General features: G+C 43.7%; 56 protein-coding genes (2 of these 56 running past the window's edge). 16 read left to right on the top strand and 40 right to left on the bottom strand.

What is annotated here, in order from left to right:
* Both fabF and QOZ98_RS09235 read right to left on the bottom strand, forming a co-directional pair.
* Positions 1-1,198 carry the 5' portion of a beta-ketoacyl-ACP synthase II gene (gene fabF / locus QOZ98_RS09240; protein WP_308787183.1) on the bottom strand. It extends 38 nt beyond the left edge of the window, so 1,198 of the gene's 1,236 nt are visible here — the first part of the coding sequence; it begins with the start codon at positions 1,196-1,198; the stop codon falls past the left edge of the window.
* Positions 1,199-1,225: 27 nt separating this feature from the next.
* Complete coding sequence (locus QOZ98_RS09235) at positions 1,226-2,164, bottom strand: beta-ketoacyl-ACP synthase III (RefSeq protein WP_308787182.1); 939 nt, start codon at positions 2,162-2,164, stop codon at positions 1,226-1,228.
* Positions 2,165-2,351: 187 nt separating this feature from the next.
* Here QOZ98_RS09235 and QOZ98_RS09230 point away from each other — a divergent pair, with 187 nt between their 5' ends.
* Positions 2,352-2,537: a YjzD family protein gene (locus QOZ98_RS09230; RefSeq protein ID WP_142826108.1), complete on the top strand. Its 186-nt coding sequence runs from the start codon at positions 2,352-2,354 to the stop codon at positions 2,535-2,537.
* Between the two features lie 31 nt (positions 2,538-2,568).
* Here QOZ98_RS09230 and QOZ98_RS09225 read toward each other — a convergent pair whose 3' ends face one another.
* The 3 genes from QOZ98_RS09225 to QOZ98_RS09215 form a co-directional block, all read right to left on the bottom strand.
* The gene (locus tag QOZ98_RS09225) at positions 2,569-4,710 is read right to left on the bottom strand and encodes an ATP-dependent Clp protease ATP-binding subunit (protein WP_308787181.1); all 2,142 of its coding nucleotides are present in this window, start codon (positions 4,708-4,710) and stop codon (positions 2,569-2,571) included.
* A 220-nt stretch (positions 4,711-4,930) separates the two neighbouring features.
* Positions 4,931-5,239, bottom strand: a complete 309-nt coding sequence (locus QOZ98_RS09220) for a metal-sulfur cluster assembly factor (RefSeq protein ID WP_215100039.1) — start codon at positions 5,237-5,239, stop codon at positions 4,931-4,933.
* Between the two features lie 67 nt (positions 5,240-5,306).
* Positions 5,307-6,077, bottom strand: coding sequence for a prolyl oligopeptidase family serine peptidase (locus QOZ98_RS09215; RefSeq protein ID WP_308787180.1), 771 nt, complete (start codon positions 6,075-6,077; stop codon positions 5,307-5,309).
* A gap of 160 nt (positions 6,078-6,237) precedes the next feature.
* Here QOZ98_RS09215 and QOZ98_RS09210 point away from each other — a divergent pair, with 160 nt between their 5' ends.
* The 3 genes from QOZ98_RS09210 to QOZ98_RS09200 are packed head-to-tail and all read left to right on the top strand — an operon-like array spanning position 6,238 to position 9,270.
* Positions 6,238-7,044: a Cof-type HAD-IIB family hydrolase gene (locus QOZ98_RS09210; protein ID WP_308787179.1), complete on the top strand. Its 807-nt coding sequence runs from the start codon at positions 6,238-6,240 to the stop codon at positions 7,042-7,044.
* 22 nt (positions 7,045-7,066) lie between these two features.
* The gene (locus tag QOZ98_RS09205) at positions 7,067-7,918 is read left to right on the top strand and encodes a DegV family protein (RefSeq protein WP_308787178.1); all 852 of its coding nucleotides are present in this window, start codon (positions 7,067-7,069) and stop codon (positions 7,916-7,918) included.
* A gap of 14 nt (positions 7,919-7,932) precedes the next feature.
* Positions 7,933-9,270, top strand: coding sequence for a CoA-disulfide reductase (locus QOZ98_RS09200; RefSeq protein WP_308787177.1), 1,338 nt, complete (start codon positions 7,933-7,935; stop codon positions 9,268-9,270).
* 63 nt (positions 9,271-9,333) lie between these two features.
* On the opposite strand, the gene QOZ98_RS09195 is transcribed toward QOZ98_RS09200, so the two are convergent.
* From QOZ98_RS09195 to QOZ98_RS09165, 7 genes are all read right to left on the bottom strand, one after another.
* On the bottom strand, positions 9,334-10,800 hold the full coding sequence (locus QOZ98_RS09195; protein ID WP_308787176.1) for an alpha-amylase family glycosyl hydrolase: 1,467 nt from the start codon (positions 10,798-10,800) through the stop codon (positions 9,334-9,336).
* A 439-nt stretch (positions 10,801-11,239) separates the two neighbouring features.
* A complete protein-coding gene (locus QOZ98_RS09190; RefSeq protein ID WP_142826100.1) occupies positions 11,240-11,611 on the bottom strand; it encodes a YisL family protein in 372 nt (123 codons plus the stop codon).
* A gap of 68 nt (positions 11,612-11,679) precedes the next feature.
* On the bottom strand, positions 11,680-12,579 hold the full coding sequence (locus QOZ98_RS09185; RefSeq protein ID WP_308787175.1) for a fumarylacetoacetate hydrolase family protein: 900 nt from the start codon (positions 12,577-12,579) through the stop codon (positions 11,680-11,682).
* A 43-nt stretch (positions 12,580-12,622) separates the two neighbouring features.
* Positions 12,623-13,801, bottom strand: a complete 1,179-nt coding sequence (locus QOZ98_RS09180) for a DUF418 domain-containing protein (protein ID WP_308787174.1) — start codon at positions 13,799-13,801, stop codon at positions 12,623-12,625.
* A 10-nt stretch (positions 13,802-13,811) separates the two neighbouring features.
* Complete coding sequence (gene addA / locus QOZ98_RS09175) at positions 13,812-17,420, bottom strand: helicase-exonuclease AddAB subunit AddA (protein WP_308787173.1); 3,609 nt, start codon at positions 17,418-17,420, stop codon at positions 13,812-13,814.
* A complete protein-coding gene (addB, locus tag QOZ98_RS09170; RefSeq protein ID WP_308787172.1) occupies positions 17,398-20,874 on the bottom strand; it encodes a helicase-exonuclease AddAB subunit AddB in 3,477 nt (1,158 codons plus the stop codon). Before addB ends, addA begins: the two co-directional genes overlap by 23 nt.
* A 77-nt stretch (positions 20,875-20,951) precedes the next feature.
* Complete coding sequence (locus QOZ98_RS09165; RefSeq protein WP_308787171.1) at positions 20,952-21,563, bottom strand: TVP38/TMEM64 family protein; 612 nt, start codon at positions 21,561-21,563, stop codon at positions 20,952-20,954.
* A 157-nt stretch (positions 21,564-21,720) separates the two neighbouring features.
* On the opposite strand from QOZ98_RS09165, the gene QOZ98_RS09160 reads away from it, so the two are divergent.
* Positions 21,721-22,413, top strand: a complete 693-nt coding sequence (locus QOZ98_RS09160) for an AzlC family ABC transporter permease (RefSeq protein ID WP_308787170.1) — start codon at positions 21,721-21,723, stop codon at positions 22,411-22,413.
* Entirely contained in the window at positions 22,413-22,718 is a 306-nt protein-coding gene (locus QOZ98_RS09155; protein WP_308787169.1) for an AzlD domain-containing protein, read from the top strand. The genes QOZ98_RS09160 and QOZ98_RS09155 overlap by 1 nt, the downstream gene beginning before the upstream one ends.
* A 19-nt stretch (positions 22,719-22,737) precedes the next feature.
* Here the strand turns inward: QOZ98_RS09155 and QOZ98_RS09150 are convergent, their stop codons facing one another.
* The 12 genes from QOZ98_RS09150 to hpf all read right to left on the bottom strand — a co-directional run bounded on the left by QOZ98_RS09150 (position 22,738) and on the right by hpf (position 35,566).
* Positions 22,738-22,995 carry a CsbA family protein gene (locus tag QOZ98_RS09150; protein WP_142826092.1) on the bottom strand — a complete coding sequence of 86 codons (258 nt, stop codon included), beginning with the start codon at positions 22,993-22,995 and terminating at the stop codon, positions 22,738-22,740.
* Between the two features lie 12 nt (positions 22,996-23,007).
* A complete protein-coding gene (locus QOZ98_RS09145) occupies positions 23,008-24,159 on the bottom strand; it encodes a PDZ domain-containing protein (RefSeq protein ID WP_308787279.1) in 1,152 nt (383 codons plus the stop codon).
* A gap of 90 nt (positions 24,160-24,249) precedes the next feature.
* Positions 24,250-25,356, bottom strand: coding sequence for a trans-sulfuration enzyme family protein (locus QOZ98_RS09140; protein WP_308787168.1), 1,107 nt, complete (start codon positions 25,354-25,356; stop codon positions 24,250-24,252).
* Between the two features lie 11 nt (positions 25,357-25,367).
* Entirely contained in the window at positions 25,368-25,946 is a 579-nt protein-coding gene (locus QOZ98_RS09135) for a redoxin domain-containing protein (protein ID WP_308787167.1), read from the bottom strand.
* Positions 25,947-26,080: 134 nt separating this feature from the next.
* Positions 26,081-27,565 carry a murein hydrolase activator EnvC family protein gene (locus tag QOZ98_RS09130; RefSeq protein WP_308787166.1) on the bottom strand — a complete coding sequence of 495 codons (1,485 nt, stop codon included), beginning with the start codon at positions 27,563-27,565 and terminating at the stop codon, positions 26,081-26,083.
* A gap of 112 nt (positions 27,566-27,677) precedes the next feature.
* Complete coding sequence (gene ftsX, locus QOZ98_RS09125; protein WP_142826088.1) at positions 27,678-28,562, bottom strand: permease-like cell division protein FtsX; 885 nt, start codon at positions 28,560-28,562, stop codon at positions 27,678-27,680.
* Positions 28,552-29,238 (bottom strand): cell division ATP-binding protein FtsE, encoded by a 687-nt coding sequence (gene ftsE, locus QOZ98_RS09120; protein WP_142826087.1) that lies wholly within the window; start codon positions 29,236-29,238, stop codon positions 28,552-28,554. Before ftsE ends, ftsX begins: the two co-directional genes overlap by 11 nt.
* Positions 29,239-29,503: 265 nt before the next feature.
* On the bottom strand, positions 29,504-29,890 hold the full coding sequence (gene cccB / locus QOZ98_RS09115; protein ID WP_308787165.1) for a cytochrome c551: 387 nt from the start codon (positions 29,888-29,890) through the stop codon (positions 29,504-29,506).
* 50 nt (positions 29,891-29,940) lie between these two features.
* Positions 29,941-30,813, bottom strand: coding sequence for a YitT family protein (locus tag QOZ98_RS09110; RefSeq protein ID WP_308787164.1), 873 nt, complete (start codon positions 30,811-30,813; stop codon positions 29,941-29,943).
* 163 nt (positions 30,814-30,976) lie between these two features.
* A protein-coding gene (gene prfB, locus QOZ98_RS09105; RefSeq protein ID WP_308787278.1) for a peptide chain release factor 2 occupies positions 30,977-32,078 on the bottom strand; the annotation gives its coding sequence in 2 pieces (ribosomal slippage) (positions 30,977-32,005 and positions 32,007-32,078; 1,101 coding nt in all).
* Between the two features lie 61 nt (positions 32,079-32,139).
* Positions 32,140-34,656 (bottom strand): preprotein translocase subunit SecA, encoded by a 2,517-nt coding sequence (secA, locus tag QOZ98_RS09100; protein WP_308787163.1) that lies wholly within the window; start codon positions 34,654-34,656, stop codon positions 32,140-32,142.
* A 343-nt stretch (positions 34,657-34,999) separates the two neighbouring features.
* Positions 35,000-35,566 (bottom strand): ribosome hibernation-promoting factor, HPF/YfiA family, encoded by a 567-nt coding sequence (gene hpf / locus QOZ98_RS09095; RefSeq protein ID WP_142826082.1) that lies wholly within the window; start codon positions 35,564-35,566, stop codon positions 35,000-35,002.
* Positions 35,567-35,692: 126 nt separating this feature from the next.
* Here hpf and QOZ98_RS09090 point away from each other — a divergent pair, with 126 nt between their 5' ends.
* Positions 35,693-36,400, top strand: coding sequence for an SDR family NAD(P)-dependent oxidoreductase (locus QOZ98_RS09090; protein ID WP_308787162.1), 708 nt, complete (start codon positions 35,693-35,695; stop codon positions 36,398-36,400).
* A gap of 446 nt (positions 36,401-36,846) precedes the next feature.
* Here QOZ98_RS09090 and QOZ98_RS09085 read toward each other — a convergent pair whose 3' ends face one another.
* The 5 genes from QOZ98_RS09085 to QOZ98_RS09065 all read right to left on the bottom strand — a co-directional run bounded on the left by QOZ98_RS09085 (position 36,847) and on the right by QOZ98_RS09065 (position 40,769).
* The gene (locus QOZ98_RS09085; protein WP_142826080.1) at positions 36,847-37,206 is read right to left on the bottom strand and encodes a PilZ domain-containing protein; all 360 of its coding nucleotides are present in this window, start codon (positions 37,204-37,206) and stop codon (positions 36,847-36,849) included.
* 38 nt (positions 37,207-37,244) lie between these two features.
* Positions 37,245-37,901 (bottom strand): ComF family protein, encoded by a 657-nt coding sequence (locus tag QOZ98_RS09080; protein ID WP_308787161.1) that lies wholly within the window; start codon positions 37,899-37,901, stop codon positions 37,245-37,247.
* Positions 37,898-39,226, bottom strand: a complete 1,329-nt coding sequence (locus QOZ98_RS09075) for a DEAD/DEAH box helicase (protein ID WP_308787160.1) — start codon at positions 39,224-39,226, stop codon at positions 37,898-37,900. The genes QOZ98_RS09080 and QOZ98_RS09075 overlap by 4 nt, the downstream gene beginning before the upstream one ends.
* Positions 39,227-39,264: 38 nt before the next feature.
* Positions 39,265-40,098: a DegV family protein gene (locus tag QOZ98_RS09070; protein WP_308787159.1), complete on the bottom strand. Its 834-nt coding sequence runs from the start codon at positions 40,096-40,098 to the stop codon at positions 39,265-39,267.
* A gap of 104 nt (positions 40,099-40,202) precedes the next feature.
* Positions 40,203-40,769 carry a nuclear transport factor 2 family protein gene (locus tag QOZ98_RS09065; RefSeq protein WP_308787158.1) on the bottom strand — a complete coding sequence of 189 codons (567 nt, stop codon included), beginning with the start codon at positions 40,767-40,769 and terminating at the stop codon, positions 40,203-40,205.
* 133 nt (positions 40,770-40,902) lie between these two features.
* On the opposite strand from QOZ98_RS09065, the gene QOZ98_RS09060 reads away from it, so the two are divergent.
* On the top strand, positions 40,903-41,511 hold the full coding sequence (locus QOZ98_RS09060) for a 3'-5' exonuclease (protein ID WP_308787157.1): 609 nt from the start codon (positions 40,903-40,905) through the stop codon (positions 41,509-41,511).
* Positions 41,512-41,624: 113 nt separating this feature from the next.
* On the opposite strand, the gene QOZ98_RS09055 is transcribed toward QOZ98_RS09060, so the two are convergent.
* Positions 41,625-42,299 carry a response regulator gene (locus QOZ98_RS09055; protein ID WP_142826075.1) on the bottom strand — a complete coding sequence of 225 codons (675 nt, stop codon included), beginning with the start codon at positions 42,297-42,299 and terminating at the stop codon, positions 41,625-41,627.
* Between the two features lie 27 nt (positions 42,300-42,326).
* Positions 42,327-43,472, bottom strand: a complete 1,146-nt coding sequence (locus QOZ98_RS09050) for a sensor histidine kinase (protein WP_308787156.1) — start codon at positions 43,470-43,472, stop codon at positions 42,327-42,329.
* A 155-nt stretch (positions 43,473-43,627) separates the two neighbouring features.
* Between QOZ98_RS09050 and QOZ98_RS09045 the strand changes: the two genes are divergently transcribed.
* Together QOZ98_RS09045 and QOZ98_RS09040 are read left to right on the top strand one after the other, a co-directional pair.
* Positions 43,628-44,263 carry a YigZ family protein gene (locus tag QOZ98_RS09045; protein ID WP_308787155.1) on the top strand — a complete coding sequence of 212 codons (636 nt, stop codon included), beginning with the start codon at positions 43,628-43,630 and terminating at the stop codon, positions 44,261-44,263.
* Between the two features lie 173 nt (positions 44,264-44,436).
* On the top strand, positions 44,437-45,480 hold the full coding sequence (locus QOZ98_RS09040) for an LCP family protein (RefSeq protein ID WP_308787154.1): 1,044 nt from the start codon (positions 44,437-44,439) through the stop codon (positions 45,478-45,480).
* A gap of 96 nt (positions 45,481-45,576) precedes the next feature.
* Here QOZ98_RS09040 and QOZ98_RS09035 read toward each other — a convergent pair whose 3' ends face one another.
* Together QOZ98_RS09035 and QOZ98_RS09030 are read right to left on the bottom strand one after the other, a co-directional pair.
* A complete protein-coding gene (locus QOZ98_RS09035; RefSeq protein WP_308787153.1) occupies positions 45,577-46,653 on the bottom strand; it encodes a glycosyltransferase family 4 protein in 1,077 nt (358 codons plus the stop codon).
* Positions 46,654-46,872: 219 nt separating this feature from the next.
* The gene (locus QOZ98_RS09030) at positions 46,873-47,835 is read right to left on the bottom strand and encodes an NAD-dependent epimerase/dehydratase family protein (RefSeq protein ID WP_308787152.1); all 963 of its coding nucleotides are present in this window, start codon (positions 47,833-47,835) and stop codon (positions 46,873-46,875) included.
* 105 nt (positions 47,836-47,940) lie between these two features.
* Here QOZ98_RS09030 and QOZ98_RS09025 point away from each other — a divergent pair, with 105 nt between their 5' ends.
* The 3 genes from QOZ98_RS09025 to brnQ all read left to right on the top strand — a co-directional run bounded on the left by QOZ98_RS09025 (position 47,941) and on the right by brnQ (position 49,936).
* A complete protein-coding gene (locus QOZ98_RS09025; RefSeq protein ID WP_308787151.1) occupies positions 47,941-48,243 on the top strand; it encodes a hypothetical protein in 303 nt (100 codons plus the stop codon).
* A 64-nt stretch (positions 48,244-48,307) separates the two neighbouring features.
* Entirely contained in the window at positions 48,308-48,487 is a 180-nt protein-coding gene (locus tag QOZ98_RS09020; protein WP_308787150.1) for a CsbD family protein, read from the top strand.
* 123 nt (positions 48,488-48,610) lie between these two features.
* Positions 48,611-49,936: a branched-chain amino acid transport system II carrier protein gene (brnQ, locus tag QOZ98_RS09015; protein WP_308787149.1), complete on the top strand. Its 1,326-nt coding sequence runs from the start codon at positions 48,611-48,613 to the stop codon at positions 49,934-49,936.
* A gap of 32 nt (positions 49,937-49,968) precedes the next feature.
* On the opposite strand, the gene QOZ98_RS09010 is transcribed toward brnQ, so the two are convergent.
* Together QOZ98_RS09010 and QOZ98_RS09005 are read right to left on the bottom strand one after the other, a co-directional pair.
* Complete coding sequence (locus QOZ98_RS09010) at positions 49,969-50,829, bottom strand: general stress protein (RefSeq protein WP_308787148.1); 861 nt, start codon at positions 50,827-50,829, stop codon at positions 49,969-49,971.
* A gap of 140 nt (positions 50,830-50,969) precedes the next feature.
* A complete protein-coding gene (locus QOZ98_RS09005; RefSeq protein ID WP_308787147.1) occupies positions 50,970-51,563 on the bottom strand; it encodes a general stress protein in 594 nt (197 codons plus the stop codon).
* Positions 51,564-51,947: 384 nt separating this feature from the next.
* Here QOZ98_RS09005 and QOZ98_RS09000 point away from each other — a divergent pair, with 384 nt between their 5' ends.
* The 3 genes from QOZ98_RS09000 to QOZ98_RS08990 all read left to right on the top strand — a co-directional run bounded on the left by QOZ98_RS09000 (position 51,948) and on the right by QOZ98_RS08990 (position 54,451).
* Complete coding sequence (locus tag QOZ98_RS09000) at positions 51,948-53,369, top strand: helix-turn-helix transcriptional regulator (RefSeq protein WP_308787146.1); 1,422 nt, start codon at positions 51,948-51,950, stop codon at positions 53,367-53,369.
* Positions 53,370-53,381: 12 nt separating this feature from the next.
* Positions 53,382-53,759, top strand: coding sequence for a hypothetical protein (locus tag QOZ98_RS08995; RefSeq protein ID WP_308787145.1), 378 nt, complete (start codon positions 53,382-53,384; stop codon positions 53,757-53,759).
* A 98-nt stretch (positions 53,760-53,857) separates the two neighbouring features.
* On the top strand, positions 53,858-54,451 hold the full coding sequence (locus QOZ98_RS08990; protein ID WP_308787144.1) for a DUF3267 domain-containing protein: 594 nt from the start codon (positions 53,858-53,860) through the stop codon (positions 54,449-54,451).
* Between the two features lie 37 nt (positions 54,452-54,488).
* Here QOZ98_RS08990 and QOZ98_RS08985 read toward each other — a convergent pair whose 3' ends face one another.
* The 5 genes from QOZ98_RS08985 to QOZ98_RS08965 form a co-directional block, all read right to left on the bottom strand.
* Positions 54,489-55,223, bottom strand: coding sequence for a gamma-glutamyl-gamma-aminobutyrate hydrolase family protein (locus QOZ98_RS08985; protein WP_308787143.1), 735 nt, complete (start codon positions 55,221-55,223; stop codon positions 54,489-54,491).
* Positions 55,224-55,404: 181 nt separating this feature from the next.
* The gene (locus tag QOZ98_RS08980; RefSeq protein WP_308787142.1) at positions 55,405-55,734 is read right to left on the bottom strand and encodes an MGMT family protein; all 330 of its coding nucleotides are present in this window, start codon (positions 55,732-55,734) and stop codon (positions 55,405-55,407) included.
* Between the two features lie 26 nt (positions 55,735-55,760).
* Positions 55,761-56,231 carry a hypothetical protein gene (locus QOZ98_RS08975; RefSeq protein ID WP_308787141.1) on the bottom strand — a complete coding sequence of 157 codons (471 nt, stop codon included), beginning with the start codon at positions 56,229-56,231 and terminating at the stop codon, positions 55,761-55,763.
* Between the two features lie 57 nt (positions 56,232-56,288).
* Positions 56,289-57,299: a GNAT family N-acetyltransferase gene (locus tag QOZ98_RS08970; RefSeq protein WP_308787140.1), complete on the bottom strand. Its 1,011-nt coding sequence runs from the start codon at positions 57,297-57,299 to the stop codon at positions 56,289-56,291.
* 28 nt (positions 57,300-57,327) lie between these two features.
* Positions 57,328-57,671 carry the 3' portion of a YveK family protein gene (locus tag QOZ98_RS08965; RefSeq protein WP_308787139.1) on the bottom strand. 325 nt of this gene lie beyond the right edge of the window, so only the last 344 of its 669 coding nucleotides appear in the window; the start codon falls outside the window, past its right edge; it ends in the stop codon at positions 57,328-57,330.

Below are 57,671 nucleotides of genomic sequence, written 5' to 3'. Positions count from 1 at the left end.
CAAATCCTAATGAATTGCTCATCGCAAATTTAAGATCCGCTTTACGTGCTTTGTTTGGAACATAATCCAAATCACACTGCTCATCAGGCGTTTCATAATTGGTTGTTGGCGGCATGATGCCTTCCTGCAATGCCAGGGCAGTGAATATCGCTTCGACTCCGCCGGCAGCTCCAAGCAAATGGCCGGTCATGGATTTTGTCGAGCTCATTCCCAGCTTATAAGCGTGCTCGCCAAATACTGTTTTCACAGCCATGGTTTCGTATAAGTCATTGTATGGTGTGCTTGTGCCGTGAGCGTTGATGTATCCAACCTCCGTAGTTTCAACACCAGCATCTGCCAGGGCTTGTGCCATCGCACGGGCTGCACCTTCTCCGCCTTCAGCAGGAGCTGTTATATGGTGAGCATCTCCAGTGGAACCATAGCCGACTACTTCGGCATAAATTTTAGCGCCGCGCGCTTTTGCGTGCTCGTATTCCTCAAGAATAACGATTCCCGCACCTTCACCAATGACAAAACCATCCCGGTTCTTATCGAACGGGCGGGATGCTGTAGCTGCATCCTGATTTGTTGTCAGTGCTGTATTGGCTGTAAATCCTGCTACTGATAATTGAGTAATCGGCGCTTCTGCTCCACCAGAAATCATGGCGTCTGCATCTCCGCGCTGAATCACTTTAAAGGCATCTCCGATCGAGTTTGTGCCTGAAGCACAAGCTGTCACTGAACATGAGTTGATGGCTTTCGCACCAAAATAAATTGATACTTGGCCTGATGCCATATCCGGAATGATCATTGGAATCAGGAAGGGACTGATGCGACGAACACCTCTTGTATTCAGTACGTTCATCTGGTTTTCTATGGTTTCCATTCCGCCAATTCCCGAACCGATCCAAACACCGGTCCGCAACGCTGTTTTGTCATCCAACTCAAGATTCGCGTCTTTCATTGCCATAATAGACGCAGCCAGCGCATAATGCGTAAAGCGATCCATTTTCCGCGCATCTTTCTTTTCAATATAATCTTCTATCGAAAAGTCATTTACTTCTGCAGCAATTTTCGCTGAGTACAAATCTGCATCTAATCTAGTTAGTGGCCCAACACCGGATTTACCGTTTTTTATGGCTTCCCATGTGGTTTCAATATTATTTCCCAAAGGTGTTACAGCACCAATTCCTGTAATAACTACACGGCGATTTTCCATTCTATCTTCTTCCTTTCGCATACCTGATTATTTGCCCCACTTCATAGCAATTGCGCCCCATGTCAATCCGCCGCCAAAGCCGACCATAACGATAACGTCATCGTCTTTCACGCGGCCTTCTTCGACGTCTTCAACTAGAGAAACCGGAATGGACGCTGCTGAAGTGTTGCCATATTTATGAATCGTTTTTGACATTTTCTCAACCGGAAGACCTAAGCGTTCTCTGGATGCTTCCATGATGCGGATATTTGCTTGATGGGGAATTAAAAAATCGACATCTTCTTTTTGCAGTCCCGCTTTTTCAATCACGTTTATTGCTGACTCACCCATTTGGCGCACAGCAAATTTGAATACTTCTCTGCCGTTCATCTGCAAGTGGTCTTTTTCGTCCTGATAAAGGTGCTTCCCACCAGAACCGTCAGCTCCAAGTTCAAAAGACAGAATTCCACGGCCTTCCGAAACTTTGCCGATGACTGCAGCCCCGGCGCCATCCCCGAAAAGGACAGCGGTATTGCGGTCTTCCCAGTTGGTGATTTTCGATAGTTTTTCGACGCCGACAACTAACACATATTTATAAACATCAGAATCGATGAACTGTTTTGCGGTAATGACCCCATACATGAACCCTGCACAGGCAGCTGAAATATCCATAGCAGCAGCGTTGACAGCGCCAATTTCCTGTTGGATAACACAAGCCATTGATGGAAAAGGCTGGTCAGGCGTAACTGTCGCTACTAAGATCAAACCGATTTCAGCAGGATCAATGCCAGCATCTTCAATCGCTTTTTTTGCAGCATCCCGTGACATGTCGGAAGTGTCTTGACCGTCTTTCGCAATGCGGCGTTCTTCTATGCCTGTCATTGTACGGATCCACTCATCACTAGTATCCATGCGCTGCTCTAATTGAAAGTTCGTCAATCTATCTTCCGGCAGGCATCTGCCCAAACCGACTATTCCAGCATTCATCTTCTATCCCTCATTTCAATTATCATCATATATTAGTACCTGGTGTTAATAATACGCCACTGGATAGCTAATTTCAACTAACTGACATAATTCCGACAAAAAATCTTCATTCTATGGAATCTTTCTTTCTGTCTGTTAAGGCTTATGCTATGATTAATCTAGATATTCTATGTAGAGGTGAAACTAGATGCAATATATTGGAACATTTTTATGGTCATTCTTATTGATTTCATTGGTCAACTACGTGGTTAGTGCAGTACAAAACGTACCCTTCGATTTCATGATCGGCGTTTACATTTCAGTTGCGGTTTCCATTCTGATTTTTGTAATGTCAGCTATTATCCCAGAAGGCCCTGCTCCTGAAAAACATTAATACAAAAAGAAGCGTAATCCGGAAATCCGGATTACGCTTCTTTTTTGTTGATAATGATTTGTTTGTTGTCATCCATCGTCAATTCCAATTCCGTATGGGCCACAATCCCGCCTTTGATCAGTTCACGGGCAATATTTGTTTCGATATTGCGCTGAATAAAACGTTTTAATGGACGCGCTCCAAAGACCGGATCGGTTCCGGCTTCAACAATATAACTGATAACCGAATCATCCACTGTCAGCTTGATTTGCTGCTGACTGATGCGGGCAGCAAGTTCCGCAATCATTTTCTTCGCTATGCCATAAAAATGAGTGTTATTCAGCGCATGGAAAATGACGATATCGTCAATGCGGTTCAAAAGTTCCGGCTTGAAGTGCTTCCGCAATTCACTCATGACAATATCTTCAATATCATGTTCGCTGCTGGCATCACTGATGTAAGCAGATCCAATGTTGGAAGTCATTATCACAACGGTGTTCGAGAAATTGACAAGCCGCCCCTGGCTATCGGTGATGCGCCCATCATCCAAAATCTGCAGCAGGATATTGGCAACATCCGGATGTGCTTTTTCAATTTCATCCAGCAGCACAACCGAATATGGATTGCGGCGTACCGCTTCTGTCAGCTGCCCGCCTTCCTCGTAGCCGATATATCCCGGCGGCGCTCCGACCAAACGGGAAACGCTGTGTTTCTCCATATACTCGGACATATCGATCCGGATAAAATGATCTTCCGAATCAAACAAGTTTGCTGCCAGTGCTTTGGCTAATTCTGTTTTTCCGACCCCTGTTGGCCCAAGGAAAATGAACGAACCGATTGGCTTTCTTTCATCTTTGATGCCGGCGCGTGCTCTCCATACTGCTTCCGTTACCAGTTCGACTGCCTGGTCCTGGCCAATTACACGTTTTTTCAAAGTATCGCCTAAACGCAGCAACTTGTCCCGCTCGCCTTCCACTAGTTTCGTCACCGGTATGCCCGTCCATCTTGCGACAATACCTGCAATTTCTTCTTCGGTAACTTCCTCGCGAAGCAAGCGTTCAGCGCCTTCTTTTTCAAGATCCGCTTCCAAAGCCTGCAGTTCTTTTTCGAGCTCAGGAATTTTGCCATGCTGCAAAACAGCTGCGGCGTTCAAGTCGTAGCGGTTTTCGGCGTCTTCCAGCTGTCTGCGGAACTGGTCCAGCTGTTCACGTTTTTCCTGAATTTTTTTCAATGACTCTTTTTCTTCAGTCCATTGATTTTTCATATCTGCGGAAGAGTCCCGAAGCTCTGTGATTTCTCCACGCAAGGTTTCTAATCTGGTTTTGCTCGCTGCATCTTTTTCTTTCATCAGCGCCTGCTCTTCAATTTCGAGCTGCATAAGACGGCGCGTCACTTCATCAAGTTCCTGCGGCATCGAATCGATTTCCGTGCGGATCATGGCACAAGCCTCATCGATCAAATCGATGGCTTTGTCCGGCAAAAAGCGCTCGGTAATATAACGATCAGACATCGCAGCCGCAGCTACAATCGCCCGGTCATGGATCCGGACAGCATGGTGCAGTTCAAAGCGTTCTTTCAAACCGCGCAAAATGGATACGGTATCTTCCACCGAAGGCTCTCGCACCATCACCTGCTGGAAACGGCGTTCCAAGGCTGGGTCTTTTTCAATATGCATCCGGTATTCGTCCAACGTAGTCGCCCCGATGCAATACAACTCTCCTCGTGCAAGCATCGGTTTCAGCATATTCCCTGCATCCATCGCACCTTCTGTTTTACCGGCTCCAACAATGGTGTGAATTTCATCAATAAACAGGATAATCTGTCCTTCGCTGTCTTTCACTTGTTTCAAGACGCCTTTTAAACGCTCTTCGAATTCCCCGCGGTATTTGGCGCCGGCGATCAAGGCACTCATATCAAGTTCGTAAATGGTCCGGTTTTTCAACCCTTCCGGTACGTCATTGCGGACAATCCGTTGTGCCAGCCCTTCGACAATCGCCGTTTTGCCGACGCCAGGTTCTCCGATCAGCACGGGGTTGTTTTTCGTTTTCCGTGACAGGATTCGGATGACGTTGCGGATTTCCTGGTCGCGGCCAATGACTGGGTCCATTTTTCCGGATTGTGCCTGTTCGACCATGTTGCGGCCAAACTGCTCCAATGGAGATTTTTGCTCTGTGTTATTTGGGGATTGAACCATACCAACCACACCTTCCAATTTGTTTGACTATCTTTGACTAATTAAATTATAGTCAAATTTTCAGGAATAAGCAATTATTATGACCTTATTTTTTGTTTGGAGGAATTGAATTTTAGGATGAGAAAATCGCTTCAGGCGAGCGTTTTTGAAGGACCTCCTGCAAAATATACTATAAAAAAAACCTTGTCGGAATCAACTCCGGCAAGGTTTTCTCTATTACTTATCTGACGCCAAGCGCCATTTTTGCATAGCGTGACATATGATCTTTGCCCCACACTGGCGTCCAAACGATTTTAACATCGACTTCTTCCACTTCAGGCAGTTCGTATAAAGCAGCTTTGACCATTTCTACGATCTGAGGTCCCATTGGGCAACCCATTGACGTCAACGTCATCGTAACTACTGCAAAGCCATCTTCTGTGACCATTACATCATATACAAGCCCGAGATTGACAATGTCAACTCCCAATTCGGGATCGATTACTGTCTCTAATGCACCCATCATGCTGTCTTTCATATCTTGATCCATTCAAAATCCCTCCCTTTACTAGTAGTACCATCTTATCAAACTTTGGCTGGAATTGAAATTGACACGCTTACTCTGTCTTCAAGTGTTTCGAGAGCCACTCTGTCGCTTCTAGCATTCCTTTTCGGCTGACAGCATGCCCCGCTTCTCTTTCACGGGCAAATACAATATTTTCCGGCATCGCTTTATATTGTTCTTTGAGTTCTTTGAACAAGCGATAAGTTGGCTCAAATGGCACTGTCACGTCCTGTTCCCCATGCCAGAAATAAATCGGACGGCCGTTGAATTTCGGCTGATTTTTTCCACTGTCGAAAATAGCTAAAGTCGACAGCATGCGCTCGCGTTCGTCCGCACTGATCGGCAGCTGGAATCCTCTTGATTCGTATTGAGCCATTTGCGCCTGCGCCAGTTCCACATAATTCCCTGCACCCATCATGACTGCCGCCGCCTGAATCCATGGATAAACGGTCATCGCACCCAAAGTAGTGATGCCGCCCATTGAAGTTCCTCCTACTCCAGGTTCGCCGGCGACCAGTCCTTGCTCATGCAATTCTTTGTGCAAAATTGCCAGCTCCTCTATGGAGGTCAGCACAATTTCCCAAAACCGCAAACTTATTTGAACTTCATCCGACCCTTCGCTTCGTTCCCCGTGTAAAAGCGCATCCGGTAAAATCACCCGCAGCCCTTTTTCGGCCAGTTGATAGGCATAATGCAAGTTATGTTCTTTGGCGCTCATATGGCCATGAAAAAAAACAACTGTTGGCAATGCGGTTTCCACTCCCTGATCAGGAGTTATATGCAGCAAGGGGATATGTCCCCACATTTGTCGTTGGACTCTCAACTAGATTCACTTCCTTCATTATTTATCCTACCAATCTTCCAGAAATCCGGCAATCACCAATTCTTTTCCAGTTCGCGTCTTTAGATTTCCTCAAGATTTTTTGACGAATCCCGTGCTTTATCGCTACACTAGTAATAGATAGAAAGGAGACGGCTATTTTATGAAACAGCATTTAATCGTTCTTGATTTGGATGGAACCTTATTGACAGACCAAAAAGTCATTTCTTCCAAAACGAAACTGACTTTAAATAAAGCAATTCAAGCAGGACATGAGGTGATGATCGCAACTGGCCGGCCATACCGTTCAAGTGAAACCTATTACAAGGAACTGGGGTTGACGACACCAATCGTCAACTTTAATGGTGCGTTTGTCCACCATCCGACCAACCGCCACTGGGGCACACATCATACACCAATCGGATTGGACGTAGTCCACGAAGTGGTCGAATCCATGCATGATTATGATTTCCATAATATTGTTGCCGAAGTTCTCGATGATGTTTATGTCCATCACCACGACGAAAAACTGATGGATATTTTCCGTTTTGGCGATCCGACCATTACTACAGGTGATTTGCGTAACTACTTGAAGACAGATCCAACATCCATTTTGATCCATGCGCCTTTTGAGCGGGTACAGGAAATACACGACCACTTGTCATCGGTCCATGCAGAAGTGATTGATCATCGCCGTTGGGGCGCTCCATGGCATGTTATCGAAATTGTCAAAAGCGGCATGAGCAAAGCAGTTGGCCTCGACCGAGTTTCCAAGTCGCTCGGCATATCAAGAGAAAACATCATCGCTTTCGGTGATGAAGACAACGACCTTGAAATGATTGATTTTGCAGGAGTTGGAGTGGCGATGGGCAATGCGATTGATCCTTTAAAAAATATTGCCAATGAAATCACGCTAACGAATAACGAGGATGGCATTGCTGAATTGCTGATTGACCGGTTGAAATTGTAAATTTTAAAAAGGGGGATTACTTATGAGATTATTCGCTGACAGCGCATCAGACCTGCCGAAAGATTTTTTTGAAAATGAAAATGTTGTTTTGTTCCCGCTTCGCGTTCACATTGGAGACCAGGATTTTGAGGACATCAGAGCCATTCAATCTATCAAGGTATTTGATGCGATCCGTGCAGGAAGCCATCCAAAAACATCTCAGGTTTCACCTGAAGAGATGTTGAACGCTTTTGAGCAGCTCGCAAAAGACGCCGACGAAGGCTATTATATCGCCTTTTCTTCTGAACTGTCCGGCACTTATAGTACAGCGGTGATGGTGGCAGATCAGGTGCGCGAAGAATATCCTGATTTAAAGCTGACGATACTGGATTCGAAAGCCGCTTCACTCGGTTATGGCCTGTTAGTGAAAGAAGCGGCAAAATTGCGTGCCGCTGGACAGCCGCTGGACAAAATAATTGAAAAGACACGCTTTATGGCTAACCATCTGGAAAGTCTCTTTACCGTAGAAGATCTGGACTATATGGCCAAAGGCGGACGCATTTCCAAAGGAAGTGCCTTCGTCGGAGGCTTACTCAATATTAAGCCATTGCTTCATGTAGAAGAAGGCAAATTGGTGCCAATCGAGAAGCTGCGCGGGCGAAAGAAAGTCATCAAGCGGATGATCGAACTTATGAAAGAACGCGGAAACCAGCTGAATCAGCAGACCATTGCCATCAGCCACGGAGACGACGTAGAGTTCGCCAATGCCCTGAAACAGGAAATCGAAGAAAACTTTCACCCCCAAAGTATCGAAATCCATATGATTGGTTCCGTTATTGCTGCACATACCGGACCTGGAACTTTGGCTTTATTTTTCTTTAATCAGATTGACTAGGAGCTGATTGGACTTTGAAAAAAATTGTCATTATAGGCGCAGTAGGTGGAGGCGCGACAGCCGCTGGACAAATCCGATTTTATGATCCGAAAGCGCACATCGTTGTGTTTGACCGCGATTCTACAATGTCTTACGCAGCATGCGGAACGCCATACGTAATCGGTGATGTTATTGAAGACGAACGTTCCCTTATCATGGCGGATCCCGAACAGTTTAAAACCAAGCGGGATATTGATGTAAAATTGCGGCACGAAGTGTTAAAAATCGAACGGGAAACAAAAACAGTCCATGTCCGAAACATCGAAACTGGCGAACTATTTGAAGAACCTTACGATGTGTTGATCCTAGCCCCAGGGGGTTCTGCCATTGTACCGGACATTAGCGAGCTGAATTCCTCAAAAACGTTCACTTTGCGCAGTTATGGAGATATGCAGAAGATCGACCAGTTTATCAAATCCGAGCGGCCGAAAAGCTGTGTTGTATCTGGCGGCGGTTTTATTGGCCTTGAAATGGCAGAAAATCTCAAAAATCTCGGTCTCGACGTATCGCTGGTACATAAATCCCCCACTATTATGTCTATTTTGGATACTGATATTTCGTTGATCATCGAAAAAGAACTGTCGCTTCACGGCGTTAAGCTGATTACCGGAACTGCAATTGAAAAAACCGAAGGCAAATCCATCAAGCTGGAAAATGGCATCGTGCTTCAGGCTGATTTCATTATTATGAGCATCGGTTTAAAACCAAATACAGAACTTGCTGAAAATGCCGGATTGAACATTGGTGAAACGGGCGGCATCAGAACCAATGAGTTTATGCAGACCAATGATCCATTCATTTATGCTATCGGCGACGCTTCTGAAAACTTCGATATGGTAACCGGTGATCCGAAAAGAGTTCCACTCGCTTCTCCGGCCCACCGGCAGGCATTTATCGCTGCCCGCCATTTGATGGGAGACAAAATAGCGAAAAAAGGATTGCTTGGAACTTCTGTTTTAAAGGTTTTCTCGTTGACTGCCGCAATGACCGGATTGAACGAAAAGGCGATTACCGACAAAAAACTGGATTTTGCCACTGTCGTTCATACAGGCAACTCCAATGCTGGTTATTATCCCGAGCATTCAAAAATAACATTAAAGGTCCATTATGATCCAAGGACCCGCAAAATCCTGGGTGCACAATGCATTGGCGGAAAAGGTGTAGATAAACGCATCGACGTACTCGTTACCGCCATATACGCGGGATTAACAGTCGACGATTTGCAGGCATTGGAACTATGTTATGCTCCTCCCTATTCTTCACCCAAAGATCCAATCAACATGATTGGCTATAAGGCGATTACTGAAAAGTAACCATATGAAAACAGGCAAAGAAAAAGCGGTTCGCTTTTTCTTTGCCTGTTTTTTTGGAGGAAACTATTGCACTGTTTTTCCGGCTGCTTTTTGTGCTGCGGCGTCTGCTTTGCGCTGTTTGCCTTTGCGCCAAACAACCCATAAGAACAGCATAAACACGACGTACATGATTGCAAGAGTTGCAATATAGGCCGTATTGAGTTTAGTTTCTTCTATCACATGGAAGACTTCCGCAATTTCACGGTCTTGCGTTATACGGTATTCCCCGTTGTCTTCCTGGCGGATAATGTCGCTTTCAAATAAACCACGAAGCTCCTGGCCATCACCAATGGTGTCAGCAGACAGGTTAATGCTCTTTGTCGAAGAAGAGTTGTTAATGGCAACAATCCAGGTTTCTTCGTCATTGGAACGTTTGTAGACCAGCCAGCCATCTTCATCATGCAGCATTTCCAATTCACCCGTCCGCAATGCTTCAGATGAATTGCGCAAGGATGTCAAATCTGTAATATGGTCAACCAGTTCTTTGTCTACAGCCAAATCCAAAATTTGATGCGATTCTGGCAGCTCTGTCCCATTCATTGCAGATTCAGAGCCGTACTGGACGACTGGTATTCCGGGCATGGTCAATAACTGTGTCAACAACAGAGTCCAGCGTGTCGGCGGAAATCCATTGTCCGCAACGATATCCGCTGTAAACCGTGATCCCATTAAAGAATCTACTTGAATCAGGCTGTCTTCGCTTTCTTCCATAATCGAAGAAATCTCCGTCAAATCCTGATCAAAATTTTTATAGGCCGCACGAAGAGTTCCCTCTACTCCTGGCAAGACGACAGCATCAAAACCAGGCGTTTCCGGCATTTCCCGGTCGCTTAGGATATAGCTGTCGCGCAGATCTTTCATAGCTTCAGAAAAAGCAAGGACAAACTCGGGATCCAGCTGGTCTGCATTCTGCAGCCGGAACCCATCAATCTGATAGGTTTCGCTGAACTCCGAAAATGTAGAAATCAGCGCTTCTTGGACTTCTGGATTTGCTGTATCCAATGCGAGGCTGCCGTCTTCATTTTCCGTAAACCATTCCGGGTTTTCAGCTGTCCAAACATGATCTTCATTTACTTGCTGTGTTGGGACATCCACAATCACTTTCATATCCTGTTCATGAATCTCGGCTACCAATGTTTGGAACTCTTCTTCTGTTCCAAAATGGCGCTCAAATTCGGTATAGTCCAATACGCTTTTCCCATCATATGTAGTTGTTGAAAACACAGGTCCTATTGAAAGAGCGGTAAAGCCCATTTCTTTCACAAATAATAGTTCACTGGCCATGCCATCAAAATCGCCCCCGCTAAAACTCGAAAGGTCTATAGCATTCACTTCATAATCATTGTCGATCTTTTTGTTGAAATAACGGTCAACCAGCACATCATAGATGAGCTCATCTTCCAATTCGCGCTCGTCTGCAGCAAATGCCGGATTGGCGAGTGTCAGCAGCAGTGCACCCGTTATGATGCTTGAAATCCATTTTGCCTTCAATCTGAAATCCTCCTTCAATGAGGTTGTTATTGCGTTCCACCCGGTTAATTTTATCAAACTCCAGCTACCGCCGCCATGTTAAGTTCAAGTTTCAGCAGCGACTTGCAAGAGTTTCGTCTAAACTGTGAAAATCTATAGAAAAGCGCAAGTTGCCAATAGCTGAAGCTAACCTAAAAGCGCGACTTCCTGTCGCAACGGTTAGCTGACCCGCATCCTGCGGCCCCCGACGGGCATAAGACGCGCTGGCGAAGCGGCGTATTTCAGCCGCACAGCCGGAGTGGCTTACATCCCGAAGAGCTAGGCACTGCAACTGGACATCAGAGTGGCTTATGACCCTGGAATCTGGCAGCTGGAGTCTGGTCAAGAAATAAAGAACCGTAAATTATACTATTTCAAAACATAAAAAAAAGCAGGTGCTGGATGCACCTGCCTGATTTCTTTAAAAGAAATCCATTCCGATCGGCAACATAAAACCGATGAACATTGTTGCAAACAAGAATACTGCAAACAATGCCCAAAACATCGTAACCGGTTTTTGTTTTTTCGAACGGACCAAAACCATTTCCATCATTCCGATTGTCAAAACTCCCAACAGGAATTTGATGCCGTACAGCATTGGATCTGAAGAAGACCATTCGATGAACAATGTAAGTCCTGTAATAATGATCAACACGTAGAACAATCTCAAGACCATGTGTAGAATTTTACGGCCTTTGCTGTCGCGCTGCATAAATGCAGCGATCAAGAACAAGATGACTGCAACGACCCACGTCGTGATGTGTAAATGTGTAGTCTGTGTAAAAATATCCAAAAGCTCACCTCTTCTAATAAAGTCCTTTCCAGTTTATCACAAGTTGGACAGTCGGAAGAGCTCCTATCTTATGACAAATGTGTGACGAGAGTACCGATGGATTCAATTGATACTTTGATAGTGTCTCCAGCTTTCAGGAATTTTGGCGGATTAAAGCCTTTCCCGACTCCAGCAGGTGTTCCAGTAAGCAGAACATCACCTGGTTCCAAAGCAATATATTTTGAAACTTCTGCCACCAGATCATCCACGCGGCGGATCATGTTTTCTGTGTTGCCGTTTTGGCGCACTTCATCGTTCACTTTTGTCACAATTGACAGGTTTTGTGCTTGCGGTATTTCATCTTTTGTCACAATATAAGGGCCTATCGGACATGAACCCGGCAAGCTTTTCCCAAGGAAATACTGCTGATGCTTTTCCTGCAGGTCCCGTGCAGTCAAATCATTTGCGATGGTATAGCCAAAAACATAGTCATAAGCCATTTGCTTAGGTATTTTGTGGCCAGCTTTTCCTATTATGACAGCCAGTTCACCTTCATAATCATAAGAATCGGTCAAATCACTGTGAACAGGGACAGTTTCTCCGTCTGCTGAAATACAAGTAGGCGATTTGGTAAAAACCACCAAATCCACTGGAGCTTCGGCGCCCATCTCTTTTGCATGATCCGCATAATTTTTTCCGATGCAAATAATATTCTTGGGTGTTCTTGAAATTGGAGACAACCATTCAATTTCTGAAAAAGAGTGTTTGAATTCTTCAGAGCGCTCAGACTGAACAGCGGCTTCCGTCAATTTACGAATTTGTTCGACAAACTCCAACCCTTGCGGAATTCCTTCTATCAATTGTGCCGGGAATGCAGGAAGGACCTCTAATTGCTGTTGGATAGCAAGCAGATCCCATACAGCTTCTTCCTTTTTAACCTTTGGTCCGAATCCTTCTTTTCCTTCATAGCGAAATGATAACAGCTTCATTCGTCAAACACTCCTTTTCTTTGATTGAATTCATTATACACATTCAGGGTTTTGAATTGTTAGTTTTTTCGAATTTATTTCCATATGTCCATTTTCTCCAGAGACTTTCAAGTGGTCCTCTTGAGAATTTTTCAAACCAAAGTTCTGCAAAAATCAGCTGAACAACAAAAATTCCGATGGCAATCAATGTTCCCGTAAGCAAATCCACTTGTCCATAGAGGCCAAAGCCGTACGAATAAAAAATCAGCGTGGCCAAGATGGATTGCATAATATAGGTTGTCAGCGACATCCGCCCAACTTTCGCTACTGGAGACAACAGCTTTTGCATGCTCGTTTTTTGTGCCAGCAAAGCGATTATTGCCGCATAGCCAACTGCTACAAGCGGCCCACCAAAAATATCCTGCAGATAGACAAAGGCATAATTCGGCTCAAACAAAAACGGAGCGGCTTTCAACAGCAAACCGGCTACCAACGGGACAATAGCTAACAGCAGCCACAATTTGCGTTTTTCCTGCGTCCGCTCAATCAGCCGCCACTTTGCCGCAGCTGCTCCAATCATCAGAAACGGCAAAATCGTCGCAATCAAAATCACATAGCCGAACAAATTATTCGTGTAAGTCCAGTCCGCTAAGCGTTGGCTGAAGATTTCGGCAAAACTGCCGGACTGGTAGGATTGGATCGAGCTTTCGATTTCCATGTATCCTACATACGTATTTGGATCTGCTGCAGCGGCTATAAACATGACACCTAATAGCAGCAGGTGTGGGACTGCATAAATAATGGCTGCAAAGCCCATCAGCCAGCTCGATGGCAGCCTGATCATCCCGATAAGCAAAAAGCCCATGATGGCATATGTGATCAGAATATCTCCATACCAAATTAAAAAGGCATGGACGATGCCAAACAGCAGCAGAACTGCCAGGCGCTTTACGGCCACTGGCATAAAGGGGCTCTGCTTCGCTTCTGCGCGCATAAATTGCATGGCCAGCCCATAGCCAAACAACATGGCAAATAAAGGATAGAAACTGGCTTGAATGAAAATATCAATAAACAGGTACACCCCTTCATTCACAGTCCCATCAAACCATTTATACGGGTCGATATAGGAAAGAGGCGAATGGAAAGCCAGCATATTGATGATCAAAATGCCGAAAAGCGAGAAACCCCTCATCAAATCAATCGCTTTTACTCGTTCGTTTAATAAAACCGGCTGTAAGTTCAAATTAATCCCCCTAAATGTTTACTTCCTGGCTTGCTGCAAACAAGTACAGCAGCCGTTCTTTTATCGGGATGCGAAGAATCGCTTCAACGGCTTCCTGATATACAGTCAACTGTACACCATAACGTTCGCTCATTTCCATGCTGATATTACTGATATGTGCCACACGGTCCGTCTTGTAATCAAGCAGCACCCAGCCATCCGGTTCCTCAAACAGGCAATCGACGATCCCTTGAATGATTTGATGATCCCCCTCCGCATCCGCTTTGGCGTATGTGAATGGGACTTCCCTTTTGATGTGCTTCGCTGATCGCAGGCGGGCCGCTGTATTGCTGGCGTAAAAGCGTTCTATTTCTTCAACTTTTACTGCCTTGCCTTCGTCAGGTGATAGAATTTCCATCCCTACCAGCGTTTCGATAAATTCTTCTATTTCGGTAGAGTCCATCGTTCGGTCCAGCGGAATATGCTGCATGACCGCATGGACAGCGGTGCCGACATCAGCGGCTGACAACCGCTTGTCCATCATGAAGTCCGGACGGTGCAGCAGCATCGTTCTTTCGGGTTTTGCCGTTTGAATGAACGATTCAGGCTCATCCGAACGCTGCAGCATTTGCAGCCGTTTCATTTCTGTCACTGATTGTTTGGATCGCTTCTCAACCGCCGCTTGATGCGGATATTGAAAGTTAAATCGCTGTTTGACTAGTTGGCGATAATCTTCATTTGAATCATTTCTTTCCAGCAGTTCATCTAAATTCACAACTCCCGGAAGCAATGACTGGGATTCGATAATTTCAATATGAAATCGGGATGAGTGGCTGAGAATATGGCCATTAACATTCAAATGTTCTGCCGCATCGGGATGCCTTGCAACGGCCGGACCAATCCAATCCAAATAGCCTTTCGCACGCGAGCGCATGAAATCCGGCAATCGGACATCGCTGGTGCTTACTTTCCATTTTTCAAAGAGCTTTTCGATGTCTTTTACAGAAGCCGTCAAAAACAGCCGCTCTTTGGCCCGGGTCATTGCGACGTACAACACCCGCATCTCTTCCGCTTTCATCTGCAGCTGCTTCATTTCCTTGACTGCGAGGAAAGGCAAAGATGTATATTCAATTCTCGTGTCAGGATTGACTGCCTTAACTGCCAATCCATAGTCCTGATCGAACAGATAGGATTTTCGAAAATCCATTTCGTTAAAAGAACGGCCAGTGCCTGCAAAAAAGACTACTGGAAACTCCAGCCCTTTCGACTTGTGGACAGTCATAAGACGAACGACATTTTCTTTTTCACTGAGCGATTTGGCTGTTCCCAAATCATCCCCCCGCTCACGCATCCGATCAATAAAACGCAAAAAGCGGAACAATCCGCGGAAAGAAGTTTTCTCGTATTCCAGTGCCCGGTCATGTAAAGCGCGCAAATTAGCCTGACGCTGCTTGCCGTTGGTCATCGCACCTGCCATCTCGTAATAATTCGTATCCAGATAAACCTGCCAGATCAGTTCTGCCAGGGAGCCCCGCCGAGCCTGGTTGCGCCATCCTTCCAGTTGAAGGACAAAGCGCTGCAGCTTCTTAGCCGCTGCAGGATCAATGCCTGTTCCTGCACGCATAAAGGTTTTCACTGCTTCGTAAAACGAGGCCTGAGGTGCGGCCAGCCGGATCTCAGCGAGCTCATTTTCCTTTAATCCGATAAACGGTGCACGCAAGACAGAAGCGAGTGGAATATCCTGGTATGGGTTGTCAATGACTCGCAGCGTATTGAGCATGATCATCACTTCAAGCGCATCAAAATAGCCGCCGGTCAATTCCGCATACAACGGAATGCCGGCCATTTTGAATTCGTCCACAAAATCACTCGACCAGGTCATGGAGCGCATCAAGACGACAATATCCCGGTACTCCAACTTTCGCTGTTGCTGTGTCCAGGGGTCATTCACCAGCATTTCCTGGTCCATCATTTCTTTTATTTTTTTTGCGATAAAGCGTGCTTCCCATTGTGATTTAACCAGATCCTCGTCCACGGCCTCTTCTTCAGTTTCCGGCTCGTGGATCAATGCTAATTCAATTGGAATCTGATGATCCGGATAAGGGGCTTTGGCTTTTAATGCAGCCGCTTCATCGTAGTCGATTTCCCCAACCCGCTCCCCCATGATCTGCGAGAAGATATAGTTGGTGCCATCCAGTATTTCTTTGCGGCTTCGGAAATTCGCATTTAAATCGATGCGCAGCCCTGTGGATTCGGCATCGTGGCGGAAACGGGCATACTTACCTAAAAACAGCATCGGTTCAGCAAGGCGGAAACGGTAGATCGATTGTTTTACATCTCCCACCATGAACAAGTTGCCGTCGTGTTCTTCACCGGATTTCACCAGGTTTAAAATGGTTTCCTGCAGTAGGTTGGTATCCTGATATTCATCTACCAGTACTTCCTTAAATCGATCCTGGTACTCTTTGGCAATGGCGGATGGCCTGCCTTCATCCGATAGGATTTCCAATGCGTAATGCTCCAAATCAGAGAAATCGACCAATGCCCGGTCAATTTTTAAGACTTTGTATTGGTCGGCGAAAATCTGCGTCAGCTTTACTAAAGTCTTCATCATTGGCGCCATTTCGCGCATCTCTTCGAGAAGCCGCTTTGGCGAGCGAGTGAAATAGGCATCGAACAAACCTGTGACGATTTTCTTCACTTCATTGCGTATGCCCTTCGCTTCCTCTGCCACTGCAGGATCACAGGAATCCTTCTTAATAGAAGCTGCTTTTTCGAATTGGAATGACTTTGAAAAAGCATAAAGGCTGTCCCACGAATTTTCCAGAGCAGCGAGGGCAGCTTGGATGACTTCTGCATCTGTCTTGAACGTGTCTTCCAGCAAAGCTGGACCATCCGGCTGCAAAGCCAGTTGCAGTCCTTGCTGGGTCAGCTGCAGTGCTTCCTCTAAAGCATGTCCTATCGTCAGTTTTAAGTCGCCAATAAATGGCAGTTCGTCGATAGCAGCAGTTTCGGCCACATCGTATAAAGCTGGCACTTGCTGCAGCCAATCCTCAGGGTCAGGGTGGACGCGTGAATAGTCATAAAGCTTGCTCAGCAGCACTTCCATGGCTTGGTCGCTTCGATCAGAAGTAAAACTGTCTGCGAGACGGTATACTGCTTCCGCCCCTTCACCCTCATAAGCGTTTTCAAGAACTGCTTCGAGTATGTCATCCCGCAGCAAAGCTGCCTCCGTGTCTCCGGCAATCCGGAAGCCTGGATCAATTTCGAGCAAATAAGCATATTGCTTTACCACCTGCAGACAAAAAGAATGCAAGGTAGAAATTTGGGCTTTATTGATTAAACGCAATTGTTTTTTGAGGTGGCTCGATTCCGGATTTTCTGCCACCGCTTTTTCCAGCGCGTTCGACATGCGATGGCGCATTTCGGCAGCGGATGCATTGGTGAAAGTAACGACCAAAAGCTCGTCCACTGAAATGGGATCCTCTTCAGCCAACACCTTTTCAATCATTCGATTAATTAAGACGGCCGTTTTTCCTGAACCGGCTGCGGCGGATACAAGCATGTCCTGGCCCTTTGCCCAAATCGCCAGCCATTGTTCATCGGTCCATGTGGCATCACTCGGTTTTTTCGGTATCATCGTCAGCAGCCTCCTTTCTGATCAACTCTACTGCCTTATCCGGCGACAAGGCGGGGAGTTTGCGGTAGCTTTGTTCCGGATCTGCCGGGTCGAATTGGCAGACAGAACGGTAGGAACAAAACTGGCAAGGTGTATCTTCTTTTACTTTATAAGGAGTGATGCTTGTATTGCCTTCCAGTATGCCGTTACCGGCATGTTGATGCTTTCCACGAACAAATCGGCGTATCGCCTGCATATCTTCTTTGACCACTGTTTTCGACTGGGAAGCGGACACCGTACCGCTTTTATTGAGCCGTACCGGGATGACATTGGAATAGCCTTCAATTCCGTCATCCATCGCTTGAATAACTTCAGGATCTTCAACGACTAAACCGTTCATTTTAAATGATTTGGCCATTTCTTCTTCCAGTTCCTCGGCAGTCATCAATTTGGTCAGTTTCAGCATCGGATTGTGCATATGGAAATAAAGTACGCCTGCTGGTTCCGCTCTCTTGCCAAGCCAGCGGTCCGAGTGGGTCAATGCCACATCCAGATACGTGAACGTCTGCAAGGACAGGCCGTGATAGACATTGCTGAGGTCAAGCCCCTGTTTGGATGATTTGTAATCGACCACACGCAAATACGGTTTGCCATGTATTTCGGTCGAATCAATCCGGTCTATCCTGCCGCGGACATTCATCTTACGGCCGTTGTTCAACGGGATGTCGAGTGGTGGAATCGTTTCTTGCGGACCAAAACCGACTTCCAAGGCCACTGGCACAAATCCTGACACTTTAGCGTGCTTGCTGAGCATAAACGCCGTCTGTCGGATAATGCCCTCCAGCTTGTGCTGAATATATCGGTAGCGGTGGGAGCTGATCAGGATATGATTGACGAAATAAGGCGACAACTGTTCAATCGCTTCTTTGGCCAAATTCTGGCATTGTGTCCGGGTTAGGGATGACCAGGAAACGCCAAGCCTCAACACTTCGTCCGAAATCCATTTGATCGCTGCATGGAAAAGATCTCCCATAGCAGGAGCCGCCAATTTATACTGACTGCGCTCTTCAAGGCGAAGGCCGTAAGTAACATAATGCGCAAATGGGCAGCTGTAATAGGTTTCAACCCGTGAAACACTGGATGAAATGGGAGAGCCGTATAATGGTTCAGCAATGTCTTGGCGCAATGGGTCTGCTGTGTTTGGTTTGATCGGTGCTAAAATTCGCTCAATGACAGATGACCAAAACGGATCTTCACGATAATAGTCCAAAACGGCACGCCATTCGGCGGTCAAGTCTCCGCTGCGAATCTGCGAAGTCAAATAAGCCAACGTCGCCCGAGGATGTGAAATATAAGCCATCGGTGACGCGTCCATCAGTTCTTCCGGGTCGATAACTGCAGGGATTAGATCGATTGACAGCATGTCCTTCAATTTTTGGATATAAAGAGAAGGCAGCAGCGCTTTTCCTTCTTCATCTGCAATCGGAAATGATACTGTCAGCAAATCCGAGGCAGATGTGAATGCCCGATAAACCATATAGGTTTCATCCATTAAACGCATCTTCGACGTCGGAGCCAACTCAAAGCCAATTTGTGCAAACCAATCCCGGTCCGTATCGGTCAAAATCCCTTCCTGCTCGATGCGCTTAGGCAGTACTCCATCATTGGCGCCGATGACGAAAACCGACTTGATGTCCATCAAACGCGCCAAATCGATTTTAGACACCGTCACTTGGTCCAGCGAAGGCGGAATGCGGGAAAACTCCAATGTTTCAAATCCTTCATCCAAAATTTTAACAGCTGTTGCCAGGTCGATTTCTTTGTCTCCAAACATCAGCACAAACTGATCCAGCACACCAATCCACTGGTTCCAAGCCTGTTCATGTTCAGTAGCTGCCAATAGGCGGTGCTCATTTTCTTCACGCTCTCTCAACGCCTGAATTTTTGCGTATACATCCATTTTCTCGATAAATAGGAACAAAGCTTCCGCAACGTCTTTTCCGGTTTTCGCATGCTTTAGGTGCTCTTTTAACTCGGCCAAAGGGTCCCTGATCAAATCACGGACAGCATGAAGCTCCATCTGTGCCGCCAATTCTTCATCTGTTTGTATAGAAGTATGAAATTCCAGACCGCGATATTTTTTGTAAAACCAGCGCTTTTCCTCAAACCAGCGTTCCCCATATATCCCATTGGCTATAACGAAGTTCTCCAGTACATCACTTCGCTCCCGCCACTTGGAAACAGGTCCCAATGGAAAAAATAAATCCGTTTTTACGGCCCGGAACACGGACTCATAGGAATAATTGGAGACAACGGATTCAAGAACTGAACGGCTGAATTCAATCAAGGGATGATGCAGCATCGATTTTTTCTGGCTGATAAAATACGGTATGTCATATTGCGGAAAAATGGTATTGATCAATTCGTCATAAATTTCCGGCTGCCGGTACAGGATGGCAATTTCACTATAGCGAAGGCCATTCCTCGCTTGATCTCTGATCCTTCGCGCAACCGCATGCATTTCAGCTCGCCGGTTCGAAGACTCGACCAAAGACACATGGCCATGCCCTTGAATTTTCGGCAATGGATAATCATCAAAATGCCGCTCGATATGCTCGAGTTCAGGTTGAGCAAAACGGCGCGGCAAAGCAAGGTGCACCGGATTTTCAATCTCAATGCCCTCTTTGGCAGCTTCTTCGCTCAAGCGGCGGGCTGTATTGGCGGACTGGTAAAACAAAGCCTGTTCGTCGTTCGGGTCGGTTTGCTCATCCATCGGCAAGGCAATGGTCACTGACTTGGCATGTTTCATTAGTTCAAAAAGAATTTCATACTCTCTTGCTGTGAATGTCACAAATCCATCGATGTAGATCGTGGTCGTTTTGACTAAATCGGAATAAGGAATTTTTTCACTCAATAAGGCTAAATGGCCTTCAGAATCCACAAATACTTTGCCCAGACGGTTCTCAATCTCGGTCAAGATCAATTCCAGGTCCTCCGCTTTGTCCAGCAAGGTTTTTGGTGCGCCTGCCTCCGCCAATGAAGAACGGATCGAGCTCAATTCCCCACAGTCTACACAATAGCGGGCAAACTCCTTCACCAGTTGTTCAATCTGGTCCGTAAAGCCCCGCTTTCCGGCAGCTCTGCGAAACAATTGAAAATCGTCGCGATGCTCTTCCAGCAGGCTCCGAATCAGCATTCGGTAGCCGAATGTATCCACTTCTTTTCTGCTGATGCCCCCGACTTCCTGAAGGACGCGCCATGCAAGCCGCTTAAAGGTGATCGCCTGTGCGCGGATCATGCCATTCATGCCATAGGACGCAGCAAGGCGATACTCGGTAGAAAACGACATCTGGTCCGGCACGATAAGGAAAATCGGTTCTCCATCAGCCTGCCGCTTTAGCTCTTCCACAATTTCATCTTGAACAAAACGAGTTTTTCCAGCTCCCGCTCTGCCATATATTATGCGCAAAGACACATGATCACTCCCTCAAATAAGAACGTTTGTTCTTATTATACGATTAACTGCCGTTAATAGCCAACTCTAATAATCTATTATTGCTTCTGCTTTTTACGTTCTTCTTTGGCCAATCGAAAATCGGCTTCCACTTTTTTATTTAAACGCTTCTCAAGAATTTTACCGATTATATACAGCAGTATGATGACAAGGATGACAACCGCTGTCCGCACAGGCTGCGTAAATAAAGCGCGCAGGTCATAGCCTACAAACGAAATCGTAAATACCATAACAAACTTTCCGGCCATGACCGTCAGCAAGTAGTAATGTTTGCGGATATCCGACAAGCCTGCGACCAGGTTGACGAGGGCTGACGGTGTAAAAGGCAGGCACAGCAGCAAGAACAGCGGACCAAAGCCATTCCGCTCGACCCAATGAATCAGTTTTTGTACTTTTTCATGGCGCGTCATAAAGTTCATCAGCCGCGCCCGGCCATATTTGCGAACCAGCAAGAATACTGCATAGGCACCCAGGACTGAACCACTCCAGGATAATAGGAAGCCCAGCCACAGTCCATAAGCCGTTGCATTGGCAAAGACAAAGACGAACAACGGCAGAAACGGCAGAAAAGCTTCGATGAACGGCAGCAGGAAGCCGATCAACGGACCAAATGCCCGGTAGGACTGGGTCAATTCAACAATATTCTCCATGGAAAAAAAATCCGACATAAGCTCAGTCCTTTAAAATACAAAATTTTAATAAATGCTCTTCAAAACTAAAAAGCTTGTATGATATGCTATTATAATTACTTTACACTCTTTCACTGAGTTTGGAAAAGGAAATACCTATACATAAGGAGCGAAAAAAATGGGCGGACGTGAATTTTCAGCCGGCATAAAGGCCGGTACCAGTATAGCGATCGGCTATTTTCCGATAGCATTGACCTTTGGTTTGTTGGCCAAGACCACCGGCCTGTCACTGTGGGAAGCAACAGCGATGAGCATCTTTGTTTTTGCAGGAGCTGCCCAATACATCTCCTTGACTCTTATTACAGCAGGAGTCGCACCGGCGGTTATTGTTTTAAATACTTTTATCGTCAACATCCGGCATTTCCTTATGACCGCCTCACTCAATGAAAAGATGCAGCCGGATGACCGTTGGAAAAAAGCGCTTTATGCTTTCGGCATTACGGACGAATCTTTTTCAGTATTGGCTACTCAAAAAGGCAATAAATTGAGCACAGCTTTTGCAGCAGGTGTCATTGTCATCGCTTATGGAAGCTGGATTATCTTTACGGCAGTCGGCCACTTAATCGGGGCCAACCTGCCTCAATTTCTTCAGGCTTCCATGTCTATTGCGCTTTATGCCATGTTCGTCGGTTTATTGGTGCCCTCGATGCGGGGCAACCGCAAAGTAGTCAGCCTCGCAGTAATTGCCGGACTGGTCAATTCTTTCTTTTATTTTACCGAATGGCTGTCCACAGGCTGGGCCATTATGGTTTCGACTTTGGCTTCAGCGATTTTCATTGAATGGATTTCCCGGAAAGGTGTGAAAGCGTAATGGGTTCGTGGTATTGGTGGATGATACTTGGCATGGCCGTGGTGACTTATATCCCTCGTGCCATTCCGCTGACATTTTTGGAAGGCCGGGAGTTGCCAGAACCCGTTCAAAACGTCTTGCGTAATATTCCGTACGCCGTTTTAGGCGCGTTGATTTTTCCGGCGATCTTTTTTATTCAGGAAAATATCTGGTTTGGCGTCATCGGTGCCCTGGCAGCGTTTGGCATTGCTTTTACAGGTGCCAATGTGATGATCGTCGTACTCGGTTCTATCGCAGTGCTGGCAGTATTCAGTGTCTTTATTTAAATTTACAAAAAAAAAGCCGTTACTCATTTTCATGAGTTTCGGCTTTTTTCCTGCGATTGAACATTCTGGTAGAATACCAGAACCCGGCGGTAAGAGAAGCCGCATTCGCGACGAACAGCAGCCAGGTATGGGTATAACCCGCATAAACAGCAGCCGCAATCAGTGCCACAGTCAAAATCAATGCAACAATGTGGTTGAATGTAACTCTTGTGAATAAAATGACGAGCAATCCTGGTACCAGCAGCGACAGGAAAAATTTTGTTACCATTGATTCCATTTGGTTATCTCCTTAATTGACCACTAATAATCCCAATCGATGATGATCATGACGGAAAATAACATGCTGGCGCAAACGCACTTCCAAGTTGTGGTCCAGCACTTCTAAACGGCAATGTGCCGCATTGACCTGAATTGCTTCATACAGCTCCGACTCGTTTGCAATAGCAATACCGTTTACTTTGCGGATGACTTCTCCGCGCAGCAAGCCCATTTTATCAGCAGGCGAACCCGGCAGCACATCTACAATCATGACTCCTTGAGACTGCGGCGTAACGGCGTAATTGCCGCTGCGCTCTTTCAGTGCAAAATGAATCGAGATGGCGATGCGTCCAATCACTCCGACAGCCAGTGCAGCAATTGCCAATGGCTCCCACAATAAAGAAACCAAGCCGATTACCACAATACTGACTCCCAAAATTGAAACGGCTTTGCCAATTACCGGATAAAGATAAACCGGCAATGTCCGCTGAGAACGTCCCTGGAATCCGAAGATGAACGGGAACAAAATCAGCGAAAAGCTGGTTTCGCCAATCGGCAACTGTGGCCAATAGGGTGCATACGAATCAATTAACTCACCCGGCACCACCAATAAAATCGGCAATAGCCATAAGCGTTTTGAGATATAGGCTGCGGCTTTAAGGCCGCGACCCGATTTATGCAGACGTGGCGATGCTGCTTCCGCTGCAGCTTTATCGATCAGTTTGCCTTCGGCAAATACCAGCGCACCTGCAATAAGGGCGACGGGAATCAGCCATTGAAAAGCAAATTCTGTTCCTTCGAATCTGAACAACCCAAAATTCAAAGACCATTCATTAGCATTGAACAACCAGCTTACTCCAACAGCAGCTGCCGCTAAATAGATGAATGAACCGGCTTGATAAAAAGTCGTCGCCATCAATAGAATTGACACGATGCTTAAGGCAATCAGCCATCCGATCGGGACAACCAGTCCGATTCCTGCAAACAGCACAGAAAAAATGAGGGCATATAACCAGCCATCTTTTACAAGACGTTTAAATTCTGTCAGTCCATAGACAATCCGAATCCTGAAAATCTTGCGTTCTTTCTTTACTCGATAATATCCCAACAACACTGCAGCGAGCAATGCTATGTATAAAACCGGATTTACAAAAAATCTACCAATCGCGAATACTAAATCCATTATCACTGTACTTACACCATCCTATCGCCGGCAATTAACACTAACACTCATTGTACCAAACAAAACCGGCTTTCTGCACTTCTTTTTCAGTTAAACAAACGCTGCGCCTAATTGTTCTAAAATATCCTCAATGCCTTCAATTCCAGCCGATAGCCGAACGACTTGGCGGGTAACACCGATTTTTTCTTTTTCTTCTGCTGACAGCGCTCTGTGCGAAGTCCCATATGGATACGATACTGTCGTCTCTACGCCTGCCAAAGTCGGAACAATTTTTATCCAGCCGAGCGAAGAAAAGAACTCCGATACATCGACTGATTCTGGCAATTCAAATGATACAATGGCTCCTGCCCCCGGATACCAGACACGTGCTTTGCCTTCCAAAAATGCTGCAATCGCCTGTGCATTTTCCGTTTGTGTCTTCATTCGAAGAGCAAGGGTTTTAATGCCCCGAATGGTCAACCACGCTTCAAAAGGGCTTAAATTCAATCCGAGGTTCACCACCCGCTTTTCTGCAATGCCGATCAGTTCTGCATTCCCCACTAAAACTCCTGCTGTAACGTCGCTGTGGCCGCCAAGATACTTGGTCGCACTGTGAGCGACCAAATCCACTCCAAGTGAATAAGGGGTCGTTGTGTACGGTGTAGCAAAAGTATTATCAATCATAATCCGGACATCGTAAGTCGATTTCAACTGGCATAGAGCTTCAATATCTTCCACCCGCAAAAAAGGATTGGTGATTGATTCACTGAAAACCAGTTTGATTTCCGGCTTATCGATTAACAGTTGCTCGATTTCGCTGAAGTTCGAAAAATCAGCAAAATGGACCCCTATTCCCATCAGGACCAGTTCTTCTTTCAACAAGTGGAAGGTTCCCCCATAGACATCTTGAGCAGCCAAAATGTGATCACCTGCTTTAACCACTGACAAAATCCCAGCCAGAATTGCCGAAGTTCCCGATGATGCTGAAACACCTTTTGGAGCCATCTCCAAATCTGCTACAGTTTGCCCTAAAGCATCGGTATTCGGGTTAGCGGTCCGTGAATACAAATACGTGCCATTTCCTTCGTAGTAGCCTTCAAGCTCTTCCAAAGACGAAAAAGAAAACGCCGATGTTTGGTAAAGCGGCATAACTTTCGATTGAATCGTCCGTTCTTTCATTGTTGCGGTATGCACTGATTTTGTTTCGATTGATGTCATCGTTTCATCCCCTATTCCATATCTTCAACTAACTGTTCCATCATTGCCAAGTCCATGGGACCGACTATTTTATTCTGAACGCGCCCTTGCGTATCAATCATATATGAAGTCGGAATCGACACTGCTTGATAAGTCGAGCCAACATCGCCGTGTTCATCCATCGGAATGGCAAATTCCAATCCAAACTCCTCAACAAAATCCTCAATTTTTCCGAGTCCTCTGTCTTCAGTCGTTAAATTTACAGCCAAGATTATGACGTTTTCATCTTTTGCCTGTTCTTCAAAATAAGTTTGCATATGCGGCATTTCTGCTCTGCAGGGCGGACACCAGGTCGCCCAGAAATTCAGCATCACTTTTTGCCCCTGATAATCTGATAATCTCACTGCTTCGCCATCTAATGTGGTCAACTGAAAGTCGGGGGCTTGTTCGCCTTTAGCCAGCCCTTCGTCCGTTGGCAGAAAATCCACATTACTGCCGAGAGCCATATTATCGAGCGCTTCAGATTCCGCCATATTGTCCTGGACGGCTCCTATGATAACGATGGCCACCATAACAGCAAGAACCAATAAACCAATGATTTTTTTAGGCATCTGTTATTCACTCCATTCAACTTTCATCATACGATAAATAAGCCGGCTTGTTCCACTAAGTTTGTTGATATATGTGACAAAATGCCAGAACTCTTAAAAAAACAGCCGGCATTGGGATGCCGGCTGTTTTGAACTTATAATGAAATATAGCCCGCTGGATTGACCGCGTTCGTCCGTCCGCCGTTCCAAGGTCCAACATGGATTTCAAAATGCAGGTGATCGCCGAACGAACGTCCGGTATTCCCCATTCCGCCTATGTTTTGTCCCTGTGATACTTGTTGTCCGACTGAAACGCCAATCGAATTCAGGTGAGCATAAACCGTTGCATGCGTTTGTCCATTAATCGAATGGGTGATAATGACTACATTGCCATAACCGCCCATCGACCCGGCGTAGGAAACAAATCCGTTAGCCGCTGCGACAATAGCTGTGCCTTTGCTGTTGGCAATATCAACGCCCTGGTGGAACTCGGGTCCAGAACCGATATCACGCATGCCAAATTTAGAAGTGAAACGGCCAGCTGCCGGGCGGATAAACCCAGAACTAGCATTAACTGAAACTGCTGGCTCAGGTGCGCTATACGCTGGTGCCGGCGCTGGAGCAGGTGTTGGTGCAGGTGCACTCGGGGCAGCAGGAGCACTTGACGCCTGAGCTGCACTTGCCGCTTTTTGCGAAGCTGCTCTGTCTGCTTCCACTTTCTCAGCAGCAGCTTGCTCGGCTGCTGCACGTTCGGCTGCAACACGTTCAGCTGCTGCTTTTTCAGCCGCCGCTTTTTCGGCTGCCGCCCGCTCTGCTGCTAGTTTCCGCAAACGTTCTTCTTCAGCTTTTCTTGCCAATTCCGCAAGGCGCTCTTGTTCGTTAACAATTTTCGTTTCCAATTCTGCACTTACATCAATTGTTTCATCACGCTGCTGGACAAGTGTAGTTTTTTCTTTTGCCAAACGATCCTGCTCAGCGTTTAAATCCTCTACAAGACCGGCTTGCTGGGATTTTTGTCCATCCAGCGACTCTTTAAGATTTACAAGTTCTGCACGGCGTTCTTCTTGTCCCGCAAGTTTTTCTTCAACCAGCGCTTTTTGTTCGCCTAATAGCTTTTTATCTTCTGCTTGTTCATTCATAATTTCGCGATCTGCATCAATCAGCGTGTTCACTGCCGAAAAACGATCAATAAAATCAACAAAGCTATTGGCACCTAACAATACATCTATGTAATCAACCGAGCCTCCGCTCAGTTGAATCGCACGTGCACGTTCTTGAAGCAACTCTGTTCGTTCAGCGATTTTTCTTTCAAGTTCCTCAATAGATTCTTTCAGTTCATCAATTTCAACCATTGTCTGATCGATTTCACCTTGAACTCCATTGATTCTTGACTGGGTTTCCTGCATTTGGTTCTCCAGCTCCTGGATTTTAGCCATAATGGTTTCCAGTGTGGATTGGTTTTGATCCATTTCTGTGGATTTTTCACCAATGCCTGAATTCAATTCACTTTGTTTTTCTTCCACTTTTTGCTGCTCTTGCTGCAATTCACTTAATGTATCTGCGCTAGCTGTTGGAATCAACAAGGTTAACGCCAATACAGATGAAACACCAGTCAACAACCATTTCGACTTCGAGTTCAAGTTCGTGTTCCCCTTTCAGTTTACGCTCTTTTCTATCTGTCTATGTTTTCTCTATTTTATCCAGTGGTATAAGGTCTCTCAATAGTACCTGTAAACTGGAAATAAATCCATCTTATACCCGCAAAAACTTCCGGATCGACATAAAGCTTCCCCAAATGCCGATAAATACACCCATCATCAAGATCAAAGCACTTACCTGATAGATAAATGGTGTAAATTCAAGCAGCTGAAACAGCTCACCGGTTAAACGGGGTTGTGCAAAGTCGGTAATTTCTTTGTAGAGCAGTGCCACCAAGCCAATTGGAACGAGTGATCCCAGGATTCCCAGCCACATGCCTTCCAAAATAAACGGAATACGTACGAACCAATTGGTCGCTCCGACTAATTTCATAATTTCGATTTCACGGCGTCTTGCGACGATTGTGATGCGAATTGTATTGGAAATCAGGAACATTGCCGTAAACAACAGGGCCAGGATTAAAATCAATCCAACATATCTTCCGCCGTTCAAGAAATTAAAGAGCTTTTCTATTTTATCTTTGCCGTATTCCACATTTTCAATATTTTCTAAAGCTGCAATATCTGTGGCTACTTGTTCGGTTTGCTGCGGGTCAACTGCTTTTACATAAAAAACATCGAACAATGGATTGTTTTGTTCGAATAAGCTCAACTCATCACCGAAATCTAGGACCAGGTCAGTCAATTCTTCTTCTTTAGTTGAAAAGTTGGTCGATTCGACTCCGGGCAGCTCACTTATCTGAGATTCCAGATTCTGAACAGTTTCTTCTTCGGCATCCAAGGAGACGAATACCTTTATTTCCACATCGTTTTCGAGATCATCAGCCACTTTGTTTAAGTTCATCATAATGAGAACAGATACCCCGACCAGCAGCAGCGTTACCGTTACCGCACTTACAGAAGCAAATGTCATCCAGCTATTGCGCCCGATGCTTTTAAAGCTTTCTTTAAAATGGCGCACTAAAGTTCTAGCCTTCATAGCCGTAGTCACCTCCAGCTACATCACGGACAATCAATCCGCCTTCTATTGCAATTACGCGATGTCTCCGCGTATTAACGATTTGTTGATTGTGAGTCGCCATAATAATCGTAGTGCCCGCTTTATTGATGCGTTCGAACAGGTTCATAATGTCCCAGGCAGTATCGGGATCGAGATTTCCTGTCGGCTCATCTGCTATCATCACTTTTGGCATATTGACGATAGACCGTGCGATGGATACACGTTGCTGTTCTCCACCAGACAATTCTGTTGGGAACATTTTGGCTTTATGTTTTAATCCGACTAAATCCAATACTTCCATGACGCGCTTTTTAATGTCTGCAGGTTTTTCTTCGATGACTTCAAGTGCAAATGCCACATTTTCATAAACACTTAGCTTCGTCAGCAATTTAAAATCCTGAAACACCACACCGATCTGACGGCGAAGCATAGGTACTTTTCTGTTCTTCAATGTTGCTATGTCAATATCGTCGACGAACATTTGGCCAGAAGATGGCCGTTCTTCGCGATACATCATTTTAATGAATGTAGATTTCCCTGCACCACTTGGACCGACGATATAAACAAATTCACCTTGTTCGATTTCAACGTTGAGACCGTTCAAAGCAACAATGCCATTCGGATATTTTTTGTAAACATTCTTCATTTGGATCATTTTAATACCCACCTATTATTAATTGGCTCTCGCCAAATTATTTCCATAGAATTTTGCAGCAAGCTTATTATAACACCTTAAACATATATTTTTATTACATTTCTGTATCATTTGGAATTCAATCTGAATAATCTGAACTATAAGAAATTTTATTTTTACAGATATAAATCTATTATTCAAATTCCATATTATAACTTTCATACAATAGAAAAGTATCATTTTATCCTTTATCCAGCAAAAAAAATAAACCTGTTAATTAACAGGTTTATTTCATATTCGCTAAATACTCAGCTACGGCTGTCGCTTCATCGCCTTCAATAATGTTCGGCGGCATTGCACCTTGACCATTTTCGATGACCGAAAGAATTTCTTCTTGTGACAAGCGGGATCCTACATCATCTAAAGCTGGAAAATTCCCTGCCCCTTCCAGGTTCTCACCGTGGCAGGAAATACAATTTTGTTGAACAACTTGCTCAGCATCAACTTCAGCAGTTTCTTCTCCACCGTTTTCAGCAGGAGCTTCTTCAGGTTCTGTTGTTTCTTCTCCACCGTTTTCAGCAGGAGCTTCTTCAGGTTCTGTTGTTTCTCCACCGCCGCATGCGCCCAGTATAAGCGTTGCACCGAATAGCATTGCCATCAATTGCTTTTTCATCTGGTGACCTCCTCAGATCGATTGTTTCTTCCTATTAGAGTATACCAAAGTTAAGGCCTTTTAAAACCTTCGCCCAAAACTTCAGAGGCATCTGACACGATTACAAAAGCCGCTGGATCGATAAACTTAACTAATTGTTTCAGTCTTGTAAACTCAGTTTGAGGAATGACTACCATTAATAATGGCTTTTCAGTTCCTGAATAGCCACCTGTCGCCGCCAGCTCCGTTACGCCCCGGTCCACTTCTTCGTAAATAGCATCGCGAATTTCCATTTGTTTTGTAGTGATAATATAGACCAGTTTTGATTGGCCAAACCCAACCTGGACAAGATCGATGGTTTTGGTCGTCACATACAGGCCGATTAATGCGTAGAGCCCTTTTTCAATATCAAATACCAATGCGGCAGCTAAAACAATAAAGCCGTCAATCATCGCAACGCTGGTGCCAAGCGTCCATCCAGTATATTTTGTAATAATCTGTGCGGCAAGATCGGTTCCGCCGGTAGATGCCTTGCCCCGAAAAACAATGCCAAGCCCAAGACCCACCATAATCCCTCCGAATAACGCGCCGAGCAGCGGATCTCGCGTCCAAGGCTCCCATGATTCGGTCAAAAACACCACAAGAGGCAGAAATACTGTGCCGACTGCCGTTTTAATGCCAAAGTTTTTTCCTAATAAAATCAATCCTGCAATAAATAAAGGGATGTTGAAAGCCCATTGGACAAATGCCGGCTTCCATTCAAATAAACCCTTCAGTATCGTACTGATGCCGCTGACTCCACCCGACGCCACTTCGTTTGGCAATAATAATACGTTAAAGGAAATAGCTACTATAGCTGATCCAACGATTACGCTGGCATAGTCTACAAACAAAGTCAGCAGAGGATGCGGATCTTTGTGGAGACGCCGATTTTTTTTTGTCATTTGTTTTTCTTCCTCTTCTCTAATCTGCGGTTAAACCCTGTCAGAGTATACCAAACGCCCAAGGCTTTGTGAACTTCATCCGGATAAAGCAAAGCTTCACAGAATGGAAGAATCTAAAAAAGCCCGAAAGCAAATATGCTTTCGAGCTTCCTATACTTTTTTATTAATCCATTTTTGAACGCAGCAAGGAATTGATGAATCCATCAATATCGCCGTCCATCACAGCGCCTAAATTGCCGGTTTCGTAATTTGTGCGGTGATCTTTGACCATCGAATATGGATGGAATACGTAGGAACGAATTTGGCTTCCCCATCCGATTTCCTTTTGTTCTCCACGAATTTCAAGAAGGCGTGCTTCTTCTTCTTCTATTTTCAATGCATACAATTTAGCTTTCAGCATCTGCATCGCTTTTTCGCGGTTCTTGATTTGTGACCGTTCCTGCTGGCATGTGACGACAGCCCCTGTTGGAAGGTGAGTGATGCGGACAGCAGAATCTGTGGTGTTGATGTGCTGGCCACCCGCCCCGCTTGCCCGGTAGGTGTCGATTTTCAAATCTTCCGTACGGATGTCGATTTCAATTTCACCCGTAAATTCCGGCATTACTTCGCAGGAAACGAACGAAGTGTGGCGGCGTCCAGATGAATCGAACGGAGAAATCCGGACCAATCGGTGAACGCCCTTTTCCGCTTTCAAGTAACCATATGCATTGTGTCCACGAATCCCAAGCGTTACAGATTTGACACCGGCTTCGTCGCCTGCCAGATAATCTAGAGTCTCGACTTTAAAGCCGCGTTTTTCTGCCCATCGCGTATACATGCGCAGCAGCATCGAACACCAATCTTGGGATTCTGTTCCGCCTGCACCCGGATGCAATTCCAAAATGGCGTTGTTTTTATCGTATGGTTCGCTAAGAAGCATCGTCAATTCATAATCTGCAAGTTTTGAAATAAATTGCTTCATATCTTTGTCGACATCTTCATGCAGATCATCGTCGTCTTCTTCTCTTAATAACTCCAAAGACATTTCCATATTTTCCTGCGTGTCCATAAAATCGTAATAAGTATTAACGATTTCCTTTAAGCCATTCAATTCCGAAATAACCGTTTGCGCCGATTCCTGGTTGTTCCAAAAATCAGGGTCCAGCATCATTTCATCTAATTCCTGTATGCGGGATTCTTTGTTTTCTAAGTCAAAGAGACCCCCTAAAGTCCGCCAGTTTACTGGCTGATTTGTCAAGCTCGTTGCGGATGTCTGCTAATTCCATCATATGTTCCTCCTCAAAATAACACCGAAGAGCAAGGGCTCTTCGGTATTTTAAAACATTCTTATGAAGCTGTACCGTGACAATTCTTATATTTCTTGCCGCTGCCGCACGGGCAAAGGTCATTGCGCCCGACTTCCATTTCTTTACGGACAGGAGCTTTTTTCTTTTTCGGAGCCGGTCCGTCTTCTTTCGGATTAACCGCCTGGCCTTTTGCCACTTCCTCACGCTCAAGGTTGTTGCGGATTTCAGCCTTCATTGAATACTTCGCTACGTCTTCTTCAATGGCTTCCACCATTGCTTCAAACATCGCAAATCCTTCACTTTGATACTCACGAAGTGGATCATTCTGTCCATATGCACGCAAGTGAATTCCTTGGCGAAGCTGATCCATTGCATCAATATGGTCAATCCATTTTGTATCGATTGAACGAAGCAAAACTACTTTTTCAAATTCACGCATCCGTTCAGGCGTCATTTCTATTTCTTTTTCATCATAACGCTTAGTGACAGTTTCTTTAAGGTACGCAATAAGCTCTTCCTGAGATTTCCCTTGAAGATCCGATTCAGTCACCGTATCTTCTGGAAGGAGATTACCCGCAATCAATTCAGAAAGAGTTTTCAAATGCCAGTCTTCCTGTTTTTCCTCAGTAGTATGTGCATAAACCATGCGTTCGATCGAGCTGTTGATCATATTCTCAACCAATGCACGCATATTATCTGTTTCCAGAACTTCCATACGCTCTTTGTAGATGATTTCGCGCTGCTGACGTAGAACGTCATCATATTGAAGCAGGCGTTTCCGTGCATCAAAGTTATTGCCTTCCACTCGTTTTTGCGCGGATTCTACAGAACGCGTCACCATTTTCGACTGCAGCGGCTGAGAATCGTCCATACCCAATTTGCCCATCATGCTGCGCATAGCATCGGACCCGAAACGGCGCATCAAGTCATCTTCAAGTGACAGATAGAATTGAGTGACACCGGGATCTCCCTGGCGTCCAGAACGTCCGCGCAGCTGATTATCAATCCGCCGTGATTCGTGGCGCTCTGTGCCAAGAACAGCAAGTCCGCCTGCCTCGATCACACCTTCACCGAGCTTGATATCTGTACCACGGCCTGCCATGTTCGTCGCGATTGTTACAGCGCCTTTTTGGCCGGCATTCAAGATGATTTCCGCTTCGTGTGCGTGGTTTTTCGCGTTCAGAACGGAATGTTTAATGCCTTTTTTCGTCAAATACTCCGAAATGATTTCCGACGTTTCAATCGCTACGGTTCCGACAAGCACCGGCTGGCCCTTGGCATTGCGTTCTGCAATATCGTCGCCTACAGCCTTGTATTTGCCAGCTGTAGTAGAATAAATCAAATCAACATGGTCTTCACGGATAATTGGTTTGTTCGTTGGGATGACAATAACGTACATATTGTAGATATTGCGGAATTCTTCTTCTTCCGTCTTAGCTGTACCTGTCATTCCCGAGAGTTTATCGTACATACGGAAATAGTTCTGGAAAGTAATTGTAGCCATCGTCATCGATTCATTTTGGATTTCCAGACCTTCTTTGGCTTCAATAGCCTGATGCAAGCCGTCAGAATAACGGCGGCCTTTCATCAATCGTCCTGTAAACTGATCGACAATGACAACTTCCTCTTCCTGGACAACGTAGTCGACATCTTTATGCATCGTTACATAAGCTTTTAATGATTGGTTGATGGTGTGGTTCAGGCGAACATGGCTAATATCAAAAAGATTATCGATGCCGAACGCTTTTTCAACTTTTTCAATGCCGTCCTCAGTCAAAACGACCCCTTTAGTCGTTTCATCGTAGGTGTAATCCGTATCTTTCGTCAATAGACGCGCAAATGCATTGGACTGCTGATACAACTGAGCAGCTTTGGCAGCCTGTCCTGAAATAATCAACGGTGTCCGCGCTTCATCGATTAAGATGGAATCGACTTCATCAATTACTGCGTAATTTAATGGACGCTGAACCATATCTTCTTTATAAAGCACCATATTGTCGCGCAAATAATCAAAGCCCAGCTCGTTGTTCGTGCTATACGTAACGTCAGCCTGATAAGCAGCCCGTTTTTCATCTTTCGTCAAACTGTTCAAATTCAATCCAACAGACAATCCAAGCCATTCATACAACTGGCCCATTTCCAAGGCATCACGGCTGGCCAAATATTCATTGACTGTAACGACGTGAACTCCTTTTTTGCTGATGGCATTCAAGTAAACAGACAAGGTTGAAGTTAAAGTTTTACCTTCACCTGTTTTCATTTCTGAAATATTGCCTTCGTGAAGAGATACAGCACCCATTATCTGTACACGGAATGGATAGAGGCCAAGTACCCGTTTTGATGCTTCACGGATAGTCGCGAAAGCTTCTGGCAGCAAGTCATTCAATGCTTCTCCCTTAGCGTGGCGCGCTACAAATTCTTCAGTTTTCGCTTGTAATGCTTCATCGGTCAAAGCAGCAAAATCTGAAGCTAATGCTTCTACACGATCTGCCACTTTTTCCAAACGTTTTAAATCCCGTTTATTCGGATCAAATACTTTATTCAATACTCCTAGCATAATTATACCGCTCCCTGCGTAAGTGTCCGCCGGCACCTAAAATGCCGGATGATCGCTTTAGCTTTTATAGTGCCCTGTTAAGCGCTGGCGCTTAAAGAGCATACTTGCCCAAATCATCATCAGTCAGTTCAAAAAAAATCTCACTATTCATTTTAACACTGCGCAGAAATGCGTGCAAATAATGGTGACGCCAGACCCGCATGTACTTTATGCAAGCCCTCTGTAAACCGTCGAGAACTGGGATATGGGCCGGATTTCCAATATATAAAGCCAAAGCAAAAGCCTCTCAATTTAGAGAGGCTTTTGCTGCAGGGATCGCCAGACAGCAGATCCACTGTATTCCTTATTGTGCAGAAGTTTCGATCAAGCCGTAGCTTCCATCTTTTCGCTTGTAGACGATATTCGTTTCGTTGGATTCCGCATCGGTAAAGACAAAGAAATTATGTCCAAGCATGTTCATCTGCAAAACCGCTTCTTCTTCATCCATCGGTTTCAAATCAAACTGCTTGGTACGGACGATTGTGAAATCCTCCTCATCTTCAGGTTCATTTTGGACGCGCGTCTCATTTTCAGCTGTCGCAAATGCAACACCCATGCCGTCGCGCTCGCGGAATTTGCGGTTTACTTTTGTTTTGTACTTGCGGATTTGACGCTCCAGCTTGCTGACGATCAAATCGATTGCTGCGTACATATCATCATGCCGTTCTTCAGCACGTAATGTCAGGTTTTTCATCGGTATGGTAACTTCCACTTTTGTTTGGTTGTGATTATAAGATTTCAGGTTGACCATTGCGGTAGCATTTGCACCGTCTGTGAAATATCGTTCAATCTTTTCTACTTTCTTTTCAATGTGCTCACGTATTGCGGGAGTTACCTCAATATTTTCGCCTCTGATGTTAAATTGCAACATGTTAACTCCTCCTTCTATTGTGCTATCTGTACAATTCTACATCTTCCCTTGTCTTTCCTTCTTAAAACCAAAAAAGTTTTAAGAACATGAATTACAGGTAAACATTATGACAAGGAGATGAAGTTCATGTTTACAAATAAAACTATCGTAATTACGGGTGCGTCCCAAGGCATCGGCAACAGCATTGCAGCGCACTTTGCTGCAGAAAATGCACGCGTCATCGGATTGGATGTCCACCCGGTTGAACTGGAAGGCGTGGAATACCGAAAATGCGACGTCGGCAACTTTAATGATGTTATGGCAGTATTCAAAAAAATCAATGAAGACTACGGCGCTATCCATGCATTGGTCAACAATGCCGGCATCTCAACTTTCAAGTCTATTTGGGAAGTGGATGAACAGGAATGGGATCACGTGCTGGATACTAATTTGAAGAGTGTCTTTATTTGCAGCCGGGAAGCTGCTCGCTACATGACGGAGGACATTCGATCCATCATTAATATGACCTCGACACGGGCATTTATGTCGGAACCCAACACCGAAACTTATTCGGCATCCAAAGGCGGCATTTTTGCATTAACCCATTCACTTGCAGCTACCTTCAGCGAAAAAGGAATACGCGTCAACTCAATTGCGCCAGGCTGGATTCATACTGGCGACACTGCTGAACTGCGTGACGTCGATCACCAGCAGCATTGGAGCGGCCGCGTCGGTGAACCTGCCGATGTCGCCCGTGCCTGCCTGTTCTTAAGCAACCCGCAAAACTCATTTATCACAGGAGAATGCCTGAACATCGACGGCGGCATGACCAGAAAAATGATTTACGAGCACTGAAGAAAAGCGGAAGCGCCCGTTTAGAACCGACAGGATTAAGGCGGGTTGCCGAAGCAGCGTTTTTTTGCTGCACAGGCAAATCGACTTAAGACCCCGAGGTTCTGGGCGCTGCAGCTGGACAACATGAAAAGCGAAGGCAGCCATGTAGCCTCGACAAGCGCTGGAAGCCTTACCGATAATGGCGTTCTTTGCCATTGTCGGTAAGGCTGAAGCGACTCGAGAGGCTGGTTGCCGGAGTCTAGACAATGAAAAGCGGAAGCGCCCGTGTAGATTCGACGGGCATAAGACGCTCCGGCGAAGCGGCGTTTCTTCAGCCGCACAGCTGGAGTGGCTTATAACCCTAGAATCTGGGCGCTGGAGTCTGGACACCGAAAAGCGGAAGCCCTCTACGGCAAAACCTCCCTCAATACTCTTAAAATATTAAAACCGGCTTGCGCCGGTTTTTTTCAATTCATTTCTATTTCTTTCAGCTCTCTAATTTCATTTAGGATAAGCATTTCTTTAATCGAATTGTGCTCAAAGTCAGCTCCGTACATCCAGCCTTCCTCGTATTGATGCATCCAGGCAATTTCTGCATTCGCAGTTATCCTTTCATGATTCAGGACAAATTCTAAACTTACGGATTCTTCGCCTAACTTCAATTCTCTCTCGGAAAAAAGCTTTGCCCCTTTAGGGGAAATATCAAGCAGTAAGCAATAAATTTTAACAGGCAATACTTGATCTTTAAGCGGATCCCTCAATTGCAGAAATATTTCCGGCGGTGTGCCGAATGTATAGCGGAAACTTTCTGATCTTCTATAAAACATGATGTCCCTCCTCTTTTTCTTCGAGCACAAACTATTGTTTACGCCCGGATAAGCGCCAACACCTTGATTTCCTTAACGCCATTTTCCTTTAGAACTTTAGCCGCTAAGCGCATCGTACTCCCGGTCGTGTAAAGATCATCAAACAACAATACTTTTTCTGGTGCAGGTTTGCCATTCCACCAAAAGACGTCCTCTAATGCCATTCTTTCTGACTTTGATTTCCCACCCAAACCTACTTCATTTTTACCGAGCAGGTGGAGATAAGGCACTGAAGCCGTATCGAGCAGGCGGTCAACTTGGGAAAACGTACGCTCTTTCAATTTGTTTTCATTCATCGGAATCGGAACTACGATTGATTTCTGCCCATCCAATACTTCTTTCAGCATCGCCGCAAACACTTCCGACAGCACTGCATCTTTGAGAAATTTATATTGATGCAGAAAATCTTTCATTGGTGGATTGTAGCGATACAAGCATTTGCCTGAATCGATCAATCCTGCATATTCAGTGGTTTCCCATTGGCAGCAATTTTGGCATAGCCCATCTCCGGATGCACTGCAGATTGGGCAGCCTCCTGCTATCGGTTCAAAACTGCTGCGACAGCGATGGCAGATGACACTCTCCAGCTCATTAAAAAATATGCTTCGCCAGCTGACTTGCAGGGGCATGTCACGATCACATAAATAACAGTTCACAATGCACCCCCTCTGTTATAGGAAACAATGAGTTTTTTTGCCTTGTCCATCTGCCGCACTATGCCATTATGAAAAAATATAACACTTCCATCCGGATAATCTATGGATCTGCCAGCACGGCCGGCGATTTGAATCAATGCTGCTGCATCAAAAATTGGCTGGTCGGCTCCCACAACTGCCACTTGCACATTCGGTATGGTAATTCCGCGTTCCAAAATGGTTGAGGTCAAAACGCCTGGAATTTTTCTTTCGCGCAGTTTCATGACCTTCTCTTTTCTGTCTTCATCTTTAGAATGAACTGCTTGGATTCCTGGATGCTTTTTCTGGAATAAGACAATTGCCTGCTCAATCAGTTCAATCGTCGGGAAAAACACCAAAAAAGGTTCATCTTTCTGTATTTTCTCATCTACCCAGGCAGCTAATTTTGCAGGAATCTTCCCTTTTGCAAAGTCCTTATCATATCTCCACAAAGACCGGAATTCCGGAACCGGCAAAGGATGTCCGTGAAAACGCTGGAATATGCGGGAAGTATGGGACACTTGTTTTAGCAAATCGGCAGAAGGAGTTGCTGATACATAGACAATCGGCGCATCTTTTTTCTTGGCTTTTATGACTGCACGTTTCAAAGCCGGATCATAAGAATAAGGAAATGCATCCGCCTCGTCGACAATCATGACATCAAAAGCATCTTCAAATCGATACAACTGGTGCGTTGTCGCAATGACCAGCGATGCAAAGCCGGATTCTTCGGGAGAATTTCCATACAGGCTATGGATAGTTGTATTTGGAAAGACATTGCGCAATCGTGGAGTGAGTTCTAAAACTACATCTGTTCTAGGTGCTGCAAGACAGACGCGCTTGCCTTTTTTCAACGCATCGAAAATAGGCGGAAACAGTAACTCAGTCTTTCCTGCTCCGCATACTGCATAAACAAGGTGATCGTTTTTTTGTAAGAGGCTTGCTTGAACTTCCTGTGAAGCTCGTTGCTGCAGTGGTGTGAGGCTGCCATTCCAATGGAATGAATGGCTTTGAGGAGAAATCGTTGAAGGGAGCGCCCAAGTGATCAATTCCGTACAGGAACTGATGCGCCCCATCTTTATGCAATGCCGGCAGTAATAACAGATCGCATTACAAGCGGCACAGAAAAAAGGAACAATTTTTTTCGTGGATTTTTCCAGGCACCTGGCACATTGCCGTCCGTCTGTGATACCTGGACTGACACTGACCGAACCGTCAGAGACGGCTTTATCTATCTGCTCTTTTGTAAATGGGGTGAAATTCCTAAGCCACACCCTGCCTGTTAAAAATTCTTCTATTTGCTTCATTCGCAACCCCTTTTCGCTAGAGAAAAAGCCTCAGCAGGTTATTTTGCTACCCAACCAAGACCCATTGCTCCTTCGCCTAAATGTGTTCCAATAACCGGTCCGAAATAGGAAATTTCAAAGTCTACATCCGGACATGCAATTTCCAGTTCTTTGCGCCATTGTTTTGCTTCATCCGGCCGATTTGCATGAATGATCGTTCCCTGCAGCTTTTGGCCATCCTTACTATCTTCTTTCAGTAAATCAACAATCCGGTTCATCGCTTTTTTGCGTGTCCGTACCTTCTCAAATGGCACAATAACTTTTTCCTTAAAATGCAAAATCGGTTTGATTTGCAGCATTCCGCCAACTAAGGCTTGGGCACTGGACAATCTGCCGCCCCGCTGCAAATGCTTCAGGTCTTCCACCATGAAATAAGCACGCAAGGTTTTTTTCATTTCGTTTAATTCATTCAAAATGCTCTGTGCATCGGCTCCCTCTTTCGCCAGTTCTGCAGCTTTCACCACATAAAACCCCTGGAGTGCACAAGTGAGTTCCGAGTCGAAAGAGTGGACTGCGATTCCGTCCACCATTGCAGCAGCCTGTTGCGAACCCGCGTAAGTACCACTAATGCCGCTCGACAAATGAATGGAAACAATTTCATCGTAGTGTGCAGAAAGCTCGGTATACAAATTGACGAACTCTCCTAAAGGCGGCTGAGATGTTTTCGGAAATTCCTCTTTGGCTTTTTGATAAAATGCTTCTTCGGTCAATTCCGCTTCTTTATGGGAATGGCCGCCAAATGTCACCTGCAAGGAAACCATGTGAATGTTCAATTTTTTTCGTGTTTCATCTGGTAAATAAGCTGTGCTGTCAGTTACAATTGCCGTTTTCATGGGTTAATCAGCCTCCTTTTCTAGTTTACCAATAAAAGACACGAAAAAGACATAATTCGGAAAGACAAAAATAAAAAAACCCGCAATTCGCGGGAAATTAATCATTAATTGCCGATAAAATGAACGCTGGTAACTTTCCACTCATCATCTTCTTTTTTAAATACTACTACTTGGCGGCCTTCCTGTTCTACAGCATCATCCGAATTCGCATCTTTCATATTTACCGAAAGAGTAGCAAAAACTTCTGCACGCTCCTCTTCGTATTTGACGATGGTTTCATCGGTTGTTTCATATTGGGTATCGTACGCTTCAAAAGCTTCGCTCAGTGCAGCTTGATCTTCTTCGCGATCAAAACCGTCCGGTTCCTGTGCAATGGTTTTCATGTAGCGATCGATGTCTTCAGAGTTGAATGCAGCTATATATTCATCATAGGCTGCCAAAAGCTCACTCGCTTTTCCCTCAGGTACATCTGCTTCAATGACATTTCCTTCATCATCCACTGTAAAGCCCGCGGACTCTTCCTGTTCTTCATCAATGCCATGGTCGACTGCATTGTTTTCATTTGCTGAATTGCCATCTTCGACTGTGTTTCCATTGACTGAAGGCTCTTCTGAATTCGAACAAGCAGCAAGCGCCAAAATAAGGCCTGCAGCAATTATCAATTTTTTCATCATGCATTCCTCCTGCGCTTCATTTTGCCATAGGCAGATGGTGAATACAATGAAGAAACTGTGTCAACTCTCAAAACGGAACTTTTTCTCGTTTTGCGGTACACTAATAGGTACAAATTATAGGAGGGGTCGCATGGAAAAAAGAGATGCACGGCAAATACTGGAACAAAAAATGAGGGAAACACGCCCTCAATGGAGCCGAAAACAACCCGCCCGGCCCAGAAAATACAAATCCAGCATGCAAAAAGTGGAGGATTACGTAGTTCTGGATTTTGAAACTACCGGCTTGCGCGCGGGAAGCGATAAAATCATTCAAATTGGTGCTGTCAAATACATCAAACATGAACGTAAGGAAACTATGTATCTGATGGTCAATCCCGAATGCTCCATTTCAAGCACGATTACCCGCATCACGGGCATCACCAATAAGGATGTGGAGAATGCCCCAGTTATTGAAGAAGTTGCCCATGAATTGATTGCATTTATCGGCGGTCTCCCAATAATTGCACACAATGCACCTTTTGATATGGGATTTCTTTACGCACTCGAAGAAATCACACCGATTCCAGAATATACGGTAATCGACACCGTCAAATTGGCGAGAAGAGCCATAACTCAAACACCCAATCACAAATTGACCACGTTGACTGCCTTTTTAAAACTGGAACACGACGCCCACGATGCCTTGGGCGATTGCCTTGCTACAGCCGCCATCTACCAATACTGCTACGACCGGATTTAACGAAAAGCGGATGCGCCCGTTTAGCTCTGACGGGCATAAAAACGTTTTGCCGATTTCTATTCAAACAAAAAAGACGGTGTTTCTGCTTTTTGCAGAAACACCGTCTTTAAATATTATCTTACTTCAACCCAGCCGTTTTTAATCGCGGTCACAACTGCCTGTGTCCGGTCATTCACCTGCATTTTTTGTAAGATGCTCGATACATGGTTTTTAACTGTTTTCTCAGATATGAATAAAGTTTCTCCGATGACACGATTGCTCTGGCCATCAGTCAATAATTGAAGCACTTCACTTTCACGCTTGGTCAGCAAATGATAGGGACGGCGAATTTCCGTTTGGTGGAAAGAGCCTTTGTTTTCGCGTTCACTCAAACGACGAAACTCCATTACTAAATTGCGTGTAACTTTAGGATGTAAGTAAGATCCACCTTTGGCTACCACTTTGATAGCTTGGATAATCGCATCTGCGTCCATTTCTTTGAGCATATAACCTAAAGCGCCCGTTTTTAATGCATGCGTTACATATGATTCATCGTCGTGGATAGACAGCATAATGACTTTTGCATCAGGGAACTTTTCGATCAATTCACCTGTAGCTTCTACACCATTTTTTTGTGGCATGTTGATATCCATCAATACCACGTCTGGTTGGTTTTCTTCATATAATTTAACGACTTCGTTGCCGTCTCCGCCTTCAGCAACAACTTCAAACGAACTTTCAAAATCCAAAATTCTTTTTACGCCTTCACGGAATAATTGGTGATCGTCAATAATAATAATTTTTGTCATCATGTCGTCCTCCTCGAATACCCTATCTTATATACCCTTTTTAAAGGGGATATGAAACATTAAGATCGTACCGTTTCCAGGCGAGGAATTGATGAAAAAGTCGCCTTCGACTAAGTCAATTCGCTCCCTCATGCCCGCTAATCCGAATGACTGGTTTTTAACAATCCCTTGATCAAAACCAGTTCCATTATCTGTTACGATAATTTTTACTTGATCTTTTAACCACTCTAACTCAACTGTAATTTCAGTCGACTTGCCATGGCGTATTGCATTTGAAATACCTTCCTGAACAAGACGGAAAATAGCGGTTTCATATTTGTTGGGCAACCGCACTTCTTTTCCATTTGATTGAAACTTCAATTTAATGCCTTTATTATATTCTTCAATGGTATCGATGTATTTTTTTAAAGTCGGTACCAGTCCCAAGTCATCGAGCGCCATTGGCCGTAAATCGTAAATTACTTTCCTTACCTCGGTAAGTGCCTGCCTGACCATTTCCTTTAGTGAAGTTATTTCCTGGAATGCCAATTCTGGGCCTTTTTCGCGGTAGGTTCTTTCTATCAAATCTGAACGAAGCAGGACATTAGCCATCATTTGCGCAGGGCCATCATGAATTTCCCTGGAAAGACGCTTTCTTTCCTCCTCTTGTGCTTCAATGATGCGAAGGCTATAATCTTTACTTGACTTGTCTTTGCCAATTGCTTCATCAACGTTTTTCAAATCTGAAGTTAAATAACTGCTGGCGACATTGATTTGGTTGACTAAACTTTCAGCCCGCTCAATCGTTTGAAGCAAAACCTGAAGACGCCGCTGCAGCTTATCGCGCTTTTGCCGATACTTTTTTTCTTCATTCCGGTTAAGGGATAATTGCACTTGAAGGTCATTTGCCTGCTCGTATACCAGACGAACCTGACTTTCAGAAAAAGAATTGAAAAATTGCGATACCTCCGCCAAGCGTCTGCGGGCAGCACGTGTCTTCTCCTCCAAGAAATCCCCAGCCTCGACCACACGTGAAATATTCAACCGCACATCTTCCAGTTCATCTTTCATTTCTTCATAACTTTGGCGACTTTCTTCACTAATGACGAAGATATCTTGTTTTGCCTGTTCTATTCCTGCTAGCATTTCATTAAAAATAGAATCAGGTGCTTTGTTACCGATTTTCTTTGCCATCCTAAAACCGCCTTAGCTATACTGACTGTATCCCGGTAAATTTATTGCTTCTTTATACCTTGTCGGCTGTACTAAGTATATCACTATATAAGCAAGACCATATTAAATATACGTTACAAATTATCTGATTTTATTTTACAACAGGAGGAGTCAAATTGCGAGAAAATTACACAACTGTAGGCGATTTTGCCAGTGCAGAAATACTTATCCAAAAATCCAGGTTTATCGGACATGCAGCCCGCGCCGAAACAGAACAGCAGGCAATTGAATTTATCGACTCGATTAAACTCCTTCACCGGACCGCCACCCACAATTGTTCTGCGTATCTTATAGGAGAACACGACTCTGTTCAGAAAGCAAATGATGACGGGGAACCAAGTGGCACTGCCGGATTCCCGATGCTTGAAGTTTTAAAGAAACAGGGGTTGAAAGATACTGTCCTAGTAGTTACCCGCTACTACGGCGGCATCAAATTAGGCAGCGGCGGATTGATCCGAGCTTATGGCAAAGCTGCATCCACAGCTCTTTCAGCGGCGGGCATCGTAGAAAGAAAACTTCATTACCTGATGAAAACATCGATTGACTATACATGGCTTGGCAAGTTGGAAAACGAAATCCGACAATCGCCATTTCCGTTGGATCACCTTGAATATACAGAAGGTGTAGACCTCTATATACATGTTCCTGTTGAAAAAGAACAGGAGTTTATCGATTGGATAAATGAACTGACAAATGGGCAGGCGCACATCAGTATAGTGGACAATCAGTTCCTTGAATTTAAGTTGCCTTGATTCTTTTCATTTACGCATTTCGAAAATCACTGTATAATATCAAAAGCACAGAAAAATGAAACATTCATTTATAAAAACCGTCCACTGAAAAGAAGACCCATGCACTGATAAAAAATTGGATTGATCCGAATTAAATACTCGGTTGGCCCATAATCAATAGAGGAGCAACTTACATGAACCGAAAAGTTTATCGGAAAACCAAATCGAGCAGAAAAAGGACTATTTTAAAAGTAATCGCCACTTTGGCTGTTTCCCTGCTTATCTGCGTATCTGCCTACGGAATTTATTTAGTTAAGAAAGCTGAATCTGCAGTCGATACAGCTTATGAGCCAGTTGGCAACACGAACGAAGACGTTGAGCCGCTAACCGACAACATCTCGATCTTATTCATCGGAGTCGATGACAGTGAAGAACGCGATCAAAGCGACAATAATATTCGATCGGATGCTCTCATTCTGGCAACTTTAAACAATGAAGACAAATCCATTAAACTGGTCAGCATCCCCCGCGATACGTATACGTACATCCCGGACGGAGGAGAAGAAGACAAAATCACCCACGCCTACGCCTATAACGGCCCAAGTTCAACGATTGAAAGTGTTGAAGAGTTGTTGGATGTACCTGTTGATTATTATCTTCGCATGAATTTTGATGCTTTTATTGATACAATTGACGCACTTGGCGGAATAAAGGTCGAAGTGCCGTACGATATAACCGAGCAGGATGAAAACGATTCACAAGGTGCAGTCGAGTTAAAAGAAGGAATTCAATTTCTTAACGGCAGCGAAACCCTGGCATTGGCCAGAACCCGTCATTACGATAACGATATCGAACGCGGAAAACGCCAGCAGATGATATTGGAATCCATTATGAACCGTGCCCTATCAGTCGGATCAATTACAAAGTACGGAGACGTCTTTGAAGCAGTTGGAGATAATATGAAAACCGATATGAGTTTCAAAAACATGAGTTCATTGTTCGAATATGCAAAAAATGGAAAACCTGATGTAGAAACTATTACACTTGATGGTTATGACGATATGTCTACGGGAATCTACTATTGGAAGTTGCAAGAAGAGTCCTTGCTCGAAATACAGGATGTCCTTCAAAGCCATCTCGGATTAAAGCCCGATACATCCAACTTAACCAATAAAGACATTGAACAAAGATTCGCAGAATCTCTTAATGAAAATGAAGAAGAAAAAACACCACAGTAAAATGTGGTGTTTTTTTTGATATTTTAAAGTTTTTTCATTCACAAATCTCCAAAATAAAAGATTGAACCAAAAGCTTCCGCTTCAAGTCCAATCTTATCACTTGCCGATTAGCCTTACTAAATTCAATAATGGACGGTAATTTTTACCTGCCAAGCCTACCACTTCAACGAAAAGTTCAATTGCTACCAGCATGACGCTGATCAGCAAAATCCCACCCCATAAGGTCGCTTGAGAGAATAATAATGCAGCCAGCCCGAACAAGGCTGCTATTCCATAAATAATCAATACCGTTTGGCTATGTGAAAAGCCAATATTCAACAAGCAATGGTGTAAATGGGATTTATCCGCTTCTGAAATTGATTTTTTTTCGCGAACTCGACGAACAATGGCGAAAAATGTATCTGAAATAGGAACGCCGAGCATGATAATCGGGATGATCAATGCTACAACCGTGACGTTCTTAAAGCCCATCAACGCCAGTACGGAAATCATAAACCCTAGAAACAATGCGCCCGTATCACCCATAAAGATTTTTGCAGGATGAAAATTATAAACTAAAAATCCTGAAGTACTTGCTGCCATTAAAGCAGCCATAGACATAACGTAAACGTCGCCCATGATGAAAGCCATAGCCGCAAGCGTCAGCAAAGCTACTGTTGAAACGCCAGCCGCTAATCCATCCAGCCCATCAATTAAGTTGATAGCATTGGTAATTCCGACAATCCATAGAATAGTCAATGGAATACTAAAATAGCCAAAGTCCAAAACCCCGCCAAATGGAAGATTGATGAAAGAAATTTCGAGCCCGCCGCCTATTACTACAATGCCTGCAGCAACCAGCTGTCCCAGCAATTTCGCTTTAGCGCTGATTTCGTACATGTCATCCAGTACACCAGTAATGATGATTAAAAATGCTCCGATAATTATTGCAGTTTCAATTGGAATAAAAGAAGCTTGGATTGCATTTGAGATCGGATCTTGAGGTTTCAGTATAAAATATGCGATTAGAAAAGAACCAAAAATGGCCAATCCGCCTAAACGCGGCATTATTCTCGCATGAACTTTTCGATAATTGGGACGGTCAACTGCTCCTACGCGAAAGGCGATGCGTTTGACAATCGGAGTCAGTGCAATTGAAGCGATAAATGCCAAGACCATGGTAAGGTAAAGCATATCTTTCCTCCTTAAAACATCTTTTGTACATATATATCCACTTGTATTATAGCATGACCATATGAGAAATAAAGAAAAATCTGCTCTATATCCTTATAGTTTAGGCCTTTAATGAATTGGACGCCTTCTTGCAAATAAAGTTTCAGCAATATCATTTTTTTAACAGCTCAGCATAAATGCTCAGCCAGTTCAGGAAAACAACTCACAATAATCAGCTGCTCATCTTTTCAGTTTCTCTAATAAATCGCGCTCTTTCTCTTTTGATATCCCCGCCTTCAGCTCGACAAGCCCTTCTTCCTTGCTCCATTCGAGTGTATCCTTTGTCGATTGCCCAAGAGGCCGCTGCGTAAGCCCCTCGTTTTTCGCTTTTTTATTATCGGCCAAAATGAATCCTTCAGGAAAATCAGCTGAAATCGGTATCCAAAAAGGCAGCTCAAAAGCTTTCAGCCCTTCTTCTAACAGAAAATGATCATTTCCCCAAACGGTTTCAAGTTCCCCCAGAGAAACGCCTGATACAAATTCTTCCATTGAAACAGGATCAGCAACTACATTAAACACTCCCGTCGCTTTCTTCTCAATCTGAGAAACTGTGAATTCTGCTAAATCCCTTGCATCAATCCATTGGACCTTTCTTTTTTTGCTGCCAGGTATCAAAACGGGACCTTCACCATTTAACTTGATTGCCCAGTATGTAAATCGGTCCGTCGGATCAGCCGGCCCTACAACAATACCAGGGCGGATGACCAATGCTTTATCACTTATACGCTCCTCGATAAGCCGCTCACACATCACTTTGAAGGGGCCGTATGTTTCACCTGATACCTTATCCCCTTCCACCTCCTCCTCAAATACTGCGGCATTTTCTTTAACCGCTCCCTTTTTAAAATCGGTATACACAGAAATTGTAGAGATAAATGTATAGTGATCTGTCGAAACATTTTCCAGTATCGGCCGCAAGTCAGCTGGGGTATATGCTGATGTATCTACTACCGCATCCCATTTTTCATGCGCCAACTTTATTGCATCTTTTCTGCGATCTCCTAAAACTCGTCTTAGTTCCGGGAAGATGCCAGGATTGCTTTTACCTCGATTGAACAACACTACTTCGTGTCCTTTTTTCATAAGTTCCTCAACAATATAGCGTCCTACAAAAGATGTGCCTCCGATAATTAAAACTTTCATTTTCCCACTCCTTAATGAGCTATTTTAATTTATAAACTAGTCATAATATGATATATTAAATAAAATAAAAAGAATTTTCAAATATTTTTTAGGGGTGTAAGCTAGATGGATGACACGCTTCAATCTTATTCACTGAAAACTGTTTGGACACCTTGGGATGAGGCTGATGTATTGAAAATGAATCACGAATTCCGTGCAGAACTTGCTAAAATTATTAACTGTGAAGGGCTTCTTATCGACTTGTCGATGGACCAACATGCAGAAGTGAGGCTGGCGGTTGCCCAAAATGGCCAAACCCCTTTTCAAACGTTGAAAAGGCTAAGTGAAGAAGATTTGTGTATTACTGTTAAAGATACCGCTAAAGATACCCTATCAAACCTTTCAATTATGCCAAATCATTCACCGTGATGTTTAGTTATCGTAAAAGAAGGCTATTATACTAGTAGTTGAAAATTTGAAGGAGGAAATACTCATGAGTGATAGCAAAGGGTTTTCTGACAAACTAAAAGGTGCAGTAAACAAAGGAAAAGGCGAAATCAAAGATCAAATGGGCAATGCTTCAAATGATCCAGATAAGCAGGCAGATGGAAAAATGGATAAAGCTAAAGGAAATATTCAAGATAAGATTGGCGACTTTAAGAACAAAAAATAATTAGCTCTTCAAACCCGGTCTTCTGACCGGGCTTTTCTTTTGCATTTTTAATGTTTTCAAAAATTAAAGAATTCGGTTATAATGTATGTTCGTGCGTAAATGTTATTTATTAAGGAGTTTGTCATGGAAAAGAAGGCGCTTACAAAAACGGATGTTTTAACTTTAGGGCTAATGCTTTTCGCTTTATTCCTCGGAGCCGGGAATATTATCTTTCCCCCTTATTTAGGTCAGCTTGCCGGTGATCAATTGGCTCTTGCCATTACGGGTTTTTTGCTGACAGGAGTTGGCTTGCCGTTGCTGGGAATTTTGGCCATAGCTAAAGCGGGTGGCGATCTCCAATCCATCGCCGGCCGAGTCCACCCAATATTTGGAATCGTTTTTACTTTGATTGTGTATTTGGCCATTGGCCCTTTTTTTGGTATACCGCGTACTGCTACCGTTGCGTTTGAAATTGGCACAGCGCCATTTCTTCCCTCTGCTTTTGCGGTATCTAACTGGTCATTAACAGTATTCACCATAGTTTTTTTCACTATTACAGTGTTATTTGCCATGAATCCAACAAAATTAGTGGACAGGATCGGCAAAATTTTAACCCCTTTGCTCATACTGGTTATCGGATTGCTGGCTGTAAAAAGCTTTCTGACACCCATGGGTTCTATTAACGCACCCATCGGAAATTATGATACAGAAGCATTTTTCGAAAGCTTTTTGCAAGGCTATCTAACGATGGATGCAATCGCGGCTTTAGTCTTCGGAATAGTCATTATTCAGTCCATAAGAAGCAAAGGAATCACGGATACTCGGACCATTCTAAAATCTACTGCTTACGCAGGATTTATTGCGGCTATCGGTTTATCGGCTGTCTACCTATCTTTGAGTTATATTGGAGCTACAAGTGTTGATGCTATCGGTTTGCAGGACAATGGCGGCATCATTATCGCTATGGCTTCACGTGTTTTATATGGCGATATCGGCGGTATTATCCTTTCTGCTGCAATAACCTTTGCTTGTTTGACAACTTCTATAGGTTTGGTGTCCGCAACTGCACAGTTTTTCTACAAGATTCTCCCGAAGTTTTCTTATATTTTTTATGTTTTGTTTTTTGCGGTTTTTTCTGCCATCATTGCGAATGTCGGTTTAACACAATTAATTGCTATTTCCCTTCCCGTTTTGCTGGCTATATATCCAGTGGCTATCGTGTTAGTGATTTTGTCATTTTTTGACCGTGTATTTTACCGGAAGCCTTTTGTTTATGTGATTGCTCTCACTGCCACTGCGGTTATCAGTATTTTTGATGCACTGCGTTCGACCGGCATTGAATTTGAGCAGGTAGACTCTTTTTTGCGCCACCTGTTATTTTTTGAACAGGGTATAGGCTGGGTTCTCCCAGCTGTAATCGGAACTTTAGTAGGAATTGTGATTGCACGAATTACACATAAAAAACACTAAAGGAGCCTCCCAATTGGGAAGGCTCCTTTGTTTCAAAATAATTTAGGTGTCGGTGGTGGTGTGTTGTCTTTGTTTCTTTTATTTCTCTCATCATGTTGATCGTTGGATTCTCTGGTTGTATCCAAGTCATCATTCAATAAATGCTCTTCTTCAGAGTCTCTCCCGAATGGTGCTGGTCCCAGATTTGGATCAACGCCAGGTGATGGTTCATCCTGCCGGCGATTTACCCCAGCTTCCCGCAATAAATTCTCTTCGCCTTCTTTTGTTTGAAGCGCCGGTTCATGATCCATTTCTTTCTCACGTACTGAACCCTCATCTTTAGCGAGCCCGCTGGTGGGATGGATTTCGTCACCTTTCAACCGGGAATCCTGAAAACGGTCGCCTTTTCCTGCTCTAACGTGTTGGTCTTCTCTGGAAACTTCACGTGCATAGATTTCATCAGAACCATGCTTGGCATCCGTGTGGCGAGAGACAGCTCCAGATCCAGGTGTACCTGCAGTTTTCTCTTCACGATCGGTTGGGTTATTGGAGTCATCCAAACTTGAAAAATGTTCATCTTCAGATGACCCAGCTTGCCCATCTGTATAAAGAAGAACAGCACCTTTTTCGATTTCGCGCTCATAGTCATCTGTTCTGTCCTTATTTAAGTTAAATCTATCCAGTTCTTTTCTAACAATATCTTTCCCGCCAAGAAAAGATTTAAAGCGATTGGAAAAAGAATTTGCTTGGTCAGCCTTTACGCCCTCACTTCCAGCCGACTCTACTAATTCTTTATCATTGGCTAATACATGGATATCTCCCTGATGATAGCCTTTTGCTTTTAACGCTTGAATGGCCGTTTCTAACTCTTCTTTGCTATATACAATTTCAAATTCACGATTACCTGATCTCATTGTATGACCTCCTGTGGACTGTGTTATTTTTGTTTACCCTTTCATACCGATAGCTAAAACCTGGAGCAGCCAAAAGGCAATAAACATTAGTAGGCATTAAAATAAAGCATAAAAAAACCTTGCGGGACGTTCCGCAAGGTTTACTTATACTTCTTGTCGCTCTGGCTGTGCTTTTCCGCTTCACTGAATCCGCCTCTGGCTTTTCCGACTTCCGGATTTTGCTGAGTAGTAAAAGAATTATGTTTTTCATCTTTGACTAATGTAGGATCCTGCGTGAATGTTTCTCCCCGCGCAAAGCGGTCTTCCTGTTCGTCAAAGTTATTGTCGACCGAATTAATGAATTGCTGTCTTTGAAGATCATTTGGATCTTCCTGTTCTGCAGCTATTTCATTACTTGAAATCGTATCCAGTATGGTTTTGTTTTGGTCATCCATATATAGAAGAATTCCGCCTTTAGCAAGATCGGCGGTGTAACGTTCTGTTTCAGATTCTGAAAGATTAAGTGATTTAACTCCTTCACGGACGCCGCTTTCTCCAGAAACGAATCCTTTGAATTTGTCAGCGAATGTATCAACTTCTTTTTTGTCGAACGAATAGTTTTCGAAGTGTGAAATATCTTTAGCCATAATATGAAGATCTTTTTCCTTATAGCCAGTTCTCTTTAAATCTTCTATTTTATTCACCAAGTCATTTTCTGAAAACACTACTGTCAATACCGTTTTTTCCGAACTCATAAGAAAACCTCCATTGATTTAGTAAAATATTCTATTCTTTCTTTACCCATTAATAAAGATTCCATAACCTTGCCTATTAATAAGACTTAGTAAGGTTTCTATAATCCCTAAGTTTTCAGACTAAAACATGCTCGTGGAACAAATTTTATAGCTGATTGTTGATAGAACCGTATAAATAAAGGGAATCTAATTATTTTATAATTAAGCAGTATATTATACCTATATTTGTTGCTAATATGAGTGTTTTTTCAATCAACATTTACCGTAGTAGGCTTATTTTACCTTTTTTAGTTTTTTTCAAAATTACAAAGTAAAAAAGCAGTTTATTTCGAAAATTGATGCTATCATGAATGAAAGATATTTACACAAAGTAAAATATGGGACATGGAGGCGGCAATTATCGTACTTGGCGATCTATTTTCTTCTTACTTTTCGGATGGTCCGAGGAAGGCAGAAAACAACTCTCCTACATGGATGACTGAAGTACTGCCCTTGCAAAAGGAAAGGAGAGCAGTAATGGACACGGGAATGCGTTTGAAATACCATCGATTAAAACAAAAAATAAGTTTGGAAGAAGCAGCTTCTGGAATATTGTCTCCAAGAGAATTGAAAAAAATTGAAAGTGAAATTAAGGATCCGACTTTAAAAGACTTGGAAGCATTATGCAAAAAACTGGAAATACCTTTAGCGCCAAAAGATAACCCTATTGGAAAAGTACTTGTGAAGAATTTCAAAAATTCATTATTGCACCCTCAAAACAAAGCAAAAATTATGGAGCAGTATGCCGATATTCAAGGCCACCCTCTGCTTCATGCTGATGAAGATGTGGAATTGGAGTATAGTATCCAGCAAATCAGGTATTTTATTATCACTGGTGATTTAGAAAGTGCTGAAGAAAAAATTAAAGAAATGGAACGATTCAGAGAGTTTATGAATCAGGAGCAGTTTTACTTGTTTCACAAATACAATGGAAACTATAATTATATTCTCAATGACTTTGAGAAAGCATTGAAAACCTATCTGGTCGCTGAAAAAATAGCACCACATACTATCAACGCTTCTGAGATTGGTGATCTTTATTATTCGATCGGAATTTCCAGCACTAAGTGCAGAGAAACGGAAATGGCATTTAAGTATTCGGAAATGGCACTGAAAATTTATCAACAAGAGTTCATACCCAAACGTATAGTGGAGTGCCATTTAAATATTGCAATTTCTCATCAGCAGTTTGGTAACTTCAGAATGTCTATGGAGCATTATAAAAACGCCTTGACGATTGGAAATAAGTTAGAAATTGATATTTTACGATTCACCACAGAATACAATATTGGATATGCTTACTTCCTATTTCAAAATTACGAACTTGCAATTACTCATACAGAAAGTTCGTTAAAATATATACACCCTGAGTACCCTGCTGATATTTTAATAAGTTATTGTGTTTTGATTAAATGCAATTATGAACTTAAAAACTTTAATGCAGCTAAGGAATGGCTAAAAAAAGGTCTGCATATAGTGGAAAACAAAAAAATCAGTATTCATTCCCCCACGAATAAAGCTTTTAAGGAAGCTTACATTGAGTTCATATGTTTGGACCACTTAGTTAATAACAATTTTGATGAATTCGAAAACTATGTTTTAAATCAACTTGCCCCAAGTCTTGAAATTACAGAAAACTTTTTTGAGATGGGTTATTTTCTAGGTCATCTAGGAAATATTTATTATAAACAGGAAAAGTACAAAGAATCTGCAGAAATCATGAATAAAGCAAGAAAAGCATATAAAAATATAACTATCTTATTTTAGGGAGTGAAAGTAATGAAAAAAGGGATGACGGTATTATTTTTTTCAATTCTTGCAATAAGCACTTTATCATTTGGTAATAGTTCAGATACTGATTTTGCAGCGCAAGCTCGTGTTCCTGAGCCTTGGTCTGTTGGCACTGAAATCGCCGCACAAGCTCGTGTTCCTGAGCCCTGGTCTGTTGGCACTGAAGTCGCTGCACAAGCTCGCGTTCCTGAGCCTTGGTCTGTTGGCACTGAAGTCGCTGCACAAGCTCGTGTTCCTGAGCCTTGGTCTGTTGGCACTGAAGTCGCTGCGCAAGCTCGCGTTCCTGAGCCTTGGTCTGTTGGCACTGAAGTCGCTGCGCAAGCTCGCGTTCCTGAGCCTTGGTCTGTTAAAAATCAGCAGGCTTAATATTATAAAACTATGCTAGGTTGTCGCTTGTTTCATACAGCGGCAGCCTTTTTACTTTTTCGAATAAATTTAATATGATTATAGGCGGAGGAACTCACATGAAAAATGAAGATATCTTTATTTTACCTGCTAATTATAAAGTGGTGCGAAAAGTTAACTTATCCAAGGACAAGCATATAAACTTAGTGATACAACTTTGCTTTATTGTCATTGCCGGCATCCTAATGGGTTTGGCTTTTTGGATTGGCTTTCCACTGTCGAATAGTATGGACCTGCTTCCCTCCCTTTTAGTTACCGTTATTTTGATTTTGATGTACATGTCGCTCCATGAACTTACCCATGCATTTTTTATCAAATTTTTTTCCGGCAGACTTCCTTCGTTTCGAATCCGATTTCCTTTTCTGTCAATCGGCAGTGAAGCTTATTTTAATCGTAAGAAATTTATTATCATTGCTCTGGCACCAGCATTGGTCTGGGGTATAACGCTTGCTGCTTTGCTGTTTGTTGTTCCTTCACAGATTTTCTTCAGCGTTTATATACTGTTTATCGTCAACTTTGCTGGTTCAGCAGGTGATTACGTACAGTCATACATTGCGCTTAAAGCACCAACAGCAACGTTGTTTCAAGACAACGGAATAGAAACAACGATATATATGCTGGCAGACAATAAAAAAAATCCTGGGACTAATTAGTCTCAGGATTTTTTAATTTTAACTCTATTTTATTGCTTTACTGATTTTGTTTTTTATCCGTTAAACACTCATCTACAAAACGTTTAAAAATATTCATCGAAGCATCGTCGCCCTGAAGAGCAAATTCTTCCGGATGCCACTGAATTCCCATCGCGAACTGATGGTTCTTGCTTTCCAGTGCTTCCACCAGTCCGTCAGCAGCATAAGCCGCAACACTCAACTGATCTGACACATCTTTAACTCCCTGGTGGTGGAAAGAGTTAACATTGAATTTTTTTTCTTTCATAATATCATACAACAAACTATCGTCTTCTAAGATGACGGAGTGTGTACGATGAGTCCGCATCGCCATTTGTTTATGCTGATGCAGTTCTCCTTCAAATTGAGCTTCTAAGTCCTGATAATTTGTGCCTCCCAATGAAATATTGAACATTTGAAGGCCGCGGCACATTCCGATAAATGGCTTATCAAGCTCTAAAAACTCTATAATCAATTCTTTTTCATACTCATCACTGCCTGGATATACAGCCCCAAGACGCAAATGAGGTTCTTCCCCATACATAGTTGGATTGATATCGCCACCGCCAGTAACTATCAGTCCATCTAACCGCTCACACAGCAACGGGATATCTTCTTTGTCTACGATAGGGACAATTAGCGGCAAGCCGCCTGCCTGCAGAATTGCTCTGCCATATACCGGATCCAATGAATAGGTTTGATCTTCTTCTACTCGTGCTGTTATGCCGATAACCGGCTTATCTTTAACTGTCATTTTGAATTCCTCTTTTCTCATTAATCAACTTGTCCATCATCATCTATACCCGCTCTTTATAAATTATTAAACATTTCGCTGCTCCATGTGGTCAACACTGCCTCATTCTCGATTTACCGCTATAAGCCATCTACTGCAGTTTTGAATCAATAAAAAAAACCCTTTTAAGGGTATGATTCTACTAATTTCCGTTCTCTTCATCTGTTCCAGGGTCAAAGCGGAACCTGCTTAAATCGATTTGCCCATCTACATCCACTTCTACGCCTTCTCTTTGCAGCGAGGTCTTCTGGAAAAGCCGGGACTCTTCATCCCGCAACACTATCTGTCCCTGTGCATTAACTACTCTATGCCACGGCAAGTTATACTTTGCACTCATGCTGTGAAGTATTCTTGTCACTTGCCGGGCAGCACGCGGACTTCCCGCAGCCGCAGCAACTTGGCCGTAAGTCATAATTTTGCCAGATGGTATCCTCTTCATTACATCCAATGCTTTTTCAGTAAAAGTCTGCATTCTTTTCATCCATTCCATTTACATGTCTATTTCTTCTTACTTTTGACTTCCAGCAGTAAACTCCCATTTTTATATTCTTTTAGCAACTCTTGGGCAAACTCATATAATGGCAGCTTTCCAGTTTCTACATCCAATCCGCCACTTTCAGCGTGCTTGCACTTATAGTGTTCTACCATCCGCTCGATCAATTCTTCAAGCCCTTCTACCGACTGCTCATCTTCATGCTGGAGAGGCCGCGACAAATCGATCCCTTTTGCTTCGTTTAGATGGAGAAACTTCATCTGATCCAAACTATCGACTGCTTGATCAAAAAGTTGTTGATTTTTGTCCAGGCGGTAAAAGCTTCTCCAGAATACGAAAATTTCTTTGGCGACTCCCAGTTTTTTTGCTCCGAGAGAAGCATTCAAGCCTTCAACCACACAAATTTCGTACATAATCTTTCTTAATGACTTTTTATATTCTCTTTCCACTACACCTTTATACTGCATGTATCTCATCATTATACCTCCCCCGGAATAACTTCGATAGTTATGCTTTACTCCCTAAACAGCACTTCAGACATTTCGGTATCTTCGAACGATATCGTTTTCTTCCAAATAAACCAACCTATTATAGGTTTCCAAATCGTGTACTTGCTGCCCAATATAGAAAACAGCGGGTTTGCTATTCGCAATTTTTCTTTTTATTTTTCTCTCCCTATTTTGATCTCCTTGAAAATCACCGCCTAGATGAAAAAAAGCGTAGTAGTTTTCTTCTCCCCATTCAGCAACATTCAATAACAGCGTCCTCATGGTATTTTCACTGTCAGTTTCAGATAAGCTGCCATCCAAATGAAAGTAAATTGTGTCTTCCAACGCAAGAATATAGCATGCCGAAACCAATTTGTTTTCCTGGTAGGCTCCAAACAAATGAAGGTTGGGGCCCATTGAACTAATCAGTGTTTCAAAATAGTCATTGGTAAAAAAATAATAGCTGTCTGCTTCCTCTCTTCGTCTTGCAGCGGAGTAATATAGTACGAGAAACTCGAACATATGACGAACAGTTCCAAGTTTTTTCACCACTAGATCTGTTTCTTTTTCAGATTCACCATCAGCGAGTTCGGAATTTAACGCAGAAGAGAAATAATCTTTTAGTTTTATTGAGAAAGTTTCATACAGTGGAGAAAGTTTTAGGTGATCTTTAAAAAATTGAGCATTTTCTTTAAGAGGATGGAAACGTATATATTCGACCACAATCTTTTCATTATTGCAGTATTCAATGAAAGCTTTTCTGAAATTGGCAGCCAGATTCGCACTGCTTTTCCCTATTTTTAATATTGGCCCTCCATAGCCGAAAGGTGTTGTGACGTCAAAATATGGTGCATCTTCATTACTTATCTGTCTTTTAATGAAGGGGTAAGCAACTTCTCCATCATCGTCTTTATAATAAAAAAGCAAAGCTTCTCCTGGATCTAATTTCAAAGCACTTAAAAAGTATTGGCTGGTATAGTAGATATCGGATATTTGTAAAATATCAAGAATCCTTTGCCAACGGCTGTGCTCTCGTATTGGTATTAACTCATACATACATTCCACCCCTGCTTCACCTAAAAAATCATTTGAACACTGTCTGCATTTGATTTTCTTTTTTTCTTAGATCTCTATTTGTAGTCTTTACAGAACCTTCTACTGCCAAAGGAATAAATTTGATCAGAACGCTGAAAGCAAATCCAGAAGCTGCAGCAATAAAGAGGCCAAGCAATAGCCCGCTCTGGATGGGGACAGCCTTTGTTTCTTCAAATGATGCCTGCGAAATAACACTGATATGATCCGCTTTTAATGATTTTTTTACTTCGTTCTGAAAAATGAAGGATAGCCTATTTGCAATTAGAACTACCTGTTGGCTGTCTTCGGATAAAACAGTAATTGTTAAGACCGGTGAATTACTGGTGTAGCTTA

It is taken from the genome of Planomicrobium stackebrandtii (assembly GCF_030814955.1).
Classification (GTDB): Bacteria; Bacillota; Bacilli; order Bacillales_A; family Planococcaceae; genus Planococcus; species Planococcus stackebrandtii.
The sequence above is the reverse complement of the archived record's forward strand: the minus strand, read 5'-3'. Positions and strand labels throughout refer to the sequence as shown.

Bases quoted from the DNA above. Each gene is read 5' to 3' on its own strand.
- QOZ98_RS09235 (WP_308787182.1), bottom strand. From the start codon at position 2,164: ATGAATGCTGGAATAGTCGGTTTGGGCAGATGCCTGCCGGAAGATAGA.
- QOZ98_RS09230 (WP_142826108.1), top strand. From the start codon at position 2,352: ATGCAATATATTGGAACATTTTTATGGTCATTCTTATTGATTTCATTG.
- QOZ98_RS09225 (WP_308787181.1), bottom strand. From the start codon at position 4,710: ATGGTTCAATCCCCAAATAACACAGAGCAAAAATCTCCATTGGAGCAG.
- QOZ98_RS09220 (WP_215100039.1), bottom strand. From the start codon at position 5,239: ATGGATCAAGATATGAAAGACAGCATGATGGGTGCATTAGAGACAGTA.
- QOZ98_RS09210 (WP_308787179.1), top strand. From the start codon at position 6,238: ATGAAACAGCATTTAATCGTTCTTGATTTGGATGGAACCTTATTGACA.
- QOZ98_RS09205 (WP_308787178.1), top strand. From the start codon at position 7,067: ATGAGATTATTCGCTGACAGCGCATCAGACCTGCCGAAAGATTTTTTT.
- QOZ98_RS09185 (WP_308787175.1), bottom strand. From the start codon at position 12,579: ATGAAGCTGTTATCATTTCGCTATGAAGGAAAAGAAGGATTCGGACCA.
- addA (WP_308787173.1), bottom strand. From the start codon at position 17,420: ATGATACCGAAAAAACCGAGTGATGCCACATGGACCGATGAACAATGG.
- QOZ98_RS09165 (WP_308787171.1), bottom strand. From the start codon at position 21,563: ATGGAGAATATTGTTGAATTGACCCAGTCCTACCGGGCATTTGGTCCG.
- QOZ98_RS09160 (WP_308787170.1), top strand. From the start codon at position 21,721: ATGGGCGGACGTGAATTTTCAGCCGGCATAAAGGCCGGTACCAGTATA.
- QOZ98_RS09155 (WP_308787169.1), top strand. From the start codon at position 22,413: ATGGGTTCGTGGTATTGGTGGATGATACTTGGCATGGCCGTGGTGACT.
- QOZ98_RS09150 (WP_142826092.1), bottom strand. From the start codon at position 22,995: ATGGAATCAATGGTAACAAAATTTTTCCTGTCGCTGCTGGTACCAGGA.
- QOZ98_RS09145 (WP_308787279.1), bottom strand. From the start codon at position 24,159: ATGGATTTAGTATTCGCGATTGGTAGATTTTTTGTAAATCCGGTTTTA.
- QOZ98_RS09140 (WP_308787168.1), bottom strand. From the start codon at position 25,356: ATGACATCAATCGAAACAAAATCAGTGCATACCGCAACAATGAAAGAA.
- QOZ98_RS09135 (WP_308787167.1), bottom strand. From the start codon at position 25,946: ATGCCTAAAAAAATCATTGGTTTATTGGTTCTTGCTGTTATGGTGGCC.
- ftsX (WP_142826088.1), bottom strand. From the start codon at position 28,562: ATGAAGGCTAGAACTTTAGTGCGCCATTTTAAAGAAAGCTTTAAAAGC.
- ftsE (WP_142826087.1), bottom strand. From the start codon at position 29,238: ATGATCCAAATGAAGAATGTTTACAAAAAATATCCGAATGGCATTGTT.
- cccB (WP_308787165.1), bottom strand. From the start codon at position 29,890: ATGAAAAAGCAATTGATGGCAATGCTATTCGGTGCAACGCTTATACTG.
- QOZ98_RS09110 (WP_308787164.1), bottom strand. From the start codon at position 30,813: ATGACAAAAAAAAATCGGCGTCTCCACAAAGATCCGCATCCTCTGCTG.
- secA (WP_308787163.1), bottom strand. From the start codon at position 34,656: ATGCTAGGAGTATTGAATAAAGTATTTGATCCGAATAAACGGGATTTA.
- hpf (WP_142826082.1), bottom strand. From the start codon at position 35,566: ATGTTGCAATTTAACATCAGAGGCGAAAATATTGAGGTAACTCCCGCA.
- QOZ98_RS09090 (WP_308787162.1), top strand. From the start codon at position 35,693: ATGTTTACAAATAAAACTATCGTAATTACGGGTGCGTCCCAAGGCATC.
- QOZ98_RS09085 (WP_142826080.1), bottom strand. From the start codon at position 37,206: ATGTTTTATAGAAGATCAGAAAGTTTCCGCTATACATTCGGCACACCG.
- QOZ98_RS09075 (WP_308787160.1), bottom strand. From the start codon at position 39,226: ATGAAGCAAATAGAAGAATTTTTAACAGGCAGGGTGTGGCTTAGGAAT.
- QOZ98_RS09070 (WP_308787159.1), bottom strand. From the start codon at position 40,098: ATGAAAACGGCAATTGTAACTGACAGCACAGCTTATTTACCAGATGAA.
- QOZ98_RS09065 (WP_308787158.1), bottom strand. From the start codon at position 40,769: ATGAAAAAATTGATAATTGCTGCAGGCCTTATTTTGGCGCTTGCTGCT.
- QOZ98_RS09060 (WP_308787157.1), top strand. From the start codon at position 40,903: ATGGAAAAAAGAGATGCACGGCAAATACTGGAACAAAAAATGAGGGAA.
- QOZ98_RS09055 (WP_142826075.1), bottom strand. From the start codon at position 42,299: ATGACAAAAATTATTATTATTGACGATCACCAATTATTCCGTGAAGGC.
- QOZ98_RS09050 (WP_308787156.1), bottom strand. From the start codon at position 43,472: ATGGCAAAGAAAATCGGTAACAAAGCACCTGATTCTATTTTTAATGAA.
- QOZ98_RS09040 (WP_308787154.1), top strand. From the start codon at position 44,437: ATGAACCGAAAAGTTTATCGGAAAACCAAATCGAGCAGAAAAAGGACT.
- QOZ98_RS09035 (WP_308787153.1), bottom strand. From the start codon at position 46,653: ATGCTTTACCTTACCATGGTCTTGGCATTTATCGCTTCAATTGCACTG.
- QOZ98_RS09030 (WP_308787152.1), bottom strand. From the start codon at position 47,835: ATGAAAGTTTTAATTATCGGAGGCACATCTTTTGTAGGACGCTATATT.
- QOZ98_RS09025 (WP_308787151.1), top strand. From the start codon at position 47,941: ATGGATGACACGCTTCAATCTTATTCACTGAAAACTGTTTGGACACCT.
- QOZ98_RS09020 (WP_308787150.1), top strand. From the start codon at position 48,308: ATGAGTGATAGCAAAGGGTTTTCTGACAAACTAAAAGGTGCAGTAAAC.
- brnQ (WP_308787149.1), top strand. From the start codon at position 48,611: ATGGAAAAGAAGGCGCTTACAAAAACGGATGTTTTAACTTTAGGGCTA.
- QOZ98_RS09010 (WP_308787148.1), bottom strand. From the start codon at position 50,829: ATGAGATCAGGTAATCGTGAATTTGAAATTGTATATAGCAAAGAAGAG.
- QOZ98_RS09005 (WP_308787147.1), bottom strand. From the start codon at position 51,563: ATGAGTTCGGAAAAAACGGTATTGACAGTAGTGTTTTCAGAAAATGAC.
- QOZ98_RS09000 (WP_308787146.1), top strand. From the start codon at position 51,948: ATGGAGGCGGCAATTATCGTACTTGGCGATCTATTTTCTTCTTACTTT.
- QOZ98_RS08995 (WP_308787145.1), top strand. From the start codon at position 53,382: ATGAAAAAAGGGATGACGGTATTATTTTTTTCAATTCTTGCAATAAGC.
- QOZ98_RS08990 (WP_308787144.1), top strand. From the start codon at position 53,858: ATGAAAAATGAAGATATCTTTATTTTACCTGCTAATTATAAAGTGGTG.
- QOZ98_RS08985 (WP_308787143.1), bottom strand. From the start codon at position 55,223: ATGACAGTTAAAGATAAGCCGGTTATCGGCATAACAGCACGAGTAGAA.
- QOZ98_RS08980 (WP_308787142.1), bottom strand. From the start codon at position 55,734: ATGCAGACTTTTACTGAAAAAGCATTGGATGTAATGAAGAGGATACCA.
- QOZ98_RS08975 (WP_308787141.1), bottom strand. From the start codon at position 56,231: ATGAGATACATGCAGTATAAAGGTGTAGTGGAAAGAGAATATAAAAAG.
- QOZ98_RS08970 (WP_308787140.1), bottom strand. From the start codon at position 57,299: ATGTATGAGTTAATACCAATACGAGAGCACAGCCGTTGGCAAAGGATT.